The following is a 48,540-nucleotide window of genomic DNA, read 5'->3' as shown; positions in this document are numbered from 1 at the left end:
GAACACAAGCGGCCGCGCGGGTGTCCCGAGCCGACGAGCCGGCCGGTTTCGAGCCCCGACCGTGACCGAATCTCCCCCAGGATGTGACCTATCTCCTGGGGGAGAACCATTTCCGCAGGTCACACCCGCATCAGGGCTAAACCCCAGGCACAAAGACCTGTCCAATTCGTGACGTAATGCACTGACACCGGGCGCAGGTAGAGGACAAGCTGATGTAGGAAGTCGGGGGATCGATTGAAACCGGGAGTATGTCAGTGAGCGCCATGCCTCTTGCCCTGTTGCTGACCACCGCCGCCGCCACGGCCGTGGGCGCTGCCGCTCTGCACGCTGCTCACGGGCTGCGCAAGCAGGTCACGGCCCTGCGGATGGAGCTGGCTGCCGGCCGCGCCCGTACCGCCGCCGTGCCCCAGCAGGTCCGCAGCACCGCCACCCCGGCCGCCGAGATACGCGCGGCCGTCGCCGAGGCACTCGCCGAGGAGCGCGAGCGCGAGCTCGCCGAGGCCCGCGCGTTCTGGGCCTCCCAGGAGGCGCGCGACGCCGCGGACACCCCGTCCCTGCTGGGCGGCCTGTCCGGGATCGGCGAGGACGCGCCGTTCTTCATGCCGCGCCAGGCGGACTTCGCGGGCCTTGAGGCGATGGACCTCGACGCCGCGGACGCGCTCGAGGAGCTGACGGAACTGGCCGGGCAGGCCGACATGACCGAGCTTCCGGAGATGGTGGAGTTCGCCGAGGACTCCCCCGAGCTGGCGGCGGCCCGTCGCCGGCACCCCTCGCACCCCGACTTCGTACCGGTACAGACCCCGGTGGTCACCGACCACGAGCGCACCGTGAGCCGACTGGAGGAGCTCGCCGACAGTCGGACCGAGCTCGCCGACGTCCGCCCCGGCCCGCTCGGCACGCTCGATGTCTACGTCTTCGCCGACGGCACCACGCTCTGTATGACCCCTGGCCACCGCGAGACGGCCGAGCAGCTCGCCGAGGCGCTGCTGGCGGGTGAGCACCCGGTACTGCTGGGCGGTTCCGGGGTCTCCGGCGCGTACGCCCTGACCTTCTCCTGCGGCAAGGAGAACGTCTACATTCTCGCCGACCGCGTCATCGCCTCGTTCTGACCCGCGGGAACCCCGGTTCCCGCGCAGCGGCCCTCGTCGGCCGCTGCCACGAACTCCCGTACGGGACGGCCGCTACGCGAAAGCCCGGGCGGTCGCTTCCTCGACGAATCGCACGGCCTCGTCCAGTTCGACGGACGGGGCCCTTTCCAACGCCACCGCCAAGTCCCGGCCCGCGACCGCGACTTGGTCGCCGATCGCGAACATCCCCGCGTCCGGCATGATGCGGGGCTCGCGACCCGGTGACTCGATGCGCTGGGCACGTACGGCCAATTCCCTGGCCGCGGCCAGTCCTTCGGCGGCCGCTCCGCGCTGCAGCCTGCTCTGCGGAGCGGCGCGCAGCCGGTCGGCGAATCGGTCCACGGCGGTGACCAGCGGGGTCGTATCGAGCATGCCGCGACCCTACGCGCGCTCCCGTGATGTTTGCCAACGGGCCGACGTTCGGGCACGGTGTCGGGAAGGACCAGCAACGCGCAATGCGTCGGAGGCGCCGATGACCCATGTCTTCTCCGAAGAGACCCATCGCGATCTGCTCTCCAGAATCCCTCACTGCACCGGTCGTGAAGTCTCCGACTGGCTCCGCACCGTCGAAGACGGCCCTGCCCTCCGGTTCGACGAGAAGGTCAGTTGGCTGCGGAGCGAACACGACCTCGCCTACGGACACGCGAAGGCGCTCGTCCACGAGTACGACCTGAGGCGGGCGGCGCGGGAGCTGCTCTAGGCGAGCGGAACCCGGACCGACGGGAACGGCCCGCAGGCGGTGAGCCTGCGGGCCGTTCCGTTGGACGGAGCGTGCGTACGGTCAGTCGTCGCCGCTCAGGATGGAGAACAGGCGCAGCATCTCCAGGTAGATCCACACCAGGGTCATGGTGAGGCCGAAGGCGGCCAGCCACGACTCCTCGCGCGGGGCGCCGAACGCGATGCCGTCCTCGACCTGCTTGAAGTCCAGGGCCAGGAAGCACGCGCCGAGGATGATCCCGATGACGCCGAAGAGGATGCCGAGGCCGCCGGTGCGGAAGCCCAGGCCGTCACCTCCGCCGAAGACGGAGAACAGCAGGTTGACCACCATCAGGAGCATGAAGCCCATGGCCGCGGCCATCACGAAGCCGTAGAAACGACGGGTGACGCGGATCCAGCGCATCTTGTACGCGATGAGCACGCCGGCGAAGACACACATGGTGCCCAGCACCGCCTGCACCACGACGTCCATGCCCAGGGCGGCGTTGACCGCACTGGAGATCACCCCGAGGAAGATGCCCTCGAAGGCCGCGTACGCGATGATCAGCGCCGGAACGGGCCGGCGCTTGAAGGACTGGACCAGCGACAGGACGAAGGCCACCAGGGCGGCGCCGATCGCGATGCCGTACGACTTGCCGATGTTGGCGGGGTCGACCGGCAGCAGCGCCCAGGCGAGCGCTGCGGTGAGAACGACGGTGCCCAGCGTCAGCGCCGTACGCGACACGACATCGTCGATCGTCATCGCGCCGGTGCGCGCGGGCGCCTGCGGGGCGCCGTACTGGGCGTCCGGCTGGGCGTAGGGGTTGGTGGCGTACGGGTTGGCGGCGGTGCCCTGCGCGTACGGGTTGGCACCCGCGGTAGCGGCCCCGGCCTGCGGCGCCGCGTTGAAGCCCGCGTAGCCGTTGTCGCGGCTGAACCCCCGTCGCGAGAAGACCGGGTTGCTGCTCCTCATCTCACTCCTTCATGGCCACCCTGCGTGGCCTTGCCACAAGAGTAATGGGTAGGCAAAAGAATCACCCTCGTGCCAGGGGAGGATCTTTATGGAGGTTGACCGCCGAAGTGACGTCCGGCCGATCGACGCCGTCACTGAACGTCGCAGTGGTGCCCGGAGCCGGACTCGAACCGGCACGCCCCCGAGGGGCAGCGAGGTTTAAGCTCGCCGTGTCTGCATTCCACCATCCGGGCTTGGCGCGCGGCTCCGCGTTGGCACATGACCCTATCCGGGGGTGTCCCCCGATCAGTGGAACAGCGGCGCGATGTTGTCTTATTTTATTGACCGCTTGAGGGGCCGTCAGCACAGCGTGGAAGGCATAGCCACATGCCTGGGCGGGGCGGTGGGCACCCGGACCCGCAATCGGGAATGACGGAAACTCGCCTCCCCGGGGCGGCACTGCGCGCCATGGGCCCGCCCCCCGCCGGGCAACGGCCTCACCGGCACTTCTCACTCCCGGACGATCTTCGGCTCCCGCGGGGCCGCGGACACGCACGTGTCACCTGGATCACACCGTCGGCCCCGGGTCTGCGACGCACCTCCTGACCCCTCCGCCCCATCGGGCGGAATCAGCCGATCGAGCGACGCAGTCATGCGTCGGCACAGTCGTCCGAGGGGCGAGCGGGGCGCCGCGCCCGCTCCGCCCGACCCTCACTCTGTGTGATCTTCGCATCCTGGTGTGCGCGCTGCGGAGGAACCGGTTCGGCGTACGACCGGCTCAGGGTCGGTGTCATACCCGAGGAGGACGAATCGCCCCTCCGGTGCGACTCAAGTGGCCCTCCGGAACGGGCACGGGGACTGACGACCGGCGGCGAATCGGCGCCGACGATGGAGTAGTCCGCTTCCGGGCACCGAACCGAAGTCCTGAACAGGAGAGTCCCCGTGACCATCACCTCCACCGCTCACCGCGCCACCGCGGTGGCTGCCCGCGCCACGGATCTTTCCAAGGTCTACGGACAGGGCGAGACCCAGGTGAAGGCCCTGGACCGGGTCACCGTGGACTTCCCGCAGGGTGAGTTCACCGCGATCATGGGCCCGTCCGGCTCCGGCAAGTCCACCCTCATGCACTGCGTGGCCGGTCTCGACAGCTTCAGCAGCGGTTCGGTACGGATCGGCGAGACGGAGCTCGGTTCCCTCAAGGACAAGCAGCTCACCCAGCTCCGCCGGGACAAGATCGGTTTCATCTTCCAGGCGTTCAACCTGCTGCCCACGCTGACCGCGGCGGAGAACATCACGCTGCCGATGGACATCGCGGGCCGCAAGCCCGACGCCGCGTGGCTGCGCAAGGTCATCGAGATGGTGGGGCTCTCCGACCGGCTGAAGCACCGGCCCACCGAGCTCTCCGGCGGCCAGCAGCAACGCGTCGCGGTGGCCCGCGCCCTGGCCTCGCAGCCGGAGATCATCTTCGGTGACGAGCCCACCGGCAACCTGGACTCCCGCTCCGGCGCCGAGGTGCTGGGCTTCCTGCGCAACTCCGTGCGCGAGCTGGGGCAGACCGTGGTGATGGTGACCCACGACCCGGTGGCCGCCTCCTACGCGGACCGGGTGATCTTCCTGGCGGACGGGGCGATCGTCGACCAGATGATGCGTCCCACCGCGGACGGGGTTCTCGACCGGATGAAGGCGTTCGACGCCAAGGGCCGTACCAGCTGAGCACGGACCGCCCCCGCGCCCCCTTCCGGAACCCCTCCCCATCCCAGGACTGACAGACATGTTCCGTACTGCCCTGCGCAATGTGCTCGCGCACAAGGCCAGGCTGCTGATGACCGTTCTCGCCGTGATGCTCGGCGTGGCCTTCGTCTCCGGCACCCTGGTCTTCACCGACACCCTCGGCAACGCCTTCCGCAACCAGTCGGCGAAGAGTTACGACGACGTCGCCGTCGCCGTCACCACCCACGCGGACCGGCGCGACGACAAGACCTCCGGCATCGACGCCGCCACGCTCAAGAAGATCCAGGGCCTGGACGGGGTGGCCACCGCCACCGGCCGGGTCTCCGGCTTCGCCGGGGTCGCCGACCCGGACGGCAAGCTGATCGGCAACGGCTGGTCCAACACCGGCGCCAACTTCTCCCCCGGCGAGAACGGCAAGGACACCTCGTACACCTTCGTCGACGGCAGGGGGCCGACCGGCGACGACCGGATCGCGCTCGACAAGGAGACGGCGAAGAAGGGCGAGTACCAGGTCGGCGACCGGGTACGGGTCGCCACGAACGGCCCGGTGAAGGAGTACACCCTCTCCGGTGTCTTCACCACCGAGGACGGTGCGGTGAACGCGGGCGGCAGCCTGGTCCTCTTCGACACCCCGGTCGCCCAGCAGCTCTACCTCAGGCCCGGCTGGTTCCAGGACGTCACCGTCACCGCCGCGGCCGGCGCCTCCGACCGGAAGCTGCTGGACGCCGTGGAGCCCCTGCTGCCCAAGGACGCCACCGCCCACACCGGCAAGGTCCTCGCCGACGACCAGGCGAAGCAGATCGAGAGCGGCCTGAGCAACCTCAACACGATGCTGCTCGCGTTCGCGGCCATCGCCCTGTTCGTCGGCATCTTCCTGATCGCCAACACGTTCACCATGCTGGTCGCCCAGCGCACCAAGGAGCTGGCCCTGCTGCGCGCCGTGGGCGCCTCCCGCCGCCAGGTCAAGCGCTCCGTACTCCTCGAAGCGGCCGTGGTCGGCGCGCTCGCCTCCGTGATCGGCTTCCTGCTCGGTCTCGGTCTCGCCACCGGACTGCGCTCGGCGATGAGCCTGATCGGCGGGAAGATCCCGGCCGGACCGCTGGTGGTCTCCCCCGTCGCGGTCGGCGCCGCGTTCGCTGTCGGCATCCTGATCACCGTGCTGGCCGCCTGGCTGCCGGCCCGCCGCGCCGCGAAGATCGCGCCGGTTGCCGCGATGAGCAGCGTCCACGCGGTGGCCACCACCAAGTCGCTGGTCGTACGGAACTCGATCGGCGGCGTGCTCACCCTGCTCGGCGCGGCCGGGATCGTCGCGGGTGCGGCGGCCGGTTCGGACGGCCGAACCATCATCGGCATCGGCGCCTTCGTGGCGCTGATCGGTGTCATCGTGCTGATCCCGCTGCTGTCGCGACCGGTCATCGCCCTGGTGCGGCCGATACTGCTGAAGCTGTTCGGGGTCTCGGGCAAGCTGGCTGCGCAGAACGCGGTCCGTAACCCGCGGCGTACCGGGGCAACCGCCTCCGCTCTCGCGATCGGTCTCACCCTGGTCACGGGCATCTCGGTGCTGGGTGTCACGCTCGGCCAGGCGGTCGACCGCATGACCACGGACAACATCAGGGCCGACTACATGATCTCGATGGCGAGCGGCGACTCGCTCGACGAGTCGGCGCTCACCGCCCTGGAGAAGTCCGACGCCGTCGTCGCGGTCTCCCCCCAGCAGGCCGCCTCCATCAAGGTCGAGGGCACGTACCACTCGGTCTCCGGGGTCACGCCGGGCGATGTGCAGAAGGTCTTCTCCCTGAAGACGGTCTCCGGTTCGCTGGACTCGCTGGGCGACGGCGAGATCGCGGTCGGCGACAAGACCGCGAAGTCGAACGGTTGGAAGCCCGGAACCTCCCTCCCGGTGACGTACGACGACGACAAGAAGGGCACCCTGACGGTCGGCGCGGTCTACGAGGAGAACGAATTCCTCTCACCGGTCCTGATGCCGAAGAACATCCTGACCGCGCATCAGAGCCACCCGGACATCCGCGAGATCTGGCTGAGGACGGACGGCGGCGCGTCGAAGGCCAACGAGCAGGCCGTGGTCGACGCACTGGGTGACAACCCGGCGATGTCCGTCATGGACCGGCAGGACATCCGGGACACGTTCGGCGGCTTCATCAGCATGGCGCTGAACATCATGTACGGGCTACTGGCGATGGCCCTGATCATCGCGGTGCTCGGGGTCGTCAACACCCTGGCGATGTCGGTCTTCGAGCGCCAGCAGGAGATCGGCATGCTCCGGGCGATCGGTCTGGACCGGCGCAAGGTGAAGCGCATGATCCGGCTGGAGGCCGTGGTCATCTCGGTCTTCGGCGCGGTGGTCGGGGTCGCGCTCGGTACGTTCCTCGGCTGGGCGATCGGCCGGACGCTGGCCTCCTCCATCCCGGACTACGCCCTGGTGATCCCGTGGGACCGGATCGCGGTCTTCCTGGTGCTGGCGGCGCTGGTGGGCGTGCTGGCCTCGCTCTGGCCGGCCCGCAGCGCCGCGAAGCTGAACATGCTGACGGCGATCAAGACCGAGTGACGAGTGAGCCCCCGGCAGTGAACCCCTGATACGGAGGGCCGGTACCCGCAAGCTGGAGCTGCGGGTACCGGCCCTCTCTGCGCCCGTACATGTTCAGCCGGTCGCGGACGCCTTCCATTCGCGGGCGCGCAGCGGCATCCGGGAGGACCCGTCGTCCACCGGACGCACCGCGAGGATCTGGTTGACCCCGATCTTGTTGTGCTCGAAGGACAGGGCGGAGGCGGCCATGTAGAGGCGCCAGACCCTGGCCCGGCCGGGCGAGGTCATCGTGACCGCCCGGTCCCAGTGCTCCTCCAGATTGGCGACCCAGCTGCGCAGGGTCAGTGCGTAGTGCTCGCGGATCGACTCGACGTCGCGGGCCTCGAAGCCGGCTTCCTCGAGCGTGGCGACGGTCCGGCCCAGCGGGGCGAGTTCGCCGTCGGGGAAGACGTACGCGTCGATGAACTCGTCCACGTGGTACGCGGACTCGTCCCGTTCGGGGCGGCGGGCGATCTGGTGGTTGAGCAGCCGGCCGCCCGGCTTCAGAAGGGCGTAGAGGTCGTCGGCGTACTCGCGGTAGCGGACCGAGCCGACGTGCTCGGCCATGCCGATCGACGAGATGGCGTCGTACGGGCCGTCCCTGACGTCCCGGTAGTCCTGGACCCGGATCTCGATCCGGTCGGTCAGTCCTTCCTCGGCGATGCGCTTGCGGGCGTATGCGGCCTGTTCGACGGAGAGGGTCACCCCGGTGACCCGGGCGCCGTACTCGCGGGCCGCGTGGATGGCCATGGAGCCCCAGCCGCAGCCGACGTCGAGGAGGCGGTCGCCCTCCTTCAGCGCGAGCTTGCGGCAGACCAGGTCGAGCTTGTCGCGCTGGGCGTCCTCCAGGTTTCCGTCGTCCTCCCAGTAGGCGCAGGAGTAGACCATGGACGGGCCGAGGACCAGTTCGTAGAAGTCATTGCCCACGTCGTAGTGGTGGCTGATGGCCTCCTTGTCGCGACGCTTGGTGTGGAGGGGGCCGGTGCGGCGGCGGACCTCCTCGACGGGCGGGGGCGGTGGCGGCCAGGGACCCGCCAGGTGCAGCAGGCTCCGGGCAGCGGTCCGGAGCTTCGGGTTCCGGATCGGGTGGACGGTGTCCTTCGCGTCCGCGCCGCGCTCCCAGAGCAGTCCGGCCATCAGATCCAGCGTCTCGTAGAGATCGCCGTCGATGTCGAGTTCGCCGGCCACCCAGGCGCGGGCCAGGCCCAGTTCGCCCGGCTTCCAGAGCAGCCGGCGCAACGCGCGGCGGTTCCGGATGACGAGAACGGGGGCTCCGGGCGGTCCGGATTCGCTGCCGTCCCAGGCCCGGATCCGGACCGGCAGGGGTTCTCCAAGCAACTCCTCGGCGAGAGCGGTCAGCCGCAACGCGGCGTCTGCCATGGCGTACACCTCCGTGATGGTGTTTCCCAACGAGCCCAAACATGCCCAAACATGCCTCGAACCACGCCATGCACCCGTGGTGCCACGACGAGGTACACCCCGTCAACACTCTCCGGCGCCAACGCCATCCCGCAGTGGCGCAATGGAACGGCAAAATACCTGTACACCGCATGCACTTTCCGGGAGGTCACTCCCGGCCTCCGGACACGCCGAAGGGGCCGCCCGCACCACGGATGGCGGGCGGCCCCTTCGGGCGTCGTACGGACAGGATCCGGCGGACCGGAGCCCGGGCTAGGAGGCCTTGGCCTTCTCGCCCTCGGACTTGGCGGCGGCCGGAGCCGGGGTCGGCTTGGCGGCCTCGTAGAACTCCTCGCGCGGCGTCTCCATGGCGCCGAGCGAGACGACCTCGCGCTTGAGGAACATCGCAAGGGTCCAGTCGGCGAAGATCCGGATCTTACGGTTCCAGGTCGGCATCGCCATGCCGTGGTAGCCACGGTGCATGTACCAGGCGAGACGGCCCTTGAGCTTGATCTTCATCTTGCCCATGACGATCATCGCGACGCCCTTGTGCAGGCCGAGACCGGCGACCGCACCCTTGTTGGCGTGGCTGTATTCCTTCTGCGGGAAGCCGCGCATCCCGGAGATGACGTTGTCGCCGAGGACCTTGGCCTGACGCAGCGCGTGCTGGGCGTTCGGCGGGCACCAGGCGTTCGGGTTACCGGCCCTGCGGCCGACCATGTCCGGAACCTGGGCGTTGTCGCCCGCGGCCCAGATGTAGTCGGTGCCCTGCACCTGGAGCTTCTCGGACGTGTCCACGTGACCGCGCGGACCGAGCGGCAGGCCGAAGCGGGCCAGCGCCGGGTTCGGCTTCACGCCGGCCGTCCACACGATGGTGTTGGAGTCGACCTCGAGGCCGTTCTTCAGGACGACGTGACCGTCGATGCAGGAGTCCATGGAGGTCGAGAGGAAGACCTCGACACCACGGGACTCCAGGTGCTCCCGGCCCCAGGTGCCCAGCTTCGGGCCGACCTCGGGAAGGATCTTGTCGGCGGCGTCGACGAGGATGAAGCGCATGTCCTCGCGCTTCACGTTCGTGTAGTACTTCGCCGCGTCGCGGGCCATGTCCTCGACCTCGCCGATGGTCTCCGCACCGGCGAAGCCGCCGCCCACGAAGACGAACGTCAACGCCCTGCGGCGGACGTCCTCATCGGTCGTCGAGTCGGCCTTGTCCAGCTGCTCGAGAACGTGGTTGCGCAGGCCGATGGCCTCCTCGATGCCCTTCATACCGATGCCCTGTTCGGCCAGGCCGGGGATCGGGAAGGTACGGGAGACGGCGCCCATCGCGATGACGAGGTAGTCGAAGGGCAGCTCGTAGGCCTCGCCGACGAGCGGCGCGACCGTGGCGACCTTGCGGTCCTGATCGATGGTGGTGACCCGACCGGTCAGAACCTCCGCCTTCGGCAGCACGCGTCGCAACGGGACGACGACATGCCGCGGGGAGATGCTGCCGGCGGCGGCTTCGGGGAGGAAGGGCTGGTACGTCATGTACGAGCGCGGGTCGACGACCGTGACGGTCGCCTCTCCGTAGCGCATCTTCTTGAGAATGCGTCGAGCTGCGTACAGGCCTACGTACCCACCGCCTACTACGAGGATCCTGGGACGCTCCGTGGTGCTCATGCCATCGAGTATCCACCCCCCTCGGGGGGCATGCTCGTGAGCCCCTTCACAAGGTATCGCCCACCCTCTGCTACACTCCGCCGCCCCCGTGACCGAGGTCATGGCGCCGCGAGGGAACCACAATGCGACGGCGAACGTTGTTCACCGCTTGTGAGCTGGCCGTTGAGCCCCGCAGGCGGGGTGAACCACCCCTTCGACCAACACTCCAGCGACACGTCCGGAACCGTCCCGTATGCGCAGCGAACGGGCCCGCGGACGGTCGCAGGGACCCGTACGGAGCAGAAGTGCGCACCGAGAGACCGAATTCCTTGTGAAGAAGTTCACGAACTTCCTCGCGGCGCATCTCCCGAAGGGGTCCCGCAGGGGCTCCCGACGGCTCAAAGGTGCAGGCGGGAGTGCGCATGAGCGCGTTCTCGGCGTCTCCTCCCGCACCCTCGCGAACAGCCTTTCGGGCACCCTTTCGAACGGTCTGCCGGCGGCCTCCCGGCTATGCGATGGACCAGGCGATCCCGTCGAGAATGTCGTGCTCGCTGACGACGATCTCGCGGGCCCCGGTCCGCTTCATCACGCCCAGCAGGACGAGCGCCCCGGCAGTGATCACGTCGACCCGCCCCGGGTGCATCGCGGGGATCGCGGCACGCTCGGCGTGGGTCGAGGTGACAAGTCGTCCGGTGATCTCCTGAACCTGCTCGAAGGAGATCCGGGAGTGGTGGATCGCCTCGGAGTCGTACTCCTCCAGTCCCAGCGCGATCGCGGCCACGGTGGTGACGGTGCCGGCGAGGCCGACGAGCGTGGCGGCTTCGGTGAGCGGGACGGTCTCCTCGGCCAGATCGAGGGCGGCGTCGATGTCCGCGCGGATCGCGGTGATCTGAACGAGCGTGGGAGGGTCGGTGACGACACCGTCGCGTACGAGATGGCGCTCGGTCATCCGTACGCAGCCGATGTCCACCGACCGCGCGGCCAGGACCCGGTCGTCGCCGACGACGAACTCGGTGGAACCGCCGCCGATGTCCACCACCAGATAGGGCTTCGGCAGGTGGTCGCTGCCCTCGAGCTCCTTGGTGGCGCCGTCGAAGGAGAACTCGGCCTCCTGGTCGCCGCTGATCACCTCGGGCTCGACGCCGAGGATGTCCAGAACGCCGCCGACGAACTCGTCCCTGTTCTCCGCGTCGCGGGAGGCGGAGGTCGCGACGAAGCGGGTCTTCTCCGCGCCGTACTCCTTGATGACGGCCGCGTACTGGCGGCAGGCGGCAAAGGTCCGCTCCAGCGCCTCGGGGGCGAGCCGGCCGGTGCGGTCCACGCCCTGGCCGAGCCGGACGATCTCCATCCGCCGGTCGAGCTCGGTGAGCTCACCGGTGGCGGGGTCGGCGTCGGCGACGAGCAGACGGATCGAGTTGGTACCGCAGTCGATGGCGGCCACGCGCGTCATGAGTACTCCTGTGTCTTCAAGCTCTCCGGCGCCGGTCCAAGCCCCTCCGACGCCGATTCGATCCCCTCCGGCGGTCGAGGGGCGTGGATCCCGGGGGCGGAGCCCCCGGGCGCGGTCAGCCCTCGTCCGGGGGCCCGCACGGCGTGACGCACGGCCCCTTGCGCCACCACTCCGGCAGCATCGCGATCGCCTCGTCGCCCAGCGGGTTCACGCCCGGCCCCGCCGCCAGCGAGTGCCCCACCAGCACGTGCAGGCACTTCACCCGGTCCGGCATGCCACCCGCGCTGGGAAAGCCCTCCAGCACCTCGATGGCGTCGCGCCGGGCGATGTAGTCCTCATGCGCGGCACGGTACGCGGCCGCCAGCTCCGGGTCCGTGGCCAGACGCTCCGTCATCTCCTTCATGACGCCGTTCGCCTCCAGCGTGCCGATGGCGGAAGCCGCGCGCGGGCACGTCAGGTAGTACGTCGTCGGGAACGGCGTACCGTCCTCCAGCCGCGGGGACGTCTCGACCACGTCCGGGTTGCCGCACGGGCAGCGGTGCGCGATCGCGCGCAGCCCGCGCGGCGGGCGGCCGAGCTGCTGCTGGAACGCGGCGATGTCCGCCTCGGTGGGCGTGGTGGACTCGGTCTGGGGAGGGGGCGTTTCCATGCCTGCCTTGGATCTACTCGGATGTGTGAACCACGACTCCGCACAGTGCTGCGGGGACGAGGTGAACTAAGGGAAATGAGAAGTCAGTTGCGGTCGGCGCTGTCCACGCCGTCCCACAGGTTGGAGTGCCACGGCCGGTCGGTCTCCTTCGCCCCTCCGCTGCGCTCCTTCGCCGCGTCGGGGTCGATCACCGTGTAGCTGGTCTCCCCGGGACTCACGTAGTGCAGGTGTTCCCGGGCCAGCCGCCGGATGTACGCGTCGTCCTGGAGGCGCGCCTTCTCGTCGCGCAGCTCCTCGGTGCGTTTCTCGGCCTCCTGCGCCAGCCGCTCCTGGTCGGCGATCTCGTCGCGCTGCGACACGTACTGCCGCATCGGGTACGCGAGCGCCACCACCAGGGAGCAGACGACCAGGGCGAGGAACGCGGCCCGACCGGTGAGCCGGGAACGGCGGGCCTGGCGGCGGTTCTGGGACCGGTAGACGCGGGCGGCGGTCTGCTCACCGAGCAGTCGCAGCCGGGTCGCGGTGGAGAACCGTTCCCGGTCCTTCGCGGCCATGTCTCCGCCTCCCCACTACGCACGTCCGTCCCCGCACACGGTACGGGACCGAGTGCGAGGACGGACGGAGGCCGGGGCCTTTGCCCGATGCCGGGCCTGCGATCAGCCCTTGAAGCGCGGGAACGCGGAGCGGCCCGCGTACACCGCCGCGTCGTCGAGGATCTCCTCGATGCGCAGCAGCTGGTTGTACTTGGCGACGCGGTCCGAGCGGGCCGGGGCGCCGGTCTTGATCTGGCCGCAGTTCACCGCGACGGCGAGGTCGGCGATGGTGACGTCCTCGGTCTCGCCGGAGCGGTGGGACATCATGCACTTGAAGCCGTTGCGCTGGGCGAGCTCGACGGCGTCCAGGGTCTCGGTCAGCGAACCGATCTGGTTGACCTTGACGAGCAGGGCGTTGGCGGAGCCCTCCTCGATGCCGCGGGCCAGGCGCTCCGGGTTGGTGACGAACAGGTCGTCACCGACGATCTGCACCTTGGCGCCGAGCTTCTGGGTGATGACGTTCCAGCCGGCCCAGTCGTCCTCGTACAGCGGGTCCTCGATGGACACCAGCGGGTACGCGGAGACGAGCTCCTCGTAGTACTCGGTCATCTCGGCGGCCGAGCGGGACTTGCCCTCGAACTCGTACTTGCCGTCCTTGTAGAACTCCGAGGCGGCGACGTCGAGCGCGAGCGCGATGTCCTTGCCCGGGGCGTAACCGGCTTCCTTGATGGCCTCGAGGATGAGGTCCAGGGCTGCGCGGTTCGACTCCAGGTTCGGCGCGAAGCCGCCCTCGTCGCCGAGACCGGTCGACAGACCCTTGGTCTTCAGGACCTTCTTCAGCGTGTGGTAGACCTCGGCGCCCCAGCGCAGGGCCTCGGAGAAGGACTCCGCGCCGATCGGCGCGATCATGAACTCCTGGATGTCCACGTTGGAGTCGGCGTGCGACCCACCGTTGAGGATGTTCATCATCGGGACGGGCAGCAGGTGCGCGTTCGGGCCACCGAGGTAGCGGAACAGCGGCAGGTCCGAGGCCTCGGACGCGGCGTGTGCGACGGCCAGCGAGACGCCGAGGATGGCGTTGGCGCCGAGCGAGCCCTTGTTCTCGGTGGCGTCCAGGTCGAACATGGCCTGGTCGATCAGCCGCTGCTCGGTCGCGTCGTAGCCGACGAGCTCCGGGCCGATCTGCTCGATCACGGCGAGGACGGCCTTCTCGACGCCCTTGCCCTGGTAGCGGTTGGGGTCACCGTCGCGAAGCTCAATGGCCTCGAACGCACCGGTGGAGGCGCCGGACGGAACAGCAGCACGGCCCGTGCTGCCGTCGTCGAGGCCGACCTCGACCTCGACCGTGGGGTTTCCGCGGGAGTCGAGGATTTCCCGGGCTACGACGACGTCGATGGACGGCACGAGGCATCTCCTTCTGGGATATGACGCTGGTTGTGCAGGGTCGCTTTGGCCTTGCGACAAGAGCCTAACCGGCTGGGCCACCTGGGTTCGCCGACCGCCCGCCTCCTGGGACGAAAAAGGACCCAAGGGAACTCATAGCAGGGCAAAGATCCAGATTTCTACTGGACGGTAAGGACAACAGTTGAACGCTGAGGCAGAAACCCCGACCCGGCGCGTACGGGGGAATCCGCGCCGGGTCGGGGTGCTCGGGGAGGAGAGAGCCCGTATCTACGGGGAGCCCGTAGATACGGAGGCCCGTCCTACTTCGTCAGATGGAGCTGCTGACCCGGGTAGATCAGGTCGGCGTCCTCGACGATGTCCTTGTTCAGCTTGAAGAGCTGCTGCCAGCCGCCCTTCACCTCGTGCTGCGCGGCGATCTTGCTGAGAGAGTCGCCGGACTTCACCTTGTACTCGCCGTCGCCCTTGGCGACCTTCGCGCCGGTCGGCGTGGTGACGGTCTTCTTGGTCGCGGCCTTGGGGGCGGTACCGCGGTTCGCGCGGGAGGCGGCGGGGGCCTCGGTGCGCTCGACCCGCTTCGGCGCGGCCTGCTTCGACTCCTGCGCCGGGGCGCTCTGCTTCGCGGTGGAGCCGGTGTCGACGCCCGGGTCGACACCGTCGTTCTTCAGGCCGCCGGCGCCGGCGCAGCCCCAGGCACCCGGGCCCTGCATGGCAAGAAGCTTCTCGGCGGTGGCGATCTGCTGAGCCTTGGTGGCCAGGTCGGCGCGCGGGGCGTACTGGGTACCACCGGCGGCGGCCCAGCTGGACTGCGAGAACTGCAGGCCGCCGTAGTAGCCGTTGCCGGTGTTGATGGACCAGTTGCCACCGGACTCGCACTGGGCGACGGCGTCCCACGTGGCGACGGAGGCTGCGGAGGCACCGGTCGCACCCATCAGGGGAGCGGCGATGGCGGCACCGGTGACGCCGGCGAGCGTGGCGACACGGACGGCCTTGGACGGGCGACGGTGCTTGCCCTTGCTGTTCAGCAGCATGGAACTTCTCCTCACCGACGCCTACGAGGTGAGCTGTCGGGTTCGGGCCAAGTGAGTTGCCCGGTCGCATGTCCTAGCACGCGACTTCACCCCGAGCCGGTCCTGACGGTCTTTCGGCCATCGGGCCCGGCGGCTTACCTGGGTCCCCCGCTCCTGCCTACGGCGCTTTACGCGTCTGTTCCCTTCGACCGACGGCAGGATTCGGCGTGACGGTCGACGGGGCCCGCGGTGCGAGCGGTTCCGACCGTAAACGTACGCAACCTCGACATTCAAAGATGGGCATAACGGACAATCAGTCCTTACATGCATCCGATCGCACAGTGTTTTCGCAGGTGAGGAGCGGTGCGGACAGACCCGGCAGACGCGACACGCCAGTTGACACAAAGAGACCCATGTCTCACTTACGTATAAGCGGACATAGGCCCCTGAACTACCCCGATTTTTGGGGTGCTTTTAGCCGTTTATCAGACTGCCCTCACTTCGACTTCACGCCGAGATCGAGACCCTGGCCAGGCAGGATGAGGTCCGGGTCACTGCCGACCGCACCCTTGTTCGCCTCATAGAGAGCGGGCCATCCACCGGGAACCTTCTGTGCGTCAGCAATCGCCGAGAGGCTGTCGCCCGGCCGGACGGTGTAATCGCCGCCTGTCGCCGCCGCGCGCGTGTCGCGCCCCTCACTGTTACCGCGGGAAACATGCCGACCCGAGTCCCGGTCGCCGCCCCTGTCCGCGCCCTGGCTCACCTCGGAGGCCGGCGCACCGCGGTGCTTACCACCCGTCTCATTGCCGGACGAGCCAGACTTTCGGTGCGAGTCGGGTGAATCAGACTTCTTGGACGACGGCGTGGCTGACGGCTTGTGAGACGCCTTGCCCGAAGGCGTGGCGGACGCCTCGGCGGACGGCGCCCCGGACTCATCCTCGTTCTCCGCCGGTTCGGCCGACGGCACGACTCCCGGGTCGACCCCCGGCAACGACCCGTCCTCCGTGAGCCCGGAGATCGCCGCACAGCTGGGCCACGCCTTCGGCCCCTGATCGTCCAGGACCTTCTCGGCGACCGCTATCTGCTGCGCGCGACTGGCGAGGTCGGCGCGCGGGGCGTACGCCTTACCGCCGTACGCCTTCCAGTCGTCCTGCGAGAACTGAAGACCGCCATAGAAGCCGTTGCCGAGGTCGGCGCTCCACATGCCGCCGCTCTCGCACTCTGCGACCTGGTCCCAGGTCGTGGCGTCGGCGGCGTGCGCACCGGCCGCGCCGAGCAGGGGGATGGCGATGGCCGAACCGGTCACGCCTGCGGCGACGACGATCGCGGGTGCCTGGCGAGGGCGACGGTGCCTGCCGTTCGCGGAGCCCATGGGATTGCCTTCCGTGTGACTGACAAGTGACTGGTGAGTCGAACGGTGAACGTAGCGGCACTCGAACGCTTGTCACAAGTCGATGCAGCGCAGATCACGTGAAAGTCACAGGGTTGACAGAGTGTCACTTTCACCGCACCGCAGGCCGGGACCGAACTCCACCGGGAGCGTGCGCAGTCCACGCATGATGAGCCCGCCACGCCACCGCAAATCGGTAGGTTTCACCGCAAGCCGCAGGTCCGGGAGGCGCCTCAGCAGCGTGGCCAGGGCAGCCTGCCCCTCCAGTCGGGCAAGCGGTGCTCCCAGGCAGTAATGGATGCCGTGCCCGTATCCGAGGTGCTGATTGTCACGCCGCGCGAGGTCCAGCGTGTCCGGGTCCGTAAACCGTTCCGGGTCCCGGTCGGCGGCGGCGAGCACCACCAGTACGGGGTCGCCCGCCGCGATCCGCTGCCCGCCGAGGGTCAGCGGCTCGGTGGCGAACCGCCAGGTCGCCAGCTCCACCGGACCGTCGTACCGCAGCAGTTCCTCGATGCCGGTCTCCAGCAGCCCACTCTCCCCCGCGTCGAGCGAGCGCTGCAGCCGCTCCCGCTGCTCCGGATTGCGCAGCAGGGCGTACACCCCGTTGCCGATGAGATTGACCGTCGTCTCGAATCCCGCGAAGAGGAGGATGAAAGCCATGGCGGCGGCCTCGTTCTCGGTGAGGTGTTCGCCGTGGTCGCTCGCCCGGATCAGCCCCGAGATCAGGTCCTCCCCCGGGTTCTCCCGCTTCCGGTGGATGAGCTCCGCGAGATAGCCGCGCATCTTCTTCACCGACCGGGCCACCCCGCCGCGCGGACCACCGCCGTGGCGGATCATCATCCCCGCCCAGTCCCGGAAGTCGTCCTGGTCCTCGCGCGGGACGCCAAGCAGGTCACAGATCGCGTAGATGGGGAGCGGGAACGCGAAGTCGTGGATGAGGTCCGCGGATCCCTCCTCGATGAAGTTGTCGATGAGGTGGTCCGTCAGCTCCTGCACGCGCGGGGCGAACTCGGCGACCCGGCGCGGCGTGAACGCCTTCGAGACCAGCCGGCGCAGTCTGGTGTGGTCGGGCGGGTCGATGTTCAGCAGATGCGTCATCAGCTCCGCCTTGCGCTCGCCCGGGATGCCGGTCTTCCCCTTGGCGTGCGCCGGCTCGTCGTGGTGCGCAGGGTTCTTGGAGAGCCGGGTGTCGGCGAGGGCCTGCCGGGCATCCTCGTACCGCGTCACGAGCCATGCCTCGACCCCGCTGGGCAGCGCGGTGCGGTGCACGGGACTGTGCTCGCGCAGCCAGGCGTAGGCCGGGTACGGGTCGGTGGCGAACTCCCAGGTGAAGAGTTCGGGGGCGTCGGCGGGGCTGTCGTTCACCCCCTGACGTTATCCGTTGGCCTCCGCGGCGAGGATCGCGTCCCGGTAGGCGCGGCCCGCAGCGCGCAGGGCGGCCTCGGGGTCCGTGCCGTCCTGTTCGGCGCGTACGGCAAGGGCGAGGAGTTCGTAACCGATGCTGTCGCCCGTCGGGAGCGGCACATCGAGTCCGGCGGCGCGGACCCGGCTCGCCAGCTTCGCGGCCAGCGCCAGCCCGGGCTGCCCGAGCGGGACGCCGTCGGTGACCGAGTCCCGCTGCTTCTCGATGGCCTTGGTACGCAGCCAGTGCGCGTGGACGTCCTCCGGGGTCTCGGCGGTCTCGTCACCGAAGACATGCGGATGGCGGTGGATCAGCTTCTCGACGAGGGTCGCGGCGACATCGTCGACGGAGAACGGTTCGTCCGTGTCCTCCTCCGCGATCCGGGCGTGGAAGACGACCTGGAGAAGGACGTCGCCGAGTTCCTCGCGCAGTTCGTCGCGGTCGCCGTCCTCGATCGCCTCGACGAGTTCGTACGCCTCCTCGATGGCGTACTTGGCAAGCCCCTCGTGGGTCTTCTGCGAGGTCCACGGGCACTCGACCCTGATCCGGTCCATGACCTGGACGAGGTCGAGGAGACGAGCGCCGGGCAGATCGTACGAACCGGGCAGCAGCTCCAGGTTCGGCATCTGCACCCGGCCCGAGCCGGCCAGCCGGGCCAGCCCGTCCGTCAGCGGCTGGTTGCCCTCGCCACTGGTCACGACCACCACGGTCCGGCCGCCCGCGCAGGCGTCGACGAGTTCCTGCGCGGTGGGCGCGGCGTGCTCGACGGTGACGCCGGCCTCGCGCAGGTACGGCAGTTGGGGGTGGTCGGACTCGGCGCAGAGCACCCGGTCGGCGGCGTGCAGCGTCTGCCAGGCGGGCCAGGACAGCAGTCCGGGCGCGACCCGGTGGCTGGCGGTGAGCAGGACGATACGACCGGGGTCTTCAGCGTTCACCCCACCAACCTACTAGGGGGCGCGCGACCGGCCCGACCGACCGGACGCCCTGGGTCTTTCGTCTGGATCGGGCCGGATCCCGCGAGCCCTGCGTGATCCAGACGAAAGACCCTGGCTGGTGCCCCTCCCGGCACTAGGGCGTGTGTCGGAAGTCCCGCCTGCCCCGCGACGCCCGGCACGCACGCTCGCTGCGTTGTCGGGCTCGCCCGAGTACGTCCCGTACGAGGACGACCCTCCGCCTTGCGATCGCACGCACCGGACGCCGCCGGGCCCACCCTTCGGACGGACGGCGGGACTTCCGACACACGCCCTAGGCGCCGGCTGCGGCTTCCTGCTGGGCCGGCTTGGTGACCTGGGTGATCCACGGGGCCTTGTAGTTGGCGAGCTGGGTCTGCTTGTTGTCCCAGGTGCCGAAGCGCGGGTTGACGTCGATGTGGAGCGACTTCGACGCCGCGCTGAGCGCGTCGCCGACGGCCTTCTGCCCGGCAGGCTGCTGCAGGTCGGCACCGAACGTCTGGGCGAGCTTCGACAGCTGGACCTGCTCGCGCAGGACGGCATCGATCTGGTTCGGGGCGACCCAGCTCTGCTGCAGCATCATCGCCCGCAGCTGTGCCTCTCCACCGGACTGGGAGACCGCCGACTGCCGCATCTCCTGGACCTCCTTGCGGCTGACCTCGACTCCCGCGTCCGCGGCGGCCTTGTCCAGGATCCGGTCGAAGATCAGCCCGTGCAGCTTGGCCCGGCTGAGCTGCCCGGACTTGTTGATGAGCTGCACGGACTGGTCGGACTCGTTCTGCGCGGTGCGTACGTCCGCCACCTGCGCCTGCACGGTGGACACCTCGATGCGGTCCCCGCCGACCACGGCTGCGGCACCCGGGTGGGCCTGGTTGCCGCAGGCGGAGAGAAGCGGCGCCGCGACGAGCATGGCGGCGGAGACGACGAGCGCGGTGCGACGGCGGCGGTGCAAAGGAGCCTCCCGGGGAGATTGAGACAGCAGGTGCGGCGCGCCGCGCCCCCCCCCTTGCGGGGTGGTGGCCGGGCGACGGGCGGGCGCACAAGACCTTGCGGTGATCGATGTTAGGCAGTGGGCGTGATCCCGGCCACTGATTCGACCAACGATTCGGGAGGAGTTGGGGATGTGGGCCTGTTCAGCGTCCCTCCACGGCCGTTTCCGGCCGCAACATGATCACGCGGGAGACCACGAACGTGATCGGGATGGCCACCACCGCCGCGACCAGCGGTGCGTACCGGCTGCTGAATCCGGCGAGGTCGACCAGCAGCCAGACGCCCCCGGTCGTGATGGCGAAATTGGCGGCGTTGGTCAGCGGGAAGAGCAGGAACTTCCGCCAGGTGGGGCGGGTCCGGTAGGTGAAGTACGAGTTCAGCAGGAACGAGCCGGTCATGCTGAACGCGAACGCGATCACATGCGCGGCCAGATACGGCAGCCTGGTCAGCAGGGCCAGATAGCAGACGTAGTACGTACCGGTATTCACGACGCCGACGAGTGCGAAGCGGATCATCTGCGCCCGGACCGTCATCGGCGTACGAACTCCCGTGCCTGCTGATTCGGTACGACGGTATTGCCGGCCTTCACCAGGAAGTGCGGGCGCCGCTTCACCTCGTAGTAGATGCGGCCGACGTACTCACCGACCACACCCACTATCACCATCTGCACCCCGGCAAGAGCCGTGACCACGACGATGAGCGTCACATAGCCGGGCGTGTCCACGCCTTTCATCAGGGCGAACCCGACGATCCAGGCGGCATAGACGAGGGCGACGGACATCAGCACCATGCCCAGGTATAAGGCGGCGCGCAGTGGCTTGTTGTTGAACGAGAGCAGTCCGTCGAGTCCGTAGTTGAGGAGCTTGCCGAAGGTCCAGGCGGAGCTGCCCTGCTCGCGGACGGCATTCTCGTAGCCGAAGGTCGTCGTCGGGAATCCGACCCAGGCGAACAGTCCCTTGGAGAACCGGTTGTACTCGGTGAGTTCGAGGACGGCGTCGACGGTACGCCGGGACAGCAGCCGGAAGTCTCCGACACCGTCGACCAGTTCCACGTCCACCAGACGATTGATCAGCCAGTAGTAGGAGCGGGCGCCGAGGGTGCGGGTGAGACGGTCGCCCTTGCGGGTGCGACGGGCAATGACCTGGTCGTAGCCGCGGGCGTGCTCCTCCAGCATGCGGCCGATGAGCTCCGGCGGGTGCTGGAGGTCGGCGTCCATGATGACGACCGCGTCGCCGTCGGCATGCTGGAGGCCGGCGAGCATGGCGGCCTCCTTGCCGAAGTTCCGGCTGAAGGAGAGGTAGCGGGTCCGCGGATCGGTGGCGGCCAGCTCCTCCAGAACCGGAAGCGTGCGGTCTGCGCTGCCGTCGTCGACGTAGACCAGCTGGAAATCATGCCCCAGCCGCGTCATCTGCTCCGTGACACGCGCATGGAAGCATCCGAGGATCTCCTCCTCGTTGAAACAAGGCACCACCAGCGAGATCAGCACGGGATTAACTCACCCTGTCGGTCAGTCAGATAGAGATGCTTCACATGGATAGTGAGCAACCATTACGTGAATTGAACTATGGAGGAAACAGTTCGACACGGTTCACTCACCCGTGGCTGCCATATTCCTCCGTATGCCGACCTTCCGCCCCCGCCCGGCCGCGGCCGGGCTCGCCGCACTGATCACCGCCGTCACCGTGTGCGCGGGCGATGCGGCGGCCCGCAGCTTTCCGTTCGGGCCGCACACCAGGAGTGTCAGTGACCTGGGAAATCAGTTCGTTCCGTTCCACCTCCGGCTCTGGGACCTGCTGCACGGAAACACCGACGGCGGGCTGTTCCTGAATTGGTCGTCCGGATACGGGACCAGCTTCCTGCCGGACCTCGGCACCTATCTGACCAGCCCGTTCGCGCTGCTCGTCGGGGTCTTTCCGCGGGATCGCATCGACCTCGCGGTGTACGTGGTGACGGTCCTGAAGATGGCGTCGGCCGCGGCGGCGATGGCCTGTCTGCTTCTGACCCTGCGCGGCGGACGCCACTGGGTGGCGGGAGTGTTCGGCAGTGCGTACGCGCTGTGCGGCTGGTCGGTCGCCGAAGCCGCGTACAACCCGATGTGGCTCGACGGACTGATCGCCCTCCCGCTGCTCTGCCTGGCCGGTGAATGGGCGCGGACGGGGCGCCGCCGCGTGGTGGCACCGCTGCTCGTCGCGGTCGTGTGGGCCGCCAACTTCTATACGGCGTACATGGCGACCCTGGGGGCCGTACTGGTACTGGTGGTACGGCTGCTGACGGTGGGTGAGAAGGGGACGAGGGTACGGGGGCTGGTGCGGGCGGCCCGGACCGTGCTGCTGGGGACCGGTCTCGCGGCGCCCGTCCTGCTTCCCGTCTATCTCGGCACGAGACACGCCTATCCCGGCTGGGACCGGACGTTCCGCCCCGCGGCCTGGCCCGATGTCCTTGCCCGGCTGCTTCCCGGCACCTATGACTTCTTCACCCCGGCGCTCTTCCTGGGCACGGTCGCCCTGCTGCCGGCCTGTGTGCTCGCCTTCCAGACGGCGGTACCGCGGCGCGAGCGGTGGGCGTGGGCCGGGCTGGTGGCCGGGGTCGCGCTGTCGATGCAGTGGGGGCCGACCCATCTGCTCTGGCACGCTTTCGCGACGCCCAACGGCAGTCCGTACCGGCAGACGTTCGTGCTCGCCGGACTGCTGGTGGTAGCCGCCTGGCTCTCGGTCTCGCACGGCCGGCCGGGGCGCCGCGCCCTGTTCGCCGGATGCGCGGTGCTGATGCTGATCGCGGCAGGGGCGGCCGCCAGTGATCTCGTCTCGCACTGGACGTACCCGCTGTTCGCGGCCGGTCTGGTGGCGACCGCCGCCGCGCTCGTCCTGCTCGGCCGGGGCCGCTGCGCGCTGCTCGCCACCGTGCTGCTGATCGGCGCGCTGGCGGGACAGGCCGCGGCGACCACCGCGTTCGCCGACCGGCAGCGTCTCGCCCGGCTCGACAACTATGCGCCCTGGGGTGAGCGGCAGCGCGTCCAGGCTGCCGCGGTGGCGGGCGCGGACGCGTGGCCGCGTTACCGCACCGACCCCGGCCGGGAGCAGACCACCGCCAACGATCCGCTGCTGGTGGGCGGTCAGGGCGCCGCCTACTACAGCAGCCACACTCCGGCCGCGCTGACCCGCACGCTCGGTGCGCTCGGCGCCGGCTGGACATCCAACGGGCGGGCCGTCCAGAGCCTCGACAACCCCGTCACCGACGCGATCTTCGCCGTCGGTGCCCGGATCCGCGGGCCGCGCGACCCGCACCAGCGGTGGGGCGCGCCGCCGGACGACCGGCCGGTGACGGTGGTCCGGAACGTGGTGCCGCCGCTGGTGACCGTGCGGGGACCGGGCCCGGCTCCGTCCTTCGGACGGTCACCGTTCCGGAACCAGGAGGTGCTGCTCGGTTCGCGGGTCTACACGGTGCCGAGGACCGTCATCCGGGCGGTGAACGGCGCCCCCGTCGAGGACCGGGGCGCCTACAGCCACCGTGTGGGACGCGGTACGTATCTGCTCAGCGCGCGCTGTCCGGCGGGCAGTGAGGCGTACGTGTGGACACCCGGAGTGTTCGGCTCGGCGCGGCTGGGCGAGGGCCGGGAGATCCTGCTCAGGGGCATGTTGCCGTCCCGGCGCGCGGCGATGGAGCGGATCGGTCCGGTGGCCGGCGCGACGGTGGCGGGCGGGACGGTGCGGGTGGTGGTCACGCTCAGGTCCGTCCGCCCGGGGACCGTGCCGCGCGAGCCCCTCGGCTGCCTGGACCGGGACCGGCTGACCGCCGCGGTGACCGGGCTGCAGCGCACGGGGGCGACGTCCGTGCATGTCGGTGACAGGGCGATACGGGCCGAGCTGCCCCCCGGGAGCCGCGGCACCGTCGTGGTCGCCGCGCCCCGGATAGCGGGCTGGAGCTGCGCGGGGCGGCCCGCGGACGCGTATCTGGGACTCGTCGCGGTGCCGGTCCCCGCCCGGGGTTCCGCCGTGCAGTGCACGTTCCGGCCGCCCGGGCTGCGGGCGGGATCGGCGGTCGGGGCGGGCGCGCTGCTCGTCATGGCCGGGACGGGGGCGGCGCGGGCTGTGCTGCTGCGACGGCGCCCCCGGCTCGCTCTGGCGGGACCGGGCTGAGCAGACCGGACAGGGGTCGCTCAGCCGCCGCGGACCTGCAGCTGCCGGTCGAGCTGGCGGCGCAGCTCCACCGGCAGCGGATGGTGCGGCCCGTACATCCGCTCGGTGTCGTGGAGCAGCGCCTGAAGCTGTCCGCGCGCCGCCGCGTGGTCGCCGACCGCGAGCAGCAGATACCCGATGCGCTGACGGATCTCGAAGGACCGAGCCGGGTTGTTTCCCGTCGCGTACTGGTTCTCGTAGTACGGCAGGACCGCCCGGTACTCCGCGAGCGCGGCCGCCGGTTCGCCCAGCTGTTCCAGGCAGTGCGCGGCGTCGTAGCGGTACTGCAGCGTCTGCGTGTCGGCCGGTCCGGCCTCCACCGCGCGGTCGTCGGCGAGGCGCCGCAGTTCGGGCAGGGCGCGGCGGTACTGCCCGTCGTCCATCAGCGTCGCCGCGTACTGCTTGCGCAGGATGCGGACCACCGGCGAACCCTCGCCGTGCTGCTCCGCGGCGGCCGGGAGAATGCCGCCGAGGATGTCCACGGCCTGGGTGATCCGGCCCTGCCCGAGCAGCTGCTTGACCTCGTCGACCGCGGCTGCGACATCGGGTTTCGCGGCCACCGGCGCGGGCTGCGCGGCGGGCGGGGTGGTGACACGGTCGGGCCACGGTGCGTGCGGCCGCAGGAAGGGGCGGGTCGGGTCGAGCGGGCTGGTCGGCAGCCCTGTGCCGCTCGGCGGAAGGAGGGGGGCGAGGTGTTCATACACCTCCTGGGCACTCGCCGGGCGGTGCTGCGGGTCCTTGGCGAGGAGCCGCAGCACGAGCGATTCGAGGGGTTCCGGGACTTCGGGCCGGATCTGACGGACCGGGAGCGGCGGCTCGTAGAGGTGGCGGTGCAGCACTCCGAGGGCGGTGGAGCCGGCGAACGGCACATCTCCACTGAGCAGTTCGTGGAGGAGCACGCCGAGCGCGTACAGATCGGTGTACGGGCCGACAGCGCCTCCCATCGCCTGCTCGGGCGCCATGTAGGCGGGCGAACCGATCGGCGTGCCGGTGTGGGTGAGACGAGTGGTGTCGCTGTCCAGGACGGAGGCGACGCCCAGGTCGAGGACGGTGACCGCGCCGTCCGGACGCACCATCAGATTGCGGGGTTTGAGGTCGCGGTGGACGATCGGCACGGCGTGCACGGCGGAGAGCGCGGCACAGAGCTGGGCGGCGACCGCGACAGACCACTGCCAGGGGTACGGGTCGTGCTCGGCAAGATGGTCGGCGAGGTCGGAGCCCTCGACGTACTGCATGACGAGGAACAGGTCGTCACCGTCGCTCCCCGCGTCATGGACGGTGACCAGACCCGGGTGGTCGACCTGGGCGGTGACCCGGCACTCACGGACGAAGCGGCGACGCAGCTCGTCGACCGCTTCGCTGCCGGTGGGACCCGCGACCCGGTCGGGCCGGAGCAGTTTCACCGCGACCCGGCGGTCGAGGCGTTGGTCGTACGCCGTCCAGACCTGGCCCATGCCGCCCTGGCCGAGGATGGTCGCCAGCTCGTACCGTCCGGCGATGACGCGTCCGCTCATCGGTCCTCCTCATGACGGAGGAGGTCGCTCAGCTCGTCGAGCTCGGCACGGACCTGGTCGATGCGGTGGGGCGGGGTGGGCGCGGGCTGCACGGACTGCGGGTGAGGCTGCGGCTGCGGCCGGTACTGAGGCGGCTGCGGTTGCGCGTACTGCTGGGGCCGAGGAGGCAACGACTGGTGCATGGGCGTGGTGGTCATGTACCCGTACCCCGGCACCGGAGGCGGATACCCGCCGCCGAACTGCTGCTTCGTGAGCTGCTCGTAGTGGCGGATGTCCCGGTACAGGTAGTACGCGCAGGCGGCGACGATCGCGACGAGCAGCAGCGGTATGAAGAAGAAGTCGATGCCGTTGGGGTCGGGATTGGTGTCCTCCCTGCCGATGATCGGCAGGAGCACGCAGACCAGCACGAAGCCTGCCCCGGTCAGCCACCAGTCGGACGCGCGACGGCGCACGATCGCCAGCCGCAGCAACGGCGCCCACAGCAGCAGACCGATCGAGCCCACCGCGAGCACGACGAACAGCACACGCATCGAGACGATCCAGGCCCGGCTGGGGACCCGGCGCTGCGGCGTCGGCGGATGACCCGGGGCGTACATGGCTGCTCCTGGTACGTGGTCGTGAGAGGTCCCGCGCGCACGCGTACGTACCCGTGCGGGTATGCGGACACGTGCGCGCGCAGATCTGGCAGATCTGAGCGTAAAGGGCGACACCGACAACGACCCCCGGGTTGTACGGAACCGTTGTGGTTCAGCTCACTCCGGCGTGACCGTACCGTCCGTCAGACCGTCGTACATCCCCTGGACGAGCTGTCCGCCGAGCCTGCCGGTCAGCCGCAGCGCGTCCTCGAACGCGGCCAGGGCGCGGAACCGTTCCCCGTACCGCTGCTGCTCCGCCAGTGGCAGCCGCGGCAGTTGGAGACGGCGGGCGTCGAGCCGGGTGGCGGTGGACGCATAGCTGCTGGCCTGGCGGTTGTTGGCGGTGCCGCGCAGGAAACCGGCGAGGAACCATGGGTCGACGGCGGCCGGATCGGGGCGCAGCAGCTGCAGGTTGCGGCCCAGTGCCGCGCCCGCGGTCGCCTCGTCGATCACGCGGGCGACGGAGCCGCCGCCGAGTACGGGGACGACGACATCGCCCGGCTCGACGAGGACCGGTTCCTCGGGCGGTCCCTCGGAGCCGGCGGGAGCGGTGGGGAGTGTTCCGGAGGGGGCGGTGGAACCGAGGACGTCGTGTTCCGTGAGCACGGGGACGGGGGCGGCCCCGGTGCCGGTGCCGGAACCTCCGGTTCGGAGGTGAAGGGCGCCCGCGCGGGCGAGTTCGCCGACGGTGGTGAGCGGCCAGTGCGCCGGGCCGCAGACGTCCGCGGGCGGCGGGGTGAGGGTCGCGGTCAGTCGCAGCGTCTCGGTGAGCCGGTCCCGCACGCGGGTGAGTTCGCCCGGTCCGCCAGCGGCCGCCGGGGACGGCAGATGGCGGGCGGGGGCCAGGTCCACGTCGTCGTCGAGGAGTTCGATGACGGGGACGATCCGGCTGACGCCCGGCCGCTCCTGCCCGGCCGCTCCGACGGGGACGTCCGGCTCGGAAGGGGTCCGTCCGTCGAACGGCTCCCAGGCATCCAGCACGGCACTGCGCACCGCCTGCCAGTCGAGCCGGTCGCGCCCGCCGGACGCGGGGGCGGATGCGGGCGCCGTGGGCGGTTCGGCGGGCTCGGCGGTGTCCACGAGCAACAGTTCGGGCGAGGGGCGGACACCGGCGCCGGGCTTGCGGAGCACCCAGAGGTGGAGCGGGATGCCGTACGGGGGTGCCGCGCCCGCCGGGAGGGCGACCACGGCACGCAGCGCGCCGCGGCGCAGCAGATCGGCACGGATCCGCCGGCCGGAGCGGCGTGACGCTGCGGCCGGGGGCATCAGCAGGACGGCGGTGCCGCCCTCGCGCAGATGGGCCAGGGCGTGCTGGACCCAGGCGAGTTCGGACTCCGTGCGTGCGGGGAGGCCGTACTCCCAGCGCGGGTCGTAGGCGAGCTCGTCGTGTCCCCAGTTGCGTTCGTTGAACGGCGGGTGGCAGAGCACGGCGTCGACGGTGAGCCGCGGGAACGCGTCGGCACGCAGCGTGTCGCCGGTCCGCACGGCGAGCGCGGTGGGATTGCTGCCGTCGGTGTCGGAGTGCAGGGCGAGGCGGAGGGCGGTGAGCGCGGCAAGATCCGGGTCGGCGTCCTGCGCGTACAGAGCGGTCGGACTGCTGACGGCCCGCAGCAGGGCGCCGGTGCCGGTGGCCGGGTCGAGGACCGTGCGGGCGGGTCGGTCGCCGGTCCGGACGAGCGCGGCCATCAGTTCGGCGAGGCCGGGCGGGGTGAGGGTGAACTGACGTGGATTGGCGGCGAGCTGACGGCCGAGGAGAAATTCGAAGGCCTGGCGGGCCCCCGTCCCGGCGGCGAGTTCGGCGGCCGCCCGCAGCAGGGGGACGGACGGGAGCAGTTCGTCGGCGGTGGGCGTGTGAACAGCCCGTTCGTACCCGGTTCCGCCTCCACCGTCACTTCCTTCCGCGTCGCCGGTGGCAGGTCCGAAGCGTGCGGTGAGCAGGCTGTTCAGGGCGAGGTGGAGCACCTTGGCCATCCGCGCGTCCGACACGGCGGTGATCTCCAGCCAGGCGGTGGGCCTGTCCCGGACGAGAAGCAGGGCGCAGCCCGTGTGCACGAGGGCGGGGACGGCGCCGGCCGGGTGACCGGCCAGCTGTTGCCAGACCCGTTCGCGGAGCGGGACTTCAGCCAGTTTCCCCTGGTCGCGGAGCCACTGTTCCACTTCGGGGAGAGCGAAGGACGGGCTGGTCTCGGTGCCGCCGACCGGCTTGGGGAAATCTGCGTGGCGGCGGCGCCAGTTGCTGACGGCGGCACGCCCCACCCCGGCGAGCCGGGCGATTTCGGCCGCGGTCACCTCTGTCGAGTTCTCCGGCACTGGCTGTCTCCCTGGTCCTGATGCGTTCCTACGGGTCCGCGCTGCCTGCTGTGTCCGCGAGCATACCGACCCATTCCCCCATCATCGATTCACAGTGTGCACGACGCAGTTTTCTGTGAACTGTGTTGACTCGGTTCACAAGCTCTGATGTTATTGACCTGTCGCTACATCAGGTGGCGCAACGAACCGCTCACCACTCATCCCTGCACTTGCCGGAGGGCACAGCCATGTCCCAGTTCACGCAGCCGCCGCAGTCCCCGCAGCCCCAGCAGCCGTACGCCCCGGCCCAGACGCCCGGCCTGCGCCCGGCCCGCAACGGGCTCGGCATCTCCGCGCTGATCCTCGGCATCGTCGGAGCCGTCTCGGGCCTGATCCCGTTCTTCTTCTGGCTGGCGGGCATTCTCGGCCTCATCGCCCTGATCCTCGGCCTGGTCGGCCGGGGTCGCGCCAAGCGCGGCGAGGCCACCAACAAGGGCATGGCCACGTTCGGCGCCGTCCTCGGCCTGATCGCGCTGATCCTCTCGGTGGTCGGCGCGGTGATCACCTTCAAGGCGGTGGACGAGGCGGTGAACGAACTCGACAAGGCGGTGTCGGACACCACGGCCTCCGCCGGACCGAAGGCGGGCGGCTCGGACTCCGCCAAGAGCAATGAGAAGAACAAGGACGCCGGGAAGGCGCTGGAGGCCGGTGACTCCGCCGTGTACGACGACGACCTGACCGTCACGGTCGGCGACGCGACCTCGTACACCCCCGACGCGTACGCCGCCGGTCACACGAAGGGCAACAAGGCCTACCGGATCGCGGTCGTCATCGAGAACGCGGGCAAGGAGAAGTTCGACGCGGCGCTCGTGAACGTCGAGGCGCGAGCCGGCAAGGACGGCGTGGACGCCGAGCAGATCTTCGACGGCAAGGTCGGCGAGGGCTTCAGCGGCACGGTCCTGCCCGGCAAGAAGGTCACGGTCCAGTTCGCCTTCGACGCCCCGGCGGACGCGAAGAACCTGACGGTCGAGGTCAACCCCGGCTTCACGTACGACGCCACCCAGTGGGACCTCACGCTCTGATCCCGCCTCTCCCCTCCCCCTCCCTTCCCCCAGGACGGAGCCCGCCCATGCGCCCCCCAGCCGGCATCGCCGCAACCGCTCTCCGTACTACGACGGCGTCCCTCTGCGTGGTCACCGCCCTGGGACTCAGCGCCTGCGACACGGTGTTCGCCCAGCAGCGGGACCCCGCGCCGTTCGCCCGGCTCAGCGGCCCCGAGGTCGTCAACAAGGCCCTCGCGGCGACCCGGGCGGCCAAGGCGGTACGCATCACCGTCCGCACGAAGTCGCCGGACGGCGCCCCCGTCCAGGCGTACGTCGCCACCGACATCAGAGGCGAGTGCACGGTGACCCTGTCCATGGGCGCGGCGGGCACGATGGAGCTGGTCAGAACCGGCGGCACGGCCTACACCCGGTCCGACGAGGCAATGCTGCGGGCCGCGGACGCGGGCCGGTCCCGCACCAGCGTGGACACCGAGGTCAAGAAACTGACGGGCCGCTGGGTGAAGGCACGCCCCTCCGACCGGTACACGGCGGAGGCCCTGAGCTACTGCGACCGGAAGGGGCTCCTCGACCGCCTGGCGGGGAGCGGCGCCACCGCCCGCAAGGGCCGGACGACCACGGTCGGCTCCACGCCCGCTCTGTCCCTCACCGGCACGGCGGACCGGGGGACATGGACGGCGGCGGTCGCCACGGAGGGCCGGCCCCACATCCTGAGGCTGGGCTTCAGCACCGGAACCCCGCTCACGGTCGAGTTCTCCGAGTTCGACAAACCGTTCACGGTGAAGAGACCGGCCGTCTGACACCTGAGGAACCCGCCCGCCCGGGCGGGTTCCCGCTGTTTTCACACCCCGTGCCGCACCCACACATTGGGCTCCACGTACACCGCGTATCCGTGCGCCACCGAACAGTGCACCGGCACCAGCGCCCCCGGCACCTCCACCGGACCGTCCTCGTCGAACGGCAGCCCGGTCCAGGACCGCCACCGCGCGAGGGAGCCGGACACCGTCATCGACACCGGCGCCACCGCCTCGATCACCGCGCCCGCCCGCACATGGACGCGCAGCCACGGGTCGTACGGCAGACCGTCCTCCGCCCGGGTCCGGCGGGCGTACTCCTCCATCGGAGCCGAGGCGTCCAGGTGCTTGGCGCTCGGCCGCACCGGAGCGACGAGCTCCCGGAACCCGAGCCTCCCGGCGTTCTCCCGCATCGCGGCGACCATCCGCCCCGAAATGCCCTTCCCCTGCCACCCCTTGGCGACGCAGATCTCGATCGCGCTGACCGTGTCCGGCGTGGACCCGCGCCGCAGGTCGGAGAAGGCCCACAGCAGCACCTGGTCCCAGCCGCCCTCGGGCAACTCTCCTCGGCCGGGGGCATTCAGCGCGAACGGCACGCTGTAGGCCCGTGCGACGACCGTGCCGTCGGGGTCCGTCGCGACGAGCGAATACTCCGGGAACTCGACAGCGATCCGCGGGTAGTTCGCCCACCCGACGAGATCCTCCACGACGAACTCCGGCCAGGTTTCGGGCATCTCGCGCATGGGCCCGGCAAGCTCGGGGCGTGCGGCAAGCGTGGTGATGGTCAGCTCCATCCACCCCACGCTAGGCGGCGGTATTCCTGTCGGCCACCGAATTCTGCGGTGCGGCGGCCAGGGGCCGACCTGCACCCGGCGCCCGTCCTCCCGGGGTCTCGTCCGCGACGGCTTCTCAGCCGCCCGGCCCCGTCAGCCGCCGCACTGCGCCAGCATCGCCCGCTTGTCCGCGGTGGTCACCGGAAGGGCGTACTTGAGCGACACCTGCGCGAACCGCACCGCGTAGGAGCAGCGGATCTGCTTGTACGGCGGCAGCCAGGACGCGGGACCGGAATCCCGCTTGGCGTTGTTGGCCGGGCCGTCCACCGGGATGAGGTTGAGCGGATCGTTGGCGATCTGCTGCCGCTTCGCCTCGGGCCAGCGGGAGGCGCCCATCTGCCAGTCGTACGACAGCGGCATGACATGGTCGATCTGGACCTTCGTCGCCTGCTGCTTGCGCCACTCGATGGTCGAGCCGGTGTACGGATCCTTGAGGGTCATCGAGACGACCACACAGTCCGAACCCGACCGGAACTCGACGTCCTTGCCGTCCCTGGCCAGCAGGTCGTTGCGGGTGTCGCAGCCGTTACGGGACAGCGGGACTCCGTCGACCGAGTCCTTCCAGGCGTAGCCGAACTCGTCCCGCGCGTAACCGGTCTTCGGTCCGCGCCCCTTGGTGCTCACCTTCTCGATGACCTTCCGGGCGGCGGCCCGGTCCGCCTCGCTGGTGAGGGGTGCCAGGCCCGGCTTCGTGCCGTCGGGGTTGTTCAGCGGGCTGGCGCCGAAGCCGCCCGCGGAACCGCCGCCCTGTTGTCCACTGCTGCCGCCCTCGGCGGCCACGTCCTCGGGGTCGCAGCCCGCCAGGGCCAGCACGGTCGCCGCGCTCAGGGCGGGCAGCATCACTCGGTACGCGCGGGAAGATATCACTCGAAACCGTCCTGACGGGGAGAAAGCCGAACGCGGTGATCCTACGGACGTCTTCCCCGCTGACGGGACTTCAAGGCCGCCGCACGTTCGGGATGCGGCCCGAATCACACCGCGCCGCGCCTTGGAGGAGTTCACACCTTCCCGATGCCGAGCGTCGTCTCGGAGGGCAGCAGCCCGGACCCGATCGCCGCCACCCACAACGGCCCCAGGAGTTCCACGAGCCGCTCCCGCTCCGTCGTTCCGAGCGCCCACCAGGGTGCGACCGCCTGTTCGTCCGTGCGCCGCTCGACCTCGGCGCGCAGCGCCCGGCCCGCCTCCGTCGCCGCGCCGCCCTCCTCCAACAGCCCGCGCTTCACCAGCCGCCCACGGGCCGCGTTCCACTCCTCGTCGCTCCAGCCCCGGCTCTCGAACACCTCCGGCCGCGCGGCGCCGATGCCCGCGAACGAGACCAGCGACTCGACCGGGTCCAGCCCCGCCTCGGCGAGCGCGGCGACATGCCCGTCACCGCGGTGTTCGCGCAGGACGGTCGCCGCGTGCCAGAGCGCCACGTGCGGTTCGTCCGGCCAGGGCAGAGCGGCGTTGGCCCCGGCGAGCGGACGGCCGGTCATGTCCGCGGACTGTGCGGCACGTCGGGCCAGGGCCGCGGCCCCGGCGATCTCCGGGCCGGTGGCCTGTTCCCCGAACAGTGCCCGGTACGCACGGTCGACCGCCCCCGTCCGGGCGGCGAGCACCGCATCGGGCGAGGCGACGGACCAGGCGGCCGGGACGTGCTCCCGCACCTTGTCCGGACTGAAGCTGTAGAACGTGTCGACGACGCGCTCCGCACCGGCCGCTCCCAGCGGCGCCGCACGCCAGGCGAAGTAACTGGGCCAGCGCTCGTCGGTGCGGTAGCCGAGCGCGGCGGCCTCCTCGAAGACCTCCGGCGCGTAGTAGAGCACCGCGTGCAGAGGCTCCAGCAGGTGCCACATCTGACGTACGCGACCCAACTCCTCGGACATGTCTCCACCCTTCGGCCGAACCCGCATCTTGTCACTGACTAGTTCTAGAGAATCCTCGCCCCCCGCGAACTTGTCAATGACTAGATTCCGCGTACTGTGCTGTCCATGAGCAGCGAGCGCACCTACCACCACGGCGACCTGCGACGGGCCGTCCTCACCGCCGCACTCGATGTCATCCGCACCGAGGGACCCGGCGCCCTGAGCCTGCGCGACCTGGCCCGCCGGGCCGGCGTCTCCCACGCGGCCCCCGCCCACCACTTCAAGGACCGCACGGGACTGCTGACGGCCATCGCCGCCGAGGGGTACGGGCTCTTCGCCGATGCCCTCGCCGACGCTCCGGACCTACGGGAGAGGGGCGTGCGGTACGTGCGGTTCGCGACCGGCCACCCGGCGCACTTCCAGGTGATGTTCCAGCCGGAGCTCTACCGTGCGGACGACTCCGAACTCATCGCGGCCAGGGCCCGCGCGGCACAGGCGCTGCGTGCGGGCGTCGGCGGGCTCCCCGCCGCCGGACGCGGCGACGACGCCCGCCTCGCGGGGGTGGCCGCCTGGTCCCTGGCCCACGGCTTCGCCACCCTGCTGCTGAGCGGCAATCTGACCGACCCGCTGGGCGACCGGAACCCCGAGGAGGCGTTCCGGTCGCTCACCGGGCTGTTGTTCACGACCCCAGAATCGTCGTGAGGAACTCCCCGGTCCAGGCGAGGAGTTCACGGCCGACGACCGGCTTGCCGCCGATCCGGCCCGTGGTCGGACGCGGGACCAGGATCTGGTGGAGGGCCGGCTTGATCACCGTCTTCGGGTAGAGGCGCTTCAGGCGCAGCTCCTGCGACTCGCGCAGCTCCACCGGGGCGAACCGGATGTTCGGGCCCTGGAGCACGATGTCGCCGACGCCGCAGGCGCGGGCCAGCATGCGCAGGCCCGCGACCAGGAGGAGGTTCTCGACCGGCTCCGGAAGCTTGCCGTAGCGGTCGGTGAGTTCCTCACGGACCGCCTTGATGTCGTCCTCCGTGGTGGCGGACGCGATCGCACGGTACGCCTGGAGGCGCAGCCGCTCGCCGGGGGCGTAGTCGTGCGGAACGTGTGCGTCGACCGGGAGCTCGATCTTGACCTCCAGCGGCGGCTCCTCCTCGACGCCGCCCTCGAGCGAGGCCCGGTAGTCGGCGACGGCCTCACCGACCATGCGTACGTACAGGTCGAAGCCCACGCCCGCGATATGGCCGGACTGTTCGCCGCCCAGCAGGTTTCCGGCACCCCGGATTTCGAGGTCCTTCATCGCCACGTACATGCCCGCGCCCATCTCCGTGTGCTGGGCGATCGTGGCCAGGCGCTCGTGGGCCGTCTCGGTGAGGGGCTTCTCCGGCGGGTACAGGAAGTACGCGTAACCGCGCTCGCGGCCACGGCCGACGCGGCCGCGCAGCTGATGGAGCTGGGAGAGGCCGAAGTTGTCGCCGCGCTCGACGATCAGGGTGTTGGCGTTGGAGATGTCGATGCCGGACTCGACGATCGTCGTGGAGACCAGGACGTCGAACTTCTTCTCCCAGAAGTCCACGACCACCTGTTCCAGTGCCTGTTCCGACATCTGGCCGTGTGCGGTCGCGATCCGGGCCTCGGGGACGATCTCGCGGAGGCGGGCGGCCGCTCGGTCGATGGACTCGACACGGTTGTGGATGTAGAACGCCTGCCCCTCACGCAGCAGTTCACGGCGGATGGCCGCGCCGATCTGCTTCTCCTCGTACGGGCCGACGAAGGTGAGGACCGGGTGGCGCTCCTCGGGGGGTGTGGTGATCGTCGACATCTCACGGATGCCGGTGACGGCCATCTCGAGCGTACGGGGGATGGGCGTCGCCGACATGGTGAGGACGTCGACGTTGGCCCGGAGCTTCTTCAGCTGCTCCTTGTGCTCGACGCCGAAGCGCTGCTCCTCGTCGACGATGACCAGACCCAGGTCCTTGAACTTCGTCTCGGACGAGAAGAGGCGGTGCGTGCCGATGACCAGGTCGACGGAGCCTTCGCGCAGCCCCTCCAGAGTCGCCTTCGACTCGGTGTCGGACTGGAAGCGGCTGAGCGCCCTCACGTTGACCGGGAATTGGGAGTAGCGCTCGGTGAACGTGCCGTAGTGCTGCTGGACGAGGAGCGTGGTCGGGACGAGGACGGCGACCTGCTTGCCGTCCTGGACCGCCTTGAACGCGGCGCGCACCGCGATCTCCGTCTTGCCGTAGCCGACGTCGCCGCAGATCAGCCGGTCCATCGGGACGGACTTCTCCATGTCCTCCTTGACCTCGGCGATCGTGGTGAGCTGATCCGGCGTCTCCGCGTACGGGAAGGCGTCCTCCAGCTCGCGCTGCCACGGGGTGTCGGGGCCGAAGACATGGCCGGGCGCCGCCATCCGCGCCGAGTACAGCTTGATCAGGTCGGCGGCGATCTCCTTGACGGCCTTCTTGGCCCGCGCCTTCGTCTTCGTCCAGTCGGCGCCGCCGAGCCGGTGCAGGGTGGGCGCCTCGCCACCGACGTACTTGGTGACCTGCTCCAGCTGGTCGGTCGGGATGTAGAGGCGGTCGCCGGGCTGGCCGCGCTTGGCGGGGGCGTACTCGACGAGGAGGTACTCGCGGGTGGCGCCCTGCACCGTGCGCTGCACCATCTCGATGTAACGGCCGACGCCGTGCTGCTCGTGGACGATGTAGTCGCCCGTCTCCAGCGTCAGCGGGTCGATGGTCTTGCGGCGGCGGGCCGGCATCCGGCCCAGGTCCTTGGTCGCGGTGCGCTGACCGGTCAGGTCCGTCTCGGTGAGTACGGCGAGTTTCAGCGCCGGGTCGACGAAGCCGTAGTCGATCGCGCCGCACGACACATGGACGACGGACGGCGAGATCTCCGCCAGGTCCGGGTCGAGGCGGGCCGGGATGCCCTCGCCGGCGAGCACCTCGACGGTACGGGAGGCAAGCCCCTGCCCCTCGGTGACGTACACCGTGCGCCAGCCGTCGGCGAGCCAGCCCTTGGTGTCGGCGAGCGCACGGGCGGTGTCGCCGCGGTAGGACTCCGGGGCGTGCATCGTGAGCTTCAGGGTGTCTTCGTCGAGCTCGGCGTCGGCGGCGAACGGGGAGACCGACCACCACATCATGTCCAGCTCACGGGCTCGGTCGCGGACGTCCGCGATGCCCCACAAGGATGCGGCGCCGACATCGATCGGCGCCTCGCCACCACCGGCGGTCGCCGCCCACGACGCCTGGAGGAACTCCTGGCTGGTGGCGACCAGGTCCGCCGCCCTGGTGCGGACCCGCTCCGGGTCGCAGACCAGCGTCATCGAACCCTTCGGCAACACGTCGAGCAGCAGCTCCATGTCGTCGACGAGGACCGGGGCGAGGGACTCCATGCCCTCCACCGCGATCCCTTCGGCGATCTTGCCGAGCAGCTCGCCCAGCTCCGGGTGCTGTTCGGCGAGGGCGGCGGCGCGTTCGCGCACCTGGTCGGTGAGCAGCAACTCACGGCAGGGCGGCGCCCAGAGGCCGTGCTCGGCAATCTCCAGCGACCGCTGGTCGGCGATCTTGAAGTACCGGATCTCCTCGACGTCGTCGCCCCAGAACTCCACCCGGAGGGGGTGCTCCTCGGTCGGCGGGAAGACGTCCAGAATGCCACCGCGGACCGCGAACTCACCGCGCTTCTCGACCAGTTCGACCCGGGAGTACGCAGCCGCCGAGAGCGCCTCCACGGTCTCGCCGAGATCGGCGCTCTGACCGATGCGCAGCGCCACGGGCTCCAGGTCACCGAGCCCCTTGACCTGCGGCTGCAGCACGGAACGCACCGGCGCGACGATCACACTGACCGGCCCGGTCTCCGGGTCGTCGGCCCTCGGGTGCGCGAGGCGGCGCAGCACGGCGAGGCGGCGGCCGACCGTGTCCGAACGCGGCGAGAGCCGCTCGTGCGGCAGGGTCTCCCAGGACGGGAACTCGGCGATGGTGTCCGGGGGCAGCAGCGTCCGCAGGGCAGCGGCCAGATCCTCGGCCTCCCGCCCGGTCGCGGTCACGGCGAGCACGGTCCGCCCGGCCTCGCGGGCCAGCGCGGCCACGGCGAAGGGGCGGGCGGCCGCCGGGCCGACGAGGTCCACATGCATCCGGTGACCGTCGGTGGCGGCCTTCACCGCTTCGGCGAGCGCCGGGTCACGTACGACGACATCCAGCAGACCGTGCAGGCTCATGAAGGGCTTCCGTCCGGGTAACGAGGGAGGTTCCGGCAGCCGGCTGCTGCCAGGGGGCAACGCGAAGGGCCCGACACGTATCACGGGCCGGGGGTTCCAGCGTACGACTCCCCTCCGACAGCCGCGCCCGCAATCCCGCTCAGCGGGCCGGATCCGGCCGTCGGCCGCCGGTGGCCGCGAGCACGTCGTACCCGACGAAGGTGAACATGCATTCCCCGGGCGACAGCGGCTCGGGACTCCGCGTGAAGCGGTGCGCCCCGGCCCCGAAACCGGCGTCCGGCGCGGACAGCCATCGTCGTTCGAAGCCGCGGGCCTCCAGCCAGTCGCAGATCTGAGGCACCAGGTCCGGCGCCCTGCGGTGCCGGGTCCAGAGGAGAGTCCCGCCGTCGCGGCACAGCTGGGCGCAGTAGCCGATGGTGCGTTCGACGTCCTCGTCCGAGATGTTGCCGAAGACTCCGCAGACCAGGACGAGGTCCGCCGGGGCCAGGCCCACGTACGCGTCGGTGACCGCCGCGTCGCCCTGCACCACCTCGATCCGGTGCAGGCCCGCGGCCTCGGCGGCCGCCCGGGCCACGGCCACGTTGGCGGCGTCCAGCTCCACCAGGCGTCCGGTGACGTCGGCGCGGCGCGGGTGGTCCCGGAGCACCCCCAGCAGATCCCGGCCCTGCCCGGCGCAGACGCTGATCACCCGGACCGGTCCCGGCGGACAGGTGTCCAAGGCTGTACGGACCTGCTCCTGCACGGCCGACAGCCGCCGCCCGAGGCTGGAGCCCGCCAGGTCGTACATGTCGTGCCAACTGTTCCAGTCCATGCGGCGGACCTTAGAGGCTCGGTGCACGGCTGCACACCCGGTATTCGGGCGGCGCACGGGGAGTTGCACCGGCCGGGAACCGGTACGCGTCCGGCCCCGGGGTGTTTGGAGGAACACCCCGGGGCCGGATCAGTCATCCTACGTCGGCCTCCGCCACCGTCCTGCGACACACGGATCGGACAGGTCCGGCGCCGGAGCCCGTGGGCCCTTCCGCTCCACGGGCTTGGTCACGGTGCCGGTGCTACTCCGTCGCGATCGCGTTCAGCACGTTCATCCGACCCGCCCGGAACGCCGGGACCAGGGCGGCGAACAGGCCGACGAAGGCCGAGCCGACGAAGACCGTGAGGATCGTCGGCCACGGGATCTCCAGAACGCCGAGGCCCTCCAGAGCCAGCAGCTTCTGGGCCGCCGTGCCCCAGCCCATGCCCAGGCCGAGGCCGAGCAGGGCGCCGAAGAGGGCGATGACCACCGACTCCAGGCGGATCATGCGGCGCAGCTGGCGGCGGGAGAGGCCGATGGCGCGCATCAGGCCGATCTCACGGGTTCGCTCGACCACCGACAGGGCCAGAGTGTTCACCACACCGAGCACCGCGACGATGATCGCGAGCGCCAGCAGACCGTAGACGATGTTCAGCAACTGGCCGATCTGGTCCTTCAGGTCCTGCTTGAAGTCGGCCTGGTTCTGCACGGTGTACTGCGGGTACGCGGCGAGGGCGTCCTTGAGGGCGGTGTACGCCTCCTTCTCCTTGCCGTCCTGCGCCTTGGCGAACATGATCATGTTCTTCGGCATCTTGTCGGCGGGGACGTACTTCTCCGCGGTCGTGATGTTGGTGTACATCGCGCCCTTGTCGACGTTCGTGTCGTCCGAGGTGATCGCGGCGACCTTCAGCCTCGCCGTCTCGCCGTCCTTGAACGCGATGGTGATCCGATCGCCGACCTTGATCTTGTGCCGGGTGGCGTACGCGTCGCCGACCGACATGGCGTCCTTGCCGTAGGCGTCGGCCAGGTTGCCGGAGACCGTCTCGCGGCGCAGGTCGTCCCTGTACGTCGGGTCCGCGGCGACGACGCCCTCGTCCTCGACCGCACCGTCGGGGGCGGTGAGCTTGGCGCTGACGGCTTTGTAGTCGGTGAAGTGCTCGATGCCGGGGACGGCCTTCAGCGCCTTCGCGGCCTGCGGCACGATCGGCTGCTGGTTGCCGCTCGGCTGGACGATGAAGTCCGCGCCGACCGACCTGTCGAGCTCCTCGGTCGCCGAGGCGACCATCGACGAGCCGACGACGGAGAGGCAGGCGACCAGCGCGAGGCCGATCATCAGGGCCGCTCCGGTCGCTCCGGTACGCCGCGGGTTGCGCAGCGCGTTGCGTTCGGCCATCCGTCCGACCGGGCCGAACATCCGCAGCACCACCGTGCTGAGCACCCGGACCACGAAGCCGGCCAGCAGCGGGCCGATGACGATGAAGCCGATCAGGGTGAGGACCACGCCCGCACCGAGGAAGAGCGATCCGCCGCTCGCCTCGTCGGCCTTCGCCGAGGCGTACAGGGCGGCGCCACCGGCGAGCGTGAGGACCAGGCCGATCAGGGCCCGTACCCGGCCGGCGCGGCCGTCCGCCGGGGTTCCGGCGTCCCGCAGGGCGGCCATCGGGGAGATCTTCCCGGCCCGGCGTGCCGGGATGTACGCGGCGAAGACGGTGACGACGATGCCGAGCGTCAGACCGAGCGCCGGGGTCGTCCACGCGATGGTCAGATCCTCGGTGGACAGGTTCATGCCCATGGCGTTCATGAGCTTCATCAGTCCGACCGCGACACCGATTCCGGCGCCGACGCCGAGGAGGGATCCGACGACGCCGAGGAACAGCGCCTCGATCAGGACCGACCGGTTGACCTGCTTGCGGCTGGAGCCGATGGCCCGCATCAGGCCGATCTCACGGGTGCGCTGGGCCACCAGCATCGAGAAGGTGTTGACGATGAGGAAGATGCCGACGAGGAAGGCGATCCCGGCGAAGCCGAGCATCGCGTACTTCATCACGTCGAGGAATGAGCCCATGGAGTCCTTGTTGGCGTCCGCGGCCTCCTGCTGGGTCCGGAGCTTGTACGCGGCGCTGTCACCGAGGGCGGTGGCGACGTTCTTCTTCAACTGCGCATCACTGACACCGGGCTTGGCGGTGACGGAGATGTGGGTGAAGACATCGGGCTTGCCGAGCAGCTTGACCTGCGCGGTGGCGGTGTCGAGGTAGACGACGGCCGCGCCCGGGTTGGTGACCTTGAAGGAGGCGATACCGCTGATCCTCGCCCTGATGTCACCGGTGACCGCGATGGTGCGCAGCTCGTCACCGATCTTCAGGTGGTGCTTGTCCGCGGTGTCGGCGTCGACCATGACCTCGGTCGGACCGCGCGGTGCGTGGCCGGACGTGATCTCCATGGAACGCAGATCGTTCTGCGTCCAGTTGCCCGCGATGGTCGGGGCGCCGGTCGAGGAGCCCATGTTCTTGTTGTGGCTGTCGACGACGGTGACGGACATGCTGGTGACCGCGCCCTCGGCGGTCTTCACCCCGTCCGCCTTCCCGGCCTGCTCGACGGCGGCGGCGGGCAGCGAAACGGGCTTGCCGTTCTCGGGCAGTTCGTCAGGGCCCTGCGCGGTCCTGAGGCTGACGGTGACGTCGGCGGAGGTGGCGGCGAAGAGCTTGTCGAACGTCGTGTTCATCGTGTCGGTGAAGACGAGCGTGCCGCACACGAACGCCACCGACAGCAGGACCGCGACGGCGGAGAGCGCCATCCGCCCCTTGTGCGCAAGGAAGTTGCGCACCGAGGTCTTCCAGATGGTCATGACGTCCGCCCGCGCGCGTCGAAGTCCTTCATGCGGTCGAGGACCTGGTCGGCCGTCGGGTTGTGCATCTCGTCGACGATGCGTCCGTCCGCGAGATACAGCACCCGGTCCGCGTAGGAGGCGGCCACCGGGTCATGGGTGACCATGACAATGGTCTGTCCCAGCTCGTCGACCGACTTGCGCAGGAAGGTCAGCACCTCGGCGCCGGCCCGCGAGTCCAGGTTCCCGGTGGGCTCGTCACCGAAAATGATCTCCGGCCGGGCGGCGAGCGCCCGGGCGACCGCGACCCGCTGCTGCTGGCCGCCGGAGAGCTCGGTGGGCCGGTGCTTCAGCCGCTCGGCGAGACCGACCGTCTCCACGACCTGGCGCAGCCAGCCGGCGTCGGGCTTGCGGCCCGCGATGTCCATCGGCAGCGTGATGTTCTCCAGCGCGTTGAGCGTCGGGAGCAGGTTGAACGCCTGGAAGATGAAGCCGATCCGGTCCCGGCGGAGCTGAGTGAGCTTCTTGTCCTTGAGCTGGGTGATCTCGGTTTCGTCGAGATAGATCTCGCCCGAGCTCACGGTGTCCAGTCCGGCCAGGCAGTGCATCAGGGTCGACTTGCCGGAACCCGAGGGGCCCATGATCGCGGTGAACTGCCCACGGGCGATGTCCACATCGACATGGTCGAGCGCGACGACCCGGGTCTCCCCGGCGCCGTACGCCTTGACGACCTGCCGCGCCCGCGCAGCAACGGCCGTACGCCCTCCAGTGCCCCCGTGCCTGGGAATGGTTACAGCCGTTGTCACGGTGATTCTCCTCAGTCGGTGAAGACGTCGTCGGCGAAGACGTCCTCGGTCAGGACGTCGATTCGAGGTGGGCGCCGCCCGCTGCACGGACGGCGCTGTGTACGTACTGAGTCTCGTGTCCGGACGTGGTCCGGCGCGCTGGTGCCCAGCGCAGTCTTGCGGTGGGGTTTTCCCCACCCCGCCCCCTGCGGTCACCCGCATTCGCGCTGTTGGGAACACGCTAAGGAACGGGCCCCCGGCCCCACGTCCTCCGCCGGGAGGAACCGCCCCTGGACAGAAGTAAGGAGCTACCCCTAGGGGTCTCAGCCCCCGGGTGGAGCCGGATCTCAGGGCCTCCACCCCCGGGTGGCGGCCGACCGGTCCCGAGGCCGTGCCCGGCAGCGGGTGAGACAGTGTCACCGGAAGATACGTGCATGGGGAAGGAATCTTTATGAACGGCTCGGGCGGCGACACCGAAGCGATATCGGGGTCCGGAGTGGACTCCGTCCCCGCCCCACCCGTGCCCCGGGGCCGCGGCCCCGCCGTGGCCGCGCTGATGCTCGGCATGGCGCTGGCGGCCATCGACGGCACCATCGTCTCCACCGCCGTCCCGCAGATCGTCGGCGATCTCGGCGGCTTCGCCGTCTTCTCCTGGCTCTTCTCCGGCTATCTGCTGGCCGTCACCGTCACTCTGCCGGTCTACGGGAAGCTCTCCGACACGTTCGGCCGCAAACCGGTCCTGATCGCAGGCATCATCCTCTTCCTGGTCGGCTCGGTCCTCTGCGCCGCCGCCTGGAACATGGCCGCGCTCATCGCCTTCCGGGTGGTCCAGGGACTCGGCGGCGGGGCTCTGCAGGGCACGGTGCAGACGATCGCCGCCGACCTCTACCCGCTCAAGGAACGCCCCCGGATCCAGGCCAAGTTGTCCACTGTCTGGGCCACGTCCGCCGTCGCCGGACCGGTGATCGGCGGGCTGCTCGCCGCGTACGCCGACTGGCGGTGGATCTTCCTGATCAATCTGCCGGTCGGGGCGCTCGCGCTCTGGCTGGTCGTGCGCCACCTCCACGAGCCGTCCCGCCCCCGCGGAGCCGGTGCGCCACGGCCACGGATCGACTGGGCGGGCGCCCTCGCCGTCTTCGCAACCGGCGCCCTGCTGCTGACCGCGCTCGTCCAGGGCGGGGTCGCCTGGCCCTGGCTCTCCGCGCCGTCGCTCGGCCTGCTGGCCGCGAGCGCGGTCCTCGCCGCGCTGACCGTCGTCATCGAGCGGCGCGCCGCCGACCCGATCATCCCGGGCTGGGTGTGGCGCCGCCGGACCATCGCCTCGGTCAATCTGGCCCTGGGTGCGATGGGGCTGCTGATGGTCGCCCCGACGGTCTTCCTGCCGACGTACGCCCAGTCGGTGCTCGGCCTCGGCCCGATCGCCGCCGGTTTCGTGCTCTCCGTGATGACGCTGAGCTGGCCGGTGTCGGCGGCCCTCTCCAACCGGGTCTACAGCCGCATCGGCTTCCGCCGCACCGCGATCATCGGCATGGGCTGCGCCCTGCTGATCCTGCTCTCGTTCCCGCTGCTGCCGTACCCCGGCGAGCCCTGGCAGCCGGCCCTGATCATGCTGCTGCTGGGCGCGGCGCTGGGGCTGTTCCAACTGCCGCTGATCGTCGGGGTCCAGTCGACGGTCGGCTGGTCCGAACGCGGTACGACGACGGCTTCCGTACTGTTCTGCCGCCAGGTGGGCCAGAGTCTGGGCGCCGCGCTCTTCGGCGCCGTCGCCAACGGGGTCCTCGCCTCCCGGCTCGCGGACGCGCCCGCCCCTGGGCTGCCGGGCGACCTGGACGCGATCTCCCACGCACTGGACGACCCGGGCGCGCTCTCCGCCGCCGCGACGGACCATCTGCGGCGGGCCGTCGACGCCGCTGTCGACCAGGTGTACATCGGGGCCGCGGTGGCCGCGGCGGTGGCGCTGCTGGTGCTGGTCTTCGTGGCGCCGCGCCGCTTCCCGATCCTCACCGAGGACACCGATACCGGCGCCGGAACCGCCGCCGTGAGCAGCGCCGAAGCGCCCCGGGGCTAAGGGCTGTCCCGTGGACAACTGAGGAGTTACCGCAGGTAGTTCGGCCCAACCCCTCCCCAGCGAGGATACTCGCTAGTAACGTACGCGCTTCCAACAGCGCACACGCGCTACTGCCTTGCAGTTCGTCACCGGACCCGAGCCATGCAAGGAGCAGCATCCCGATGTCGTACGAGTCTCCGCACGCCTCCTCCTCCCAGCCGCAGCGCCGTCCCCCGTACCGGCCGCAGTACCAGCCTCCCCAGGACCCCGACTTCCTGTTGCCCTGGCAAAGGTCCGCGGCCGCCGCACCACCCCGGTGGCCCAGTCCGCCCGTTACGCCTGTCCCCGCCCCCGGCCACCACAGCGATCTGCGCAGACTGCGCGCCGCCTACCGCGTACTGCGGCGCGGCGCGACGCTGACCGCGCTCGGCTTCTTCACGCTCTTCCTCCTGCTGTCCGGCTTCGCGCCGGGCCTGATGACCCGCCCTCTCGGCAGCGGCCTCACCATCGGCCTGGCACTCGGCCTGTGCCAGCTCCCGGTGACCCTGCTCGCGATCGCCCTGTACGAGCGGACCGCCCGGCGCGCGGTCGATCCGCTCGCCGCCGAACTCCGCAGAACAGGAGCGGCCCGATGAACGGGTTCGACGAGTCCGCACAGACGATGTCCCTGGTGGCCTTCATCGCCGTGGCCTCCGTCACCCTGCTGCTCTGTGTGATGACGGGACCGGACCGCGACGACCTCGACGAGTTCTACACCGGCTACCGTTCGCTCTCCCCCATCCGCAACGGCCTCGCCATCGCCGGTGACTACCTTTCCGCGGCGACCCTCCTCGGTACCACCGGGATCATCGCCCTCACCGGCTACGACGGGCTGGTGCTCGCCCTGAGCACCACCCTCTCGCTCGTGCTGCTGATGTTCCTGCTGGCCGAACCGCTGCGCAACGCGGGCCGGTTCACCATGGGCGACATGCTCACCCGCCGCGCCCCCGGCCGCGCGGTCCGCATCGCCGCGTGCGGCGTCACCCTTGTCGCGCTCGTCCCGCTGATGGTCGTTCAGCTCGCGGGCAGCGGCGATCTTCTGGCGTTCATCCTCGGGTTCGACAGCTCCGGATTCCGCACCGGCTCGATCATCGTGCTCGGCATCGTGATGATCGGCTATGCGGCGATCGGCGGGATGAAGGGTACGGCCCTGATCCAGATCGTCAAGACGGTCGTCCTCGTGGCCGCCTGTCTCACCATCTCCCTCCTGGTCATGAACCGCTTCGACTGGTCGACCGGCGCCCTGCTCGCCGCCGCCCAGCAGGGCAGCGGGGCCGGGGTGGCCTATCTGCAGTCCGGGCTGCAGTTCGGCGGCAGCGGGCTCGACATGGTCAGCTCCGAACTGACCGTGGTGCTCGGCGCCGCCTGTCTGCCGCACATCACCATGCGGATGTCGAGCGCCCGCAGCGCACAGTCCGTCCGCCGCTCGCTCTCCTGGGCGGTCTCGGTGGTCGCAGGGCTCTGCCTGCTGCTCACCGTGATCGGTTTCGGTGCGGCGGCACTGGTCGGCCACAACCTCATCGTGGCCGCCGGAGCCCAGGGCAACGGTTCGATCCTGCAGGTCAGCGGCGCGGTAGCGGGCAGCGGTGAGCTCGGTGCGCTGGTCGTCACCATGATGACGACGGCGATCTTCCTGACCCTGCTCGCCTCGGTCGCCGGCATGATCCTGGCCTGTGCGAACTCCCTGGCCCACGACCTGTTCGCCCACGGACTGCACGGGATACGCAACCGGGACAAAGGACCGGTCGAGGGTCGCATCGAGATGGGCGCGGCGCAGGCAGCCGCGATCGGTGTCGGTCTGGTCGCCACCGCGCTCGCCGTCCTGGCCCGGCACTGGAACCTCCAGGCGCTGGTGACGCTCTCCTTCTGCATCGGGGCGTCGGCGCTGTCCCCGGCGCTCGTCTACAGCATGTTCTGGCGGCGCTTCACCCGTACCGGACTGCTCTGCACCCTCATCGGCGGCACCGTCGCCGTCCTCGTGCTGATCACCGGCACGAATCTGGTCTCGGGTTCGCCCGGGACGGTCTTCCCCGGACACGACTTCAACTGGTTCCCGTTCACCACGACCGGGCTCGTGTCGATCCCGGTCGGTTTCCTGTCGGGCTGGCTGGGCACGGTGCTCGGCGGGCGTACGGCGGCCGAGGAGCGCCGGTTGTACGAGGCCGAGGAGCCGTGGATCCTGGCGGGCGCGCCGCCGGCCACCCGCCGCTGAACACGGCCGCTCCTCGGCCGTGTCCGTCCCGGCGCTCCTCGGCCGCCGTACGCCCGCCGAGTCCGGTGCGAGCGCCACCCGGTCAGGCCGCCCGAACTGCCGCCGGAGGTATACGGATCAGTTATCCGCCTCCACACGCCCGGTGAGCGCCGCGAGCGAGTTGCGCACGTACGTCATGTGCGCCTGCACCTCCTCGCGGACTTCCTCGTGCTCCCGCAGGATCCGCCCGGTCTCCCGGATCACCCGCTCCTCGCGCGCCCTGGCCGCCGCGATCAGTTCGGCGGCCCGCGCCTCGGCGTCCTCCTGGCCGTGCCGCGCCGCCTCCTCGGCCTCCGACAGAGCCCGGCGCGCCTCGGCCAGCCGGGCCTCCGCCCGGTCGGTCAGCTCGTCGTGCCGCGCGGCCTGGACCGCTTCGGCAGCCGCCAGTTCGCGTTCGACGGTCTTCCATCGCTCGGTGTGCTCGCGCTCCTGGTTGGCCAGCACGCTCGCGGTACGGCGGCGGGTCTCCGCCATCGCGGCCTCCGCCTGGTCGCGCGCCTCACCGGCTTCCTTGCGGGCGGCGGCGACCGTGGAGTCGGCGCTCTGCTGCGCCGCGGCCACCGTCTCGTCGGCGTGGGACCCGGCGGCCGACCGGAGGGCGTCGGAGTCCGCCCGGGCGTGGCCGCGGAGCTTACGGGCCGCCGCGTCCGCCGCGTCCCGCAGCGCCTGCGCCTCCTCCTGCACAGTGCTGCGTACGGCCTGCGCCTCCGCATCGGCGAGCGCCAGGATCTCCTGGGCCCGCTCGCCGAGCGAGGCGTACGTCGGCGGGGCGAGCGTGGCGACGACCTCGGCCAGCCGTGCCGACTCGGCCTCCAGCTCCTCCGCCAGCGCGGTCAGCCGGGACACCTTCTCCCGCGCCCAGTCCAGCTCCGCCGACAGATCGGCCACTCTTCCGTCCACCTGCTCCGGGCGGTAGCCACGTCCTCGCACCACGACGAAGCCGTACGCGGACACCGGTGCAGCACTCATCCTTGAAGCCTCTCTCCGACTCTCCGACCACCAAGCAATACGTCAAGGATGCGGCAATTGGCAGAGAAGTCCGAATCCATTCGGTGGTTTCCCGAGGGAAGCGACAGGTGTCACATACAACGGAGCGCCCGGGTCCCCTGGCGGGGTCCGGGCGCTCCGTAGTCGGCAGATCGGGTCGGATCAGATCAGGCCGTCCCACATCTGCTCCAGCAGCACCGACCACCAGCTCTCCGGCGACGCGAGCGCCGCCGGGTCCAGTGCCACCAGCTGCGCCTGGAAGTCGACCGTCCAGCGGCCCGCCTGCTCCGGGTTGAGACCGAAGCGGAGCCGCCACATCCGGCCGAGGAGCGCCATCGAGCGCGTGAACTCCGGCAGGCCTGTGTTCACGAACTGCGGCGGTGCCGGCTGTCCGCCGGGACCGCCCTCCACCGGCACGGCCACGATGTTCGCCGTGCCGTACTGGACACAGATCGCCCGCCCGAAGTCGGACCCCATGACGAGATACGACCCCGCGTCGGTGGCCGGCTGAACCTGGCGCTGCGCGGCCAGCTCGGCCAGTGTCGGCACCACCGGCTGACCCGGCTGCGCCCAGAAGAACGGCCCGAAGTCGGCGGGCAGACCCGCCCACACGAGCGTCCGCGCCACGATCTCGGGCACGCCCTGGCGGGACACCGCGCGCTGGTCGAAACGGAGCACGCCCTGCGGCCCGAAGGCCTGCAACAGCTCCTCCGCGATCGCCTCCGGCGGGATCGGCATCGCGGGCGGCATCTGCGGCAGCGGGGCCCGCACCGGCGCCGGGCGCGCCGGACCGTCCGCGACCTGGTGCAGCTCACCCTGATGGGTGAGCAGATGCTGCATGCCCTGCTGGCGGCTGGCGTGGTCGGTGCCGTACGGGGCGACGCTGGTGATCCGCACCTGCGGCCAGGTCTCCCGGATCATCCGCGCACAGTAGCCACCGGGCAGCTCGCAGGACTCCAGCTCGGTGTGGAGCTCGATGACCTGCTGCGGTGGCACGTTCATGGCCCGCAGCTCGTGCAGCATCTGCCACTCGGGGTGCGGGGTGCCGGGCGCCGAGCGGCGGATCAGTTGCTGCTCGCTGCCGTCGGGCGCACGGAAGCGCAGCACGGCCTGGTAGCCGGGGCCTACGGTCGGCTGACCGGCCGGGGGCTGCGGATAGCCGTACGCCGGGGGCGGCGGGGTGTGCGGATTCGGCGGTACGGGACCGGGGACGCCACCCGGCGGCATGCCGGGGGCCCCGGGCGGACCGGGCGGGCCGACCTGGGCAGGTCCCGCGAGCATCGTGGCGGCATGGTGCGCGCCACCACCGGGCGGGGGCGGAGTGGATCCGGGAGGTCCGGGCGGGGCGGGAGGCTGCGGGGCACCGGGCGGGCCGGGGGGCCTGGGCGCGCTCGGGCCACCCATGCCCGGGTCGGCGAACATCGTCGCTGCCTGATGCACTCCGCCACCCGGCGGGGGCGGGGTCGATCCGGGAGGTCCGGGCGGGGCGGGAGGCTGCGGGGCACCGGGCGGGCCGGGGGGCCTGGGCGCGCTCGGGCCACCCATGCCCGGGTCGGCGAAC

At 70.4% G+C, this 48,540-nt stretch carries 38 protein-coding genes, 1 tRNA gene and 1 riboswitch; of the genes, 11 read left to right on the top strand and 28 right to left on the bottom strand.

Annotation, left to right across the window (positions count from 1 at the left end; translation table 11 throughout):
* Window positions 1–248: 248 nt before the first annotated feature.
* On the top strand, window positions 249–1,109 hold the full coding sequence (locus ACFU8W_RS20040) for a hypothetical protein (protein ID WP_384038807.1): 861 nt from the start codon (window positions 249–251) through the stop codon (window positions 1,107–1,109).
* Between the two features lie 72 nt (window positions 1,110–1,181).
* Here the strand turns inward: ACFU8W_RS20040 and ACFU8W_RS20035 are convergent, their stop codons facing one another.
* Window positions 1,182–1,499: a hypothetical protein gene (locus ACFU8W_RS20035; protein ID WP_384038804.1), complete on the bottom strand. Its 318-nt coding sequence runs from the start codon at window positions 1,497–1,499 to the stop codon at window positions 1,182–1,184.
* 100 nt (window positions 1,500–1,599) lie between these two features.
* Here ACFU8W_RS20035 and ACFU8W_RS20030 point away from each other — a divergent pair, with 100 nt between their 5' ends.
* Window positions 1,600–1,827, top strand: coding sequence for a DUF4287 domain-containing protein (locus ACFU8W_RS20030; protein WP_384038801.1), 228 nt, complete (start codon window positions 1,600–1,602; stop codon window positions 1,825–1,827).
* An 81-nt stretch (window positions 1,828–1,908) separates the two neighbouring features.
* Here the strand turns inward: ACFU8W_RS20030 and ACFU8W_RS20025 are convergent, their stop codons facing one another.
* Both ACFU8W_RS20025 and ACFU8W_RS20020 read right to left on the bottom strand, forming a co-directional pair.
* Window positions 1,909–2,796, bottom strand: coding sequence for a Bax inhibitor-1/YccA family protein (locus ACFU8W_RS20025; RefSeq protein WP_384038798.1), 888 nt, complete (start codon window positions 2,794–2,796; stop codon window positions 1,909–1,911).
* 147 nt (window positions 2,797–2,943) lie between these two features.
* Window positions 2,944–3,029, bottom strand: a tRNA-Leu gene (locus ACFU8W_RS20020).
* A gap of 688 nt (window positions 3,030–3,717) precedes the next feature.
* Between ACFU8W_RS20020 and ACFU8W_RS20015 the strand changes: the two genes are divergently transcribed.
* Together ACFU8W_RS20015 and ACFU8W_RS20010 are read left to right on the top strand one after the other, a co-directional pair.
* Window positions 3,718–4,488, top strand: a complete 771-nt coding sequence (locus ACFU8W_RS20015) for an ABC transporter ATP-binding protein (protein ID WP_345517746.1) — start codon at window positions 3,718–3,720, stop codon at window positions 4,486–4,488.
* A 58-nt stretch (window positions 4,489–4,546) separates the two neighbouring features.
* On the top strand, window positions 4,547–7,072 hold the full coding sequence (locus ACFU8W_RS20010) for an ABC transporter permease (protein ID WP_384038794.1): 2,526 nt from the start codon (window positions 4,547–4,549) through the stop codon (window positions 7,070–7,072).
* Between the two features lie 93 nt (window positions 7,073–7,165).
* Here ACFU8W_RS20010 and ACFU8W_RS20005 read toward each other — a convergent pair whose 3' ends face one another.
* The 13 genes from ACFU8W_RS20005 to ACFU8W_RS19945 form a co-directional block, all read right to left on the bottom strand.
* Complete coding sequence (locus tag ACFU8W_RS20005; protein WP_384038791.1) at window positions 7,166–8,470, bottom strand: class I SAM-dependent methyltransferase; 1,305 nt, start codon at window positions 8,468–8,470, stop codon at window positions 7,166–7,168.
* A gap of 291 nt (window positions 8,471–8,761) precedes the next feature.
* Window positions 8,762–10,147 (bottom strand): NAD(P)/FAD-dependent oxidoreductase, encoded by a 1,386-nt coding sequence (locus ACFU8W_RS20000; protein WP_345517743.1) that lies wholly within the window; start codon window positions 10,145–10,147, stop codon window positions 8,762–8,764.
* Between the two features lie 487 nt (window positions 10,148–10,634).
* On the bottom strand, window positions 10,635–11,576 hold the full coding sequence (locus ACFU8W_RS19995; RefSeq protein WP_345517742.1) for a Ppx/GppA phosphatase family protein: 942 nt from the start codon (window positions 11,574–11,576) through the stop codon (window positions 10,635–10,637).
* Between the two features lie 115 nt (window positions 11,577–11,691).
* A complete protein-coding gene (locus ACFU8W_RS19990) occupies window positions 11,692–12,225 on the bottom strand; it encodes a DUF501 domain-containing protein (protein WP_384038788.1) in 534 nt (177 codons plus the stop codon).
* Window positions 12,226–12,308: 83 nt separating this feature from the next.
* Entirely contained in the window at window positions 12,309–12,779 is a 471-nt protein-coding gene (locus ACFU8W_RS19985; RefSeq protein WP_384038785.1) for a septum formation initiator family protein, read from the bottom strand.
* Window positions 12,780–12,881: 102 nt separating this feature from the next.
* Complete coding sequence (gene eno, locus ACFU8W_RS19980) at window positions 12,882–14,162, bottom strand: phosphopyruvate hydratase (protein ID WP_030926869.1); 1,281 nt, start codon at window positions 14,160–14,162, stop codon at window positions 12,882–12,884.
* A 299-nt stretch (window positions 14,163–14,461) separates the two neighbouring features.
* Complete coding sequence (locus ACFU8W_RS19975) at window positions 14,462–15,190, bottom strand: transglycosylase family protein (RefSeq protein WP_384038782.1); 729 nt, start codon at window positions 15,188–15,190, stop codon at window positions 14,462–14,464.
* A 3-nt stretch (window positions 15,191–15,193) separates the two neighbouring features.
* A riboswitch (cyclic di-AMP (ydaO/yuaA leader) is annotated at window positions 15,194–15,365 on the bottom strand.
* A gap of 300 nt (window positions 15,366–15,665) precedes the next feature.
* Window positions 15,666–16,541: a transglycosylase family protein gene (locus ACFU8W_RS19970; RefSeq protein ID WP_384038779.1), complete on the bottom strand. Its 876-nt coding sequence runs from the start codon at window positions 16,539–16,541 to the stop codon at window positions 15,666–15,668.
* A 105-nt stretch (window positions 16,542–16,646) separates the two neighbouring features.
* Window positions 16,647–17,924, bottom strand: coding sequence for a cytochrome P450 (locus ACFU8W_RS19965; protein WP_384038777.1), 1,278 nt, complete (start codon window positions 17,922–17,924; stop codon window positions 16,647–16,649).
* Window positions 17,925–17,933: 9 nt separating this feature from the next.
* Window positions 17,934–18,896, bottom strand: coding sequence for a nucleoside triphosphate pyrophosphohydrolase (locus ACFU8W_RS19960; RefSeq protein WP_384038774.1), 963 nt, complete (start codon window positions 18,894–18,896; stop codon window positions 17,934–17,936).
* Window positions 18,897–19,206: 310 nt separating this feature from the next.
* Window positions 19,207–19,863 carry a SurA N-terminal domain-containing protein gene (locus ACFU8W_RS19955; protein WP_345517735.1) on the bottom strand — a complete coding sequence of 219 codons (657 nt, stop codon included), beginning with the start codon at window positions 19,861–19,863 and terminating at the stop codon, window positions 19,207–19,209.
* Between the two features lie 181 nt (window positions 19,864–20,044).
* The gene (locus tag ACFU8W_RS19950; protein ID WP_345517734.1) at window positions 20,045–20,434 is read right to left on the bottom strand and encodes a GtrA family protein; all 390 of its coding nucleotides are present in this window, start codon (window positions 20,432–20,434) and stop codon (window positions 20,045–20,047) included.
* The gene (locus ACFU8W_RS19945; RefSeq protein ID WP_384038771.1) at window positions 20,431–21,387 is read right to left on the bottom strand and encodes a glycosyltransferase family 2 protein; all 957 of its coding nucleotides are present in this window, start codon (window positions 21,385–21,387) and stop codon (window positions 20,431–20,433) included. Before ACFU8W_RS19945 ends, ACFU8W_RS19950 begins: the two co-directional genes overlap by 4 nt.
* A 133-nt stretch (window positions 21,388–21,520) precedes the next feature.
* On the opposite strand from ACFU8W_RS19945, the gene ACFU8W_RS19940 reads away from it, so the two are divergent.
* Window positions 21,521–24,037 (top strand): YfhO family protein, encoded by a 2,517-nt coding sequence (locus ACFU8W_RS19940; protein ID WP_384038768.1) that lies wholly within the window; start codon window positions 21,521–21,523, stop codon window positions 24,035–24,037.
* A 20-nt stretch (window positions 24,038–24,057) separates the two neighbouring features.
* Here ACFU8W_RS19940 and ACFU8W_RS19935 read toward each other — a convergent pair whose 3' ends face one another.
* From ACFU8W_RS19935 to ACFU8W_RS19925, 3 genes are all read right to left on the bottom strand, one after another.
* On the bottom strand, window positions 24,058–25,590 hold the full coding sequence (locus ACFU8W_RS19935) for a protein kinase (protein ID WP_384038765.1): 1,533 nt from the start codon (window positions 25,588–25,590) through the stop codon (window positions 24,058–24,060).
* On the bottom strand, window positions 25,587–26,186 hold the full coding sequence (locus ACFU8W_RS19930; RefSeq protein ID WP_384038761.1) for a hypothetical protein: 600 nt from the start codon (window positions 26,184–26,186) through the stop codon (window positions 25,587–25,589). Before ACFU8W_RS19930 ends, ACFU8W_RS19935 begins: the two co-directional genes overlap by 4 nt.
* Window positions 26,187–26,342: 156 nt before the next feature.
* Window positions 26,343–28,535, bottom strand: a complete 2,193-nt coding sequence (locus tag ACFU8W_RS19925) for an N-6 DNA methylase (protein ID WP_384038758.1) — start codon at window positions 28,533–28,535, stop codon at window positions 26,343–26,345.
* A gap of 227 nt (window positions 28,536–28,762) precedes the next feature.
* Here ACFU8W_RS19925 and ACFU8W_RS19920 point away from each other — a divergent pair, with 227 nt between their 5' ends.
* Entirely contained in the window at window positions 28,763–29,596 is an 834-nt protein-coding gene (locus ACFU8W_RS19920; RefSeq protein ID WP_384038755.1) for a DUF4190 domain-containing protein, read from the top strand.
* Between the two features lie 47 nt (window positions 29,597–29,643).
* Complete coding sequence (locus tag ACFU8W_RS19915) at window positions 29,644–30,375, top strand: hypothetical protein (RefSeq protein ID WP_384038752.1); 732 nt, start codon at window positions 29,644–29,646, stop codon at window positions 30,373–30,375.
* A gap of 41 nt (window positions 30,376–30,416) precedes the next feature.
* Here the strand turns inward: ACFU8W_RS19915 and ACFU8W_RS19910 are convergent, their stop codons facing one another.
* The 3 genes from ACFU8W_RS19910 to ACFU8W_RS19900 all read right to left on the bottom strand — a co-directional run bounded on the left by ACFU8W_RS19910 (window position 30,417) and on the right by ACFU8W_RS19900 (window position 33,067).
* Window positions 30,417–31,163, bottom strand: a complete 747-nt coding sequence (locus tag ACFU8W_RS19910) for an N-acetyltransferase (protein ID WP_345517726.1) — start codon at window positions 31,161–31,163, stop codon at window positions 30,417–30,419.
* Window positions 31,164–31,295: 132 nt separating this feature from the next.
* The gene (locus ACFU8W_RS19905; RefSeq protein ID WP_345518441.1) at window positions 31,296–32,042 is read right to left on the bottom strand and encodes an HNH endonuclease family protein; all 747 of its coding nucleotides are present in this window, start codon (window positions 32,040–32,042) and stop codon (window positions 31,296–31,298) included.
* Window positions 32,043–32,200: 158 nt separating this feature from the next.
* On the bottom strand, window positions 32,201–33,067 hold the full coding sequence (locus tag ACFU8W_RS19900) for a hypothetical protein (protein ID WP_384038749.1): 867 nt from the start codon (window positions 33,065–33,067) through the stop codon (window positions 32,201–32,203).
* Between the two features lie 105 nt (window positions 33,068–33,172).
* Here ACFU8W_RS19900 and ACFU8W_RS19895 point away from each other — a divergent pair, with 105 nt between their 5' ends.
* A complete protein-coding gene (locus ACFU8W_RS19895) occupies window positions 33,173–33,748 on the top strand; it encodes a TetR/AcrR family transcriptional regulator (protein ID WP_384038746.1) in 576 nt (191 codons plus the stop codon).
* On the opposite strand, the gene mfd is transcribed toward ACFU8W_RS19895, so the two are convergent.
* From mfd to ACFU8W_RS19875, 4 genes are all read right to left on the bottom strand, one after another.
* The gene (gene mfd, locus ACFU8W_RS19890) at window positions 33,726–37,256 is read right to left on the bottom strand and encodes a transcription-repair coupling factor (protein ID WP_384038743.1); all 3,531 of its coding nucleotides are present in this window, start codon (window positions 37,254–37,256) and stop codon (window positions 33,726–33,728) included. The two genes, ACFU8W_RS19895 and mfd, sit on opposite strands and share 23 nt — an antisense overlap.
* A gap of 139 nt (window positions 37,257–37,395) precedes the next feature.
* The gene (locus ACFU8W_RS19885) at window positions 37,396–38,067 is read right to left on the bottom strand and encodes a class I SAM-dependent methyltransferase family protein (RefSeq protein WP_384038740.1); all 672 of its coding nucleotides are present in this window, start codon (window positions 38,065–38,067) and stop codon (window positions 37,396–37,398) included.
* A 241-nt stretch (window positions 38,068–38,308) separates the two neighbouring features.
* The gene (locus ACFU8W_RS19880) at window positions 38,309–40,891 is read right to left on the bottom strand and encodes an ABC transporter permease (protein WP_384038737.1); all 2,583 of its coding nucleotides are present in this window, start codon (window positions 40,889–40,891) and stop codon (window positions 38,309–38,311) included.
* Window positions 40,888–41,676, bottom strand: coding sequence for an ABC transporter ATP-binding protein (locus ACFU8W_RS19875; protein ID WP_266984807.1), 789 nt, complete (start codon window positions 41,674–41,676; stop codon window positions 40,888–40,890). The genes ACFU8W_RS19880 and ACFU8W_RS19875 overlap by 4 nt, the downstream gene beginning before the upstream one ends.
* 430 nt (window positions 41,677–42,106) lie before the next feature.
* Between ACFU8W_RS19875 and ACFU8W_RS19870 the strand changes: the two genes are divergently transcribed.
* The 3 genes from ACFU8W_RS19870 to ACFU8W_RS19860 all read left to right on the top strand — a co-directional run bounded on the left by ACFU8W_RS19870 (window position 42,107) and on the right by ACFU8W_RS19860 (window position 45,953).
* A complete protein-coding gene (locus tag ACFU8W_RS19870) occupies window positions 42,107–43,723 on the top strand; it encodes an MFS transporter (protein WP_384038733.1) in 1,617 nt (538 codons plus the stop codon).
* Between the two features lie 161 nt (window positions 43,724–43,884).
* Window positions 43,885–44,337: a DUF485 domain-containing protein gene (locus ACFU8W_RS19865; protein ID WP_384038730.1), complete on the top strand. Its 453-nt coding sequence runs from the start codon at window positions 43,885–43,887 to the stop codon at window positions 44,335–44,337.
* Window positions 44,334–45,953, top strand: coding sequence for a cation acetate symporter (locus ACFU8W_RS19860; protein WP_384038728.1), 1,620 nt, complete (start codon window positions 44,334–44,336; stop codon window positions 45,951–45,953). The genes ACFU8W_RS19865 and ACFU8W_RS19860 overlap by 4 nt, the downstream gene beginning before the upstream one ends.
* 117 nt (window positions 45,954–46,070) lie before the next feature.
* On the opposite strand, the gene ACFU8W_RS19855 is transcribed toward ACFU8W_RS19860, so the two are convergent.
* Together ACFU8W_RS19855 and ACFU8W_RS19850 are read right to left on the bottom strand one after the other, a co-directional pair.
* Entirely contained in the window at window positions 46,071–46,961 is an 891-nt protein-coding gene (locus ACFU8W_RS19855) for a cellulose-binding protein (RefSeq protein WP_384038725.1), read from the bottom strand.
* Window positions 46,962–47,141: 180 nt separating this feature from the next.
* A partial coding sequence (locus ACFU8W_RS19850) for an SUKH-4 family immunity protein (protein ID WP_384038722.1) occupies window positions 47,142–48,540 on the bottom strand: 1,399 nt, incomplete at its 5' end.

Source organism: Streptomyces sp. NPDC057565 (genome assembly GCF_042801455.1).
GTDB classification, from domain to species: Bacteria; Actinomycetota; Actinomycetes; order Streptomycetales; family Streptomycetaceae; genus Streptomyces; species Streptomyces yanii.
The sequence above is the reverse complement of the archived record's forward strand: the minus strand, read 5'-3'. Positions and strand labels throughout refer to the sequence as shown.

Coding starts and splice junctions, on each gene's coding strand:
- ACFU8W_RS19915 (WP_384038752.1), top strand. CDS start 29,644: ATGCGCCCCCCAGCCGGCATCGCCGCAACCGCTCTCCGTACTACGACG.
- ACFU8W_RS19970 (WP_384038779.1), bottom strand. CDS start 16,541: ATGGGCTCCGCGAACGGCAGGCACCGTCGCCCTCGCCAGGCACCCGCG.
- ACFU8W_RS20025 (WP_384038798.1), bottom strand. CDS start 2,796: ATGAGGAGCAGCAACCCGGTCTTCTCGCGACGGGGGTTCAGCCGCGAC.
- ACFU8W_RS19940 (WP_384038768.1), top strand. CDS start 21,521: ATGCCGACCTTCCGCCCCCGCCCGGCCGCGGCCGGGCTCGCCGCACTG.
- ACFU8W_RS20040 (WP_384038807.1), top strand. CDS start 249: ATGTCAGTGAGCGCCATGCCTCTTGCCCTGTTGCTGACCACCGCCGCC.
- ACFU8W_RS19950 (WP_345517734.1), bottom strand. CDS start 20,434: ATGACGGTCCGGGCGCAGATGATCCGCTTCGCACTCGTCGGCGTCGTG.
- ACFU8W_RS19910 (WP_345517726.1), bottom strand. CDS start 31,163: ATGGAGCTGACCATCACCACGCTTGCCGCACGCCCCGAGCTTGCCGGG.
- ACFU8W_RS20030 (WP_384038801.1), top strand. CDS start 1,600: ATGACCCATGTCTTCTCCGAAGAGACCCATCGCGATCTGCTCTCCAGA.
- ACFU8W_RS20010 (WP_384038794.1), top strand. CDS start 4,547: ATGTTCCGTACTGCCCTGCGCAATGTGCTCGCGCACAAGGCCAGGCTG.
- ACFU8W_RS19995 (WP_345517742.1), bottom strand. CDS start 11,576: ATGACGCGCGTGGCCGCCATCGACTGCGGTACCAACTCGATCCGTCTG.
- ACFU8W_RS19880 (WP_384038737.1), bottom strand. CDS start 40,891: ATGACCATCTGGAAGACCTCGGTGCGCAACTTCCTTGCGCACAAGGGG.
- ACFU8W_RS19855 (WP_384038725.1), bottom strand. CDS start 46,961: ATGAGTGCTGCACCGGTGTCCGCGTACGGCTTCGTCGTGGTGCGAGGA.
- mfd (WP_384038743.1), bottom strand. CDS start 37,256: ATGAGCCTGCACGGTCTGCTGGATGTCGTCGTACGTGACCCGGCGCTC.
- ACFU8W_RS19895 (WP_384038746.1), top strand. CDS start 33,173: ATGAGCAGCGAGCGCACCTACCACCACGGCGACCTGCGACGGGCCGTC.
- ACFU8W_RS19930 (WP_384038761.1), bottom strand. CDS start 26,186: ATGTACGCCCCGGGTCATCCGCCGACGCCGCAGCGCCGGGTCCCCAGC.
- ACFU8W_RS19975 (WP_384038782.1), bottom strand. CDS start 15,190: ATGCTGCTGAACAGCAAGGGCAAGCACCGTCGCCCGTCCAAGGCCGTC.
- ACFU8W_RS19905 (WP_345518441.1), bottom strand. CDS start 32,042: ATGCTGCCCGCCCTGAGCGCGGCGACCGTGCTGGCCCTGGCGGGCTGC.
- ACFU8W_RS19870 (WP_384038733.1), top strand. CDS start 42,107: ATGAACGGCTCGGGCGGCGACACCGAAGCGATATCGGGGTCCGGAGTG.
- ACFU8W_RS20000 (WP_345517743.1), bottom strand. CDS start 10,147: ATGAGCACCACGGAGCGTCCCAGGATCCTCGTAGTAGGCGGTGGGTAC.
- ACFU8W_RS20005 (WP_384038791.1), bottom strand. CDS start 8,470: ATGGCAGACGCCGCGTTGCGGCTGACCGCTCTCGCCGAGGAGTTGCTT.
- ACFU8W_RS19920 (WP_384038755.1), top strand. CDS start 28,763: ATGTCCCAGTTCACGCAGCCGCCGCAGTCCCCGCAGCCCCAGCAGCCG.
- ACFU8W_RS19865 (WP_384038730.1), top strand. CDS start 43,885: ATGTCGTACGAGTCTCCGCACGCCTCCTCCTCCCAGCCGCAGCGCCGT.
- ACFU8W_RS19900 (WP_384038749.1), bottom strand. CDS start 33,067: ATGTCCGAGGAGTTGGGTCGCGTACGTCAGATGTGGCACCTGCTGGAG.
- ACFU8W_RS20035 (WP_384038804.1), bottom strand. CDS start 1,499: ATGCTCGATACGACCCCGCTGGTCACCGCCGTGGACCGATTCGCCGAC.
- ACFU8W_RS19860 (WP_384038728.1), top strand. CDS start 44,334: ATGAACGGGTTCGACGAGTCCGCACAGACGATGTCCCTGGTGGCCTTC.
- ACFU8W_RS19990 (WP_384038788.1), bottom strand. CDS start 12,225: ATGGAAACGCCCCCTCCCCAGACCGAGTCCACCACGCCCACCGAGGCG.
- ACFU8W_RS19935 (WP_384038765.1), bottom strand. CDS start 25,590: ATGAGCGGACGCGTCATCGCCGGACGGTACGAGCTGGCGACCATCCTC.
- ACFU8W_RS19985 (WP_384038785.1), bottom strand. CDS start 12,779: ATGGCCGCGAAGGACCGGGAACGGTTCTCCACCGCGACCCGGCTGCGA.
- ACFU8W_RS19885 (WP_384038740.1), bottom strand. CDS start 38,067: ATGGACTGGAACAGTTGGCACGACATGTACGACCTGGCGGGCTCCAGC.